The sequence below is a fragment of the Bacteroides sp. M10 genome, from assembly GCF_014334015.1.
Lineage (GTDB): Bacteria > Bacteroidota > Bacteroidia > Bacteroidales > Bacteroidaceae > Bacteroides > Bacteroides intestinigallinarum.
Window position 1 is genome coordinate 933,187 of record NZ_CP060488.1, and the last position, 57,671, is coordinate 990,857.

General features: G+C 42.0%; 33 protein-coding genes (2 of these 33 only partly in view). 20 read left to right on the forward strand and 13 right to left on the reverse strand.

The features are described from left to right. The 3 genes in view from H8796_RS03710 to H8796_RS03720 are tightly spaced (at most 29 nt apart) and all read left to right on the forward strand, a layout consistent with a single transcriptional unit that may run on beyond the window. Nucleotides 1–279, forward strand: the 3' end of a protein-coding gene (locus tag H8796_RS03710; protein WP_187343933.1) for a SusC/RagA family TonB-linked outer membrane protein. It extends 2,517 nt beyond the left edge of the window; 279 of the gene's 2,796 nt are visible here — the last part of the coding sequence; the start codon falls outside the window, past its left edge; its stop codon occupies nt 277–279. 21 nt (nt 280–300) lie between these two features. Then, nucleotides 301–2,013, forward strand: a complete 1,713-nt coding sequence (locus tag H8796_RS03715) for a RagB/SusD family nutrient uptake outer membrane protein (RefSeq protein ID WP_117937003.1) — start codon at nt 301–303, stop codon at nt 2,011–2,013. 29 nt (nt 2,014–2,042) lie between these two features. Continuing rightward, the gene (locus tag H8796_RS03720) at nt 2,043–3,752 is read left to right on the forward strand and encodes a hypothetical protein (RefSeq protein WP_117937005.1); all 1,710 of its coding nucleotides are present in this window, start codon (nt 2,043–2,045) and stop codon (nt 3,750–3,752) included. 35 nt (nt 3,753–3,787) lie between these two features. Here H8796_RS03720 and H8796_RS03725 read toward each other — a convergent pair whose 3' ends face one another. After that, nucleotides 3,788–4,405, reverse strand: a complete 618-nt coding sequence (locus tag H8796_RS03725) for an IS630 family transposase (protein ID WP_117938167.1) — start codon at nt 4,403–4,405, stop codon at nt 3,788–3,790. Then, nucleotides 4,381–4,797, reverse strand: a complete 417-nt coding sequence (locus tag H8796_RS03730) for a helix-turn-helix domain-containing protein (protein WP_117938168.1) — start codon at nt 4,795–4,797, stop codon at nt 4,381–4,383. The genes H8796_RS03725 and H8796_RS03730 overlap by 25 nt, the downstream gene beginning before the upstream one ends. 121 nt (nt 4,798–4,918) lie before the next feature. On the opposite strand from H8796_RS03730, the gene H8796_RS03735 reads away from it, so the two are divergent. From H8796_RS03735 to H8796_RS03805, 15 genes are all read left to right on the forward strand, one after another. Further along, nucleotides 4,919–6,220 carry a glycosyl hydrolase gene (locus tag H8796_RS03735; RefSeq protein ID WP_158577280.1) on the forward strand — a complete coding sequence of 434 codons (1,302 nt, stop codon included), beginning with the start codon at nt 4,919–4,921 and terminating at the stop codon, nt 6,218–6,220. A 39-nt stretch (nt 6,221–6,259) separates the two neighbouring features. Beyond that, nucleotides 6,260–7,477, forward strand: coding sequence for a glycoside hydrolase family 27 protein (locus H8796_RS03740; protein WP_117932913.1), 1,218 nt, complete (start codon nt 6,260–6,262; stop codon nt 7,475–7,477). Nucleotides 7,478–7,822: 345 nt separating this feature from the next. Then, nucleotides 7,823–8,920: a glycoside hydrolase family 26 protein gene (locus H8796_RS03745; RefSeq protein ID WP_117932911.1), complete on the forward strand. Its 1,098-nt coding sequence runs from the start codon at nt 7,823–7,825 to the stop codon at nt 8,918–8,920. Between the two features lie 20 nt (nt 8,921–8,940). Further along, nucleotides 8,941–11,142 (forward strand): alpha-galactosidase, encoded by a 2,202-nt coding sequence (locus H8796_RS03750; protein WP_117932909.1) that lies wholly within the window; start codon nt 8,941–8,943, stop codon nt 11,140–11,142. A 19-nt stretch (nt 11,143–11,161) separates the two neighbouring features. After that, on the forward strand, nt 11,162–12,604 hold the full coding sequence (locus H8796_RS03755; RefSeq protein ID WP_117932907.1) for a family 43 glycosylhydrolase: 1,443 nt from the start codon (nt 11,162–11,164) through the stop codon (nt 12,602–12,604). 5 nt (nt 12,605–12,609) lie between these two features. Then, nucleotides 12,610–15,096: an alpha-L-arabinofuranosidase C-terminal domain-containing protein gene (locus H8796_RS03760; RefSeq protein WP_187343934.1), complete on the forward strand. Its 2,487-nt coding sequence runs from the start codon at nt 12,610–12,612 to the stop codon at nt 15,094–15,096. Nucleotides 15,097–15,150: 54 nt separating this feature from the next. Next, on the forward strand, nt 15,151–17,151 hold the full coding sequence (locus H8796_RS03765; protein WP_117932903.1) for an alpha-L-arabinofuranosidase C-terminal domain-containing protein: 2,001 nt from the start codon (nt 15,151–15,153) through the stop codon (nt 17,149–17,151). A gap of 97 nt (nt 17,152–17,248) precedes the next feature. After that, nucleotides 17,249–18,424 (forward strand): glycosidase, encoded by a 1,176-nt coding sequence (locus H8796_RS03770; protein ID WP_117932901.1) that lies wholly within the window; start codon nt 17,249–17,251, stop codon nt 18,422–18,424. A 16-nt stretch (nt 18,425–18,440) separates the two neighbouring features. Next, a complete protein-coding gene (locus tag H8796_RS03775) occupies nt 18,441–19,811 on the forward strand; it encodes an MFS transporter (protein WP_117932899.1) in 1,371 nt (456 codons plus the stop codon). Further along, nucleotides 19,812–21,005 (forward strand): AGE family epimerase/isomerase, encoded by a 1,194-nt coding sequence (locus H8796_RS03780; RefSeq protein ID WP_117932897.1) that lies wholly within the window; start codon nt 19,812–19,814, stop codon nt 21,003–21,005. Nucleotides 21,006–21,041: 36 nt separating this feature from the next. Beyond that, nucleotides 21,042–21,680: a hypothetical protein gene (locus H8796_RS03785; protein WP_117932895.1), complete on the forward strand. Its 639-nt coding sequence runs from the start codon at nt 21,042–21,044 to the stop codon at nt 21,678–21,680. A gap of 407 nt (nt 21,681–22,087) precedes the next feature. Continuing rightward, nucleotides 22,088–22,612 carry an NUDIX domain-containing protein gene (locus H8796_RS03790; RefSeq protein WP_187343935.1) on the forward strand — a complete coding sequence of 175 codons (525 nt, stop codon included), beginning with the start codon at nt 22,088–22,090 and terminating at the stop codon, nt 22,610–22,612. 178 nt (nt 22,613–22,790) lie between these two features. Then, nucleotides 22,791–24,101: an ATP-binding protein gene (locus tag H8796_RS03795; protein ID WP_117932891.1), complete on the forward strand. Its 1,311-nt coding sequence runs from the start codon at nt 22,791–22,793 to the stop codon at nt 24,099–24,101. A 23-nt stretch (nt 24,102–24,124) separates the two neighbouring features. Further along, nucleotides 24,125–27,142, forward strand: a complete 3,018-nt coding sequence (locus H8796_RS03800; protein WP_117932889.1) for a tetratricopeptide repeat protein — start codon at nt 24,125–24,127, stop codon at nt 27,140–27,142. Between the two features lie 21 nt (nt 27,143–27,163). Then, on the forward strand, nt 27,164–28,885 hold the full coding sequence (locus tag H8796_RS03805) for a TonB-dependent receptor (RefSeq protein ID WP_117932887.1): 1,722 nt from the start codon (nt 27,164–27,166) through the stop codon (nt 28,883–28,885). 81 nt (nt 28,886–28,966) lie between these two features. Here the strand turns inward: H8796_RS03805 and H8796_RS03810 are convergent, their stop codons facing one another. Continuing rightward, nucleotides 28,967–29,572: a DsbA family protein gene (locus tag H8796_RS03810; RefSeq protein WP_117932885.1), complete on the reverse strand. Its 606-nt coding sequence runs from the start codon at nt 29,570–29,572 to the stop codon at nt 28,967–28,969. A 424-nt stretch (nt 29,573–29,996) separates the two neighbouring features. Here H8796_RS03810 and topA point away from each other — a divergent pair, with 424 nt between their 5' ends. Together topA and H8796_RS03820 are read left to right on the forward strand one after the other, a co-directional pair. Beyond that, on the forward strand, nt 29,997–32,342 hold the full coding sequence (gene topA, locus H8796_RS03815; protein WP_117932883.1) for a type I DNA topoisomerase: 2,346 nt from the start codon (nt 29,997–29,999) through the stop codon (nt 32,340–32,342). An 80-nt stretch (nt 32,343–32,422) separates the two neighbouring features. Beyond that, complete coding sequence (locus H8796_RS03820) at nt 32,423–34,513, forward strand: LruC domain-containing protein (RefSeq protein ID WP_117932881.1); 2,091 nt, start codon at nt 32,423–32,425, stop codon at nt 34,511–34,513. Nucleotides 34,514–34,730: 217 nt separating this feature from the next. Here H8796_RS03820 and argS read toward each other — a convergent pair whose 3' ends face one another. The 10 genes from argS to H8796_RS03875 form a co-directional block, all read right to left on the reverse strand. Next, a complete protein-coding gene (gene argS / locus H8796_RS03825; protein ID WP_117932879.1) occupies nt 34,731–36,548 on the reverse strand; it encodes an arginine--tRNA ligase in 1,818 nt (605 codons plus the stop codon). Nucleotides 36,549–36,596: 48 nt separating this feature from the next. Continuing rightward, nucleotides 36,597–40,904, reverse strand: a complete 4,308-nt coding sequence (locus H8796_RS03830) for a two-component regulator propeller domain-containing protein (protein WP_369906988.1) — start codon at nt 40,902–40,904, stop codon at nt 36,597–36,599. A gap of 217 nt (nt 40,905–41,121) precedes the next feature. After that, nucleotides 41,122–42,828: a sialate O-acetylesterase gene (locus tag H8796_RS25325; RefSeq protein ID WP_233530851.1), complete on the reverse strand. Its 1,707-nt coding sequence runs from the start codon at nt 42,826–42,828 to the stop codon at nt 41,122–41,124. 14 nt (nt 42,829–42,842) lie between these two features. Beyond that, nucleotides 42,843–44,573, reverse strand: a complete 1,731-nt coding sequence (locus tag H8796_RS03845) for a RagB/SusD family protein (protein WP_187343936.1) — start codon at nt 44,571–44,573, stop codon at nt 42,843–42,845. A gap of 15 nt (nt 44,574–44,588) precedes the next feature. Beyond that, complete coding sequence (locus H8796_RS03850) at nt 44,589–47,753, reverse strand: SusC/RagA family TonB-linked outer membrane protein (RefSeq protein ID WP_158571543.1); 3,165 nt, start codon at nt 47,751–47,753, stop codon at nt 44,589–44,591. A gap of 46 nt (nt 47,754–47,799) precedes the next feature. After that, nucleotides 47,800–49,482: a fasciclin domain-containing protein gene (locus H8796_RS03855; RefSeq protein ID WP_117932871.1), complete on the reverse strand. Its 1,683-nt coding sequence runs from the start codon at nt 49,480–49,482 to the stop codon at nt 47,800–47,802. A 44-nt stretch (nt 49,483–49,526) separates the two neighbouring features. After that, complete coding sequence (locus tag H8796_RS03860; RefSeq protein ID WP_158577279.1) at nt 49,527–51,326, reverse strand: fasciclin domain-containing protein; 1,800 nt, start codon at nt 51,324–51,326, stop codon at nt 49,527–49,529. A 24-nt stretch (nt 51,327–51,350) separates the two neighbouring features. Beyond that, nucleotides 51,351–52,967, reverse strand: a complete 1,617-nt coding sequence (locus H8796_RS03865; RefSeq protein ID WP_032854006.1) for a RagB/SusD family nutrient uptake outer membrane protein — start codon at nt 52,965–52,967, stop codon at nt 51,351–51,353. A gap of 11 nt (nt 52,968–52,978) precedes the next feature. Continuing rightward, a complete protein-coding gene (locus tag H8796_RS03870) occupies nt 52,979–56,305 on the reverse strand; it encodes a TonB-dependent receptor (RefSeq protein WP_158577278.1) in 3,327 nt (1,108 codons plus the stop codon). Between the two features lie 36 nt (nt 56,306–56,341). Continuing rightward, a protein-coding gene (locus tag H8796_RS03875) for a fasciclin domain-containing protein (protein ID WP_117932865.1) crosses the window boundary here: on the reverse strand, nt 56,342–57,671 show its 3' portion. Its footprint extends 1,091 nt past the window's final position; 1,330 of the gene's 2,421 nt are visible here — the last part of the coding sequence; its start codon lies off the right edge, out of view — the gene reads right to left on this strand; it ends in the stop codon at nt 56,342–56,344.

The following is a 57,671-nucleotide window of genomic DNA, read 5'->3' on the forward strand; positions in this document are numbered from 1 at the left end:
CTTTATCCGAGACTCACATCTCTGGACAATCCCAATAATTACAGAGCAAATAGCGTGTGGTATAGTAATATCAATTGGTTGAAGTTACGGAATGTAGAAGTCTATTACTTACTTCCTGAAAACTGGTTGAAAAAAATATCAGTTTCCGATGCAAGGATCTATGTCAAAGGAGAAAACTTATTGACTTTCTCCAATATGGATGTGATGGACCCCGAACTTATAAATACAAATTATCCTACTATGAAGGGGGTAAGCATCGGATTCCTCGTTAATTTTTAAATCAATAGAATAACGAATATTATGAAAAGAATAGCTACATATTTGATAGTCGCAGCATCACTCATACTGAACGGATGTGTGGACCTCAATTACAGTGAGGTGGTAACGAACGATGAAGATTGGGTATATGACAGCCCGATTTATGGAATCGAAAAGTTGGTCAATGATATTTATGCACAATTTCTGAACGAATTTGAGAACAATTATGATGGAGCTTTTAGAGCGTGCGCTACCGATGAAGCCGATTATGCGTTATCAGGTTCAGATGTACATAGATTTTATAATGGTGGATGGACACCCAACAATCCGTTGCCAGAATACTGGAAAAACAATTATACCGCCATTCACGAGGCCAACAACTTCCTAGAGAAACTGGACAAGATATCATTGGAAGATTACATCTACAGTGTAAGCGAAGGAACAAACTATCCGGAGTTGAAAGCTCGTTTTGAACTGTTCCCTTATGAAGTCAGAGCACTCAGGGCCTATTATTATTTTGAGCTGGTCAGAGCGTATGGTGATGTACCTTTAGTACTCTCGACACTGACCATATCAGAAGCTAATAATGTAGAGCGGACCCCGGCAGACAAAGTTATAAAGTTTATAGTCGATGAGTGCGATGCCATAGCAGAGTACTTACCCATCAATTATCAAAACGAGATGAGTCAACAGTTGGGACGTACCAATCGTCCTTTCGTACTGGCTCTGAAGGCCCGTACGCTACTATATGCTGCTAGCCCACTTTTTAATCCCAACAACGACAGGAATAAATGGGAGGCAGCTGCTAAGGCCAATAAAGAAGTGATTGACAGATGTGCGGAATGGGGAATTGCATTAGATACGTATGCTTCTTTATGGGGAAATAATAGTTTTGTGAATAAAGAAATCATTTTCGCAGTAGCAAAAACAGAAGATAATACTTTTGAAAAACAAAACTATCCCATAGGTATCGAAGGAGGCCAAAGCGGGAATTGTCCAACACAAACACTGGTCGACCAATATGAGTATCAGTCAGGACCTTATGCAGGAAGGACTTTCGGAGAGATGCATCCCGGAACAATCGATTTGACCAGTGGCGCTCCTTATAACGGTTTGGATCCGCGTTTTGGAATGACAATCGTGAAAAACGGAGATCTTTGGCCTTTAAACAGCAATCAGCAGATGCCAATACAGACATATGAGGGTGGTTTTAACGGTTCACCAAAGTACAATGCCACACGTACCGGATACTATCTGAAAAAGTATGTGGACGGGAATACTGATTTAACACCCAATGTAAACAGCAGTTTCAGACATGCATGGATTGTTATGCGTCTTGCCGAGTTTTATCTGAACTATGCAGAATGTATATATCATATTACCGGTGATGCTGATTCAAAAGGAGATTATGGAATGTCAGCCAATGAAGCAATCAATGTGGTACGTGACCGTTCTGATGTTATGATGCCTCATTTTACTGGCAATCCCACAGATTTTCTAGTACGCTACGAACGGGAACGATTAATCGAATTTGCTTTCGAAGATCAGCGTTTCTGGGACGTACGCCGATGGAAAAAGGGAAAAACCTACTTCAAAACAATAGAAGGTGCCGAACTGGTAAAACAGGGTAACGGAAATATCATTTTAACCCGTAAAGCATTTTCTCGTCAGTGGGATGAAAAATATAATAAATTTCCGATTCCTTATTCTGAAATCAAGAAAAATACCAAATTGTATCAAAATGAAGGTTGGTGAAAATATTAATGATATAAAAATATAAGTATATGAGAAACAAGATATCATACCTTTGGATTATTACTGCCATCATTCACATGTTCTTTTTTACAGCCTGTGAGGATGAGACAGAACAGGATCAGGCTGCCGGGCTGGCATTAAAAGCATATAGCCCGACAGTAGTAATGGCAGGAGGCGAAATGGTAATAACAGGAAGTGGGCTGAACCAAGTAAATTCAATCCTTTTCCCCGGAAATATAGAAGTGACTGATTTTGAAGTGGTAACATCCAATCAAATCAAGTTAATAATTCCCAGCGGCATAGATGAAGAAGGTGGTTTCCTAAAAATTGCTTCAGAAGATAAAACGATTGAGAGCTCGGTTGCAATGAGATTAGCCAAACCGGAATTAAATTCTATGGACCCGGGAGATGAAGTCAAGACCGGACAAGAACTAACATTTAAGGGTGTTGATCTGGAATGTATCAAACAGGTAATTTTTCCTGCTAAAACAGAAGATCGACAAATTGTAATCAACGCTATCGATTTTATTCGCAAAGCATCTGATAATCTCAAAGTAAAAGTCCCGGCAGGAATAAAAAATGGAATGGATAGAATAATCCTCGTTGCAACGGATGGAACAACTTTAACATCTGAAGAAATAAAGCTGATACCTTCAGAAACAGGAGGAGAAAATATCCTATGGGAAGACAATTTCGTAATTGGAGACTGGGATACCACATTAAATTTAGATGTGAGCTATTTCCAAAAACTTGCCATTGGTGATAAACTCCGATTCTATTTTACTCCGACCCCAGGTGATGGCTGGCAGCAAATAGATCTTCGTGACAGTGCGGATGGAACTTTCCCGGGATTTGAATTTAAATGGCTTGGAGATTATCCGGATGGATATGCCGATTTAGAAGTCACCCAAGATGCGTACAATCGCATTATGGTAGGCGGTCTACTTGTACGGGGAGCCTTTTATACCTTAACTAAGGTCGAATTGATTAAAGGATCTCCAGTGGATCCCAGCTCAAATGTGATATGGGAAGGTGAATTTAAATCTGACAAAGCAGAAGGTGAGGATGGTTTTCTTAGCTTTAAGTTGGAGCCGAGTTATCTTTCTAACCTTGCTGTGGGACAAACTATTCGTATTTATTATAAATTCGACGAGAGAAACTATACTGGCTACTGGGGGCAAGGTCTTTCCGGAATAAACCTTCGCTCTGGTAATGACGACAATGACCTTACCTTTGGGAACCCCCAAATCACAGATTTTCAGGATATGCAACTCACCGATGTTGGATATTACGATTTGGTTGTTACACAAGCAGTGTATGACTGTATTAATCCCAATGGTACAAGTCCGGGACTTCTTATTCGCGGCTGGAAATATATTCTAACAAAAGTGGAACTTATTCAAGATGATCCGATAGAGCCATCCAATGTGATATGGAAAGGTGCAATTGATTGGGGAGAAGGTAATGACCTGCTTTTAGATAAGGACAAATTTCAGAATCTTTCGGTTAATAACACGATCCGTTTCTATTTTACGCCGTCCGATGAAGGTTGGCCACAAATAGACATTTGTGATAGTAATTGGAGCAGTTTCGAAGGCTTAGGATGGATAGGGCTTGACAATTTCCCTGACGGATATGCAGATTTAATAGTCACACAAGATGTATACGACCGAATTATGCAGGGTGGACTACACATACGTGGTTATTTTTATACATTGACTAAAGTTGAACTTATATAATAAATAATATAATAAGTAACTGTTCAAAATTAATTTTACAAATATGAATAATTCACGAATAAGTTCGTACCCACAGACGCCAAGGCCCTGTTCGTACAATAGAAAAGCGAGTCCGTAGTCTCGTAATCTATCGGTCTTATCCATTTACCCTTAAGTATACGCCAAAGAATCTCGGCAGGATTAAGTTCTGGAGAATAAGGTGGAAGATAGAAGAGGAACAATCCTCTTTTCTCCCAAATTTTCCTCAGTTCTTTAACTTTCCGATTTCTATGAACAGAAGCATTGTCCAAGACAATTACAGTCTTCTTCGTTACATTGAAAGAGAATCTGTCAAGATAGTCCACAATCTTGTCTGCGTTGATGGACTCTTTTGTGGTAAAGCCTTTATATTGGTTCCTTTTGGTAATCATGCCAAAAATATTAAGCCGGGCAGCTTTCTCGGATGGGATGTAAATATCCTCATTCTTGAATTGCCAGCCATATGGAACATAACCATTTGTACAGACATGACTTTCGTCGGCATAATATAGCACAAGTTCTCCTTTGGAATCAAGTTCTTCAAGTTCTTGCAACTTCTCTTTCTTGTATGCGTAGAGCTGCGGTGAGGGTTTGCCCCTTGGGCGTTTTCTTATACGCTTATATCTTGCACCAATGTTTCTAAAAAACGTTTGAAAGTAATATCACTGGCTTCTTTACCAGTCGCATTCTGCCATGCTTCACGTGCTTTGGACACACTCTGACGGTCTTCCTCAATTGCCTTGCGGACTGCTTCTTCATCAGAACAATCCATAATAGGCTTTCGCCCCTGACCAGGACGTGTCTCCAAGCCTTTGATGCCATTTTCTTCATAACGTTTTACCCATGTGTAGACAGTAGGTACTGTTACCTCAAGCATTTCTGCTATTTGGGGAGCTGATTTACCTTCTGACTTCAGCAATATGGATTTGCATCTGATACGAAAACTATGAGTAGGGCCATTATGATAGCCTTTCTCTAATTTGAGGCGATCAACCTCTGATAATTCAAGTACTTTTATTGGTTTCATAATTCTATTTTTTCTATAAAACGGAAAATGAACCATATTAGTACTGATATATATAAATAATTTAGATCACCTACTTATGAATAATCGATTATTTAAATGTATTACAAATTTATTGTTCTGTATGTTGTTAGTAACATCATGCGAAAGCGATTCGAAGAATGTCGAGTATTCTCCGTTGCAACTACTCTCTGTCAAGCCAACAGCAGGAGAACAAGTCTCTCCTGGAGCCGTGGAAATAGTATTTGAGTTTGACCAGCCCATAACCATCAATGACGTCACTAAAATAACATTGAATAATAAAGTGGTGGAAAATGCCTATGCTGTAGCCAGATATTTAAAAGCAAGAGTTGAGGTAGAGTCGGAAAGTACAAACGTTTTTAAAATAGATACAAGAACCCTATCTATCTTTTCGACAGATAGGATGAATGAAACAGCATATTCAGTCGAGTTTACCGCTCCTGCCATTGACAATCCGGGTCCTGAATTCAATATTAATGATACTCCTTGTAACCCGAATGCCGATGCCGGTGCCAGAGCACTATATACATGGATGCTTAAACAACACGGAAAGAGAATAATCTCGGGTAGCACAGATGGAGACTCATTCAGTTATGCAAAACGAATTACCGGACATACACCTCTACTCAAAGGATTTGACATGCAGGCCTATAGCCTACATTATCCATACCTCTGGGGAGGCGACGGTCATACCTTCGGCCCCGATTTGAATAATCCTAGTACACCAGATGCGATAGCGTGGTATAACGATAACGATCAGAAGCCAATTATTGCCTTCACTTGGCATTGGCATTCCCCAATGGGAGGAGAACCTGGCAAGAATACATTCTATACAAATGAAACGGATTTTGATGCAAGTCAAGCTGTAATAGAAGGAACAGAGGAGTATAATGCAACCATAGGCGATATTGATGCAATTGCTGACCAGTTGAGAAAATTGAGAGATGCCGGTGTGCCTGTGTTGTGGAGACCTTTACACGAAGGCTCCGGAACTTGGTTCTGGTGGGGTGCTAAAGGACCGGAAGTTTATAAAAAATTGTGGAATATGATGTACGACAGACTCACAAACCATCATCAATTGAATAATCTCCTTTGGGTTTATAATGGCGGTGATGTCAATTGGTATCCCGGCGATGATAAATGTGACGTTATCACTGATGATGTTGGTCAAGATGATATTTATAAAGATAGATTCGAGAATGTATACAAGATAACTAATGGTAAAAAAATGCTGGGCTTAAGTGAAAGTGGGAATGCCATTATGGATCCAGATAAAGCATTAAGAGAAGGAGTGTATTGGTCATACTGGATGACATGGCACGATGCTATCAAAAATGGAGATCCCGAAGATTTAAAAGCCGTATATAATAATCCCAAAGTAGTTACATTGGAAAGCTATTATTAAATAGCTTGCTTTGATCTATTAATTATAAAATACAAGATAATGAGAAAAAACATTTTATTTTTACTGCTTTTTCTTACATCTCTGAATGTCTTTGCACAAAAATTTGAGGGGTTAGCCTTAACCCCTCAAATGGGATGGAACAGTTGGAATAAGTTTGGGACAGATATAAACGAACAAATGGTCAAGGAAATGGCAGATGCTTTGGTGAGCACCGGATTAAGAGATGCCGGTTATAACCATATATTGCTCGATGATGGTTGGATGGAAATGGAGCGAGACGCCCAAGGCAATCTGGTTCCTCATCGGAAGAAATTTCCGAATGGCATTAAAGTCGTTGCAGACTACGTACATTCCAAGGGATTGAAATTCGGTTTATACAATTGCGCAGGTTCAAAAACCTGCGCAGGGTATCCCGGCAGCCGTGGACACGAATATCAAGACGCACTTAAATATGCTGAATGGGGTGTCGATTACCTGAAATACGACTGGTGTAGCACTGGCAAACTGAATGCAGAGGAGGCCTATATAACTATGCGCGATGCCATTTATACAGCAGGCCGCCCCATTCTTCTGAGTATTTGTGAATGGGGGACCGATGCTCCTTGGAAATGGGCACAATCGGTAGGTCATAGCTGGCGGACAACCGGTGACATCTACAACTGTTTTTCATGTAAACACGACCATGGCGGATATTTCTCATGGGGAGCACTGAACATCTTGGACATGCGCGATCAGGACGAACTTCGCAAAGCTGCAGGACCAGACCATTGGAATGACATGGATATGCTCGAAGTAGGAAATGGTGGCTTGACGCCGGATGAAGAACGGACGCATTTCGCATTATGGACCATTCTCAATTCACCTCTTTTGCTGGGTAACGATTTGCGTAATATGTCACCTCAAACATTGGACATACTTACTAATAAAGAAATTATAGCCATTAATCAGGATTCATTAGGTATTCAAGGTTTCAAATATAAAAAAGAAGGAACAATTGAAGTATGGGTAAAGCCTATGGCAAACAATGAATGGGCCATCTGTTTCTTCAACCGCTCACAGCAACCTTCAGATTTCACTTTTAACTGGGAAAGGGAAACCATCAAAGACAATGTATTTGATAAAGAAATTACATTCAACAGAGACAACATCTATAAGATCAGAGATTTGTACCAACACAAAGTGATTGGGAATACAAAGAAAGCTTTGAAACAGAAGTTGGAGCCTAATCAGTCATTAGTAGTAAAGATATTCAAATAATTGATATCAATTATAGTGTTGATGAAACAACCTAATTATACAAATAATCTTCAATCTTGCCGGATGCCAAAGTTATTTCTTTGGTATCCGGTTCTTCATATCTCATATATCCCGGTTCTAACTTAATTCCACTAATAGAATACATATCGGAAACAATAACTTTTCTTGAACACTAGAAACAATATTCCTCTTGAATGTATCAAAAGAAGGTATCAAATGTATTATCAGACAAATCCGGACGGTGTAAAAGCCATATGGGAATAGCTATTTGTATCCTCCTTTTTATCTTTGCTTCCGACAAATCACCGAATTGCGATTATTAATCATGAACTTTAAATATATAGTATGATAAAAACAAATTTAATTGCCATAGCAGGTCTGTTTCTGATAGGAATGTCTGCTTGCCAAAAAGAAAATGCGCTTCCAAAACGGACTCATGAAACCGAATGTTTATTGAAGTCATTAAAGCTTCTTCCCGAAACCGGATATATGTTCGGACATCACGATGCAACTTCTTATGGTATCGGTTGGGATGGAGATGCGGATAGAAGTGATGTGAAAAGTGTATGTGGTGCTTATCCGGCTGTCATGTCTTTCGATTTGGGACGCATCGAACTGGGTAATGACAATAATCTGGATAATGTTCCTTTTGAAAGAATAAAAAATGAAATCATTTCACAATATAATAGAGGTGGTATGAGTTCATTAAGTTGGCACATGGATAATCCGGTTACAGGGAAAGATTCCTGGGACGCAAGTGATACGACTGTAGTTACTTCAATTCTTCCCGGAGGAGCCTATCATGAGAAATTCACAGGCTGGCTCGACAAAGCTGCTGAATTTATAAATTCAGTAGTTACGGCAGATGGAGTAAAAGTTCCGATTCTTTTTCGTCCATGGCATGAGCATACAGGAAACTGGTTCTGGTGGGGGCAAAACCTTTGCTCTGCAGAAGAATACAAAGCCCTATGGAAAATGACCTATGAGCACATGCAGAAAAAAGGGGCAAACAATCTTCTTTATGCCTATTCTGCCGGATCGGAGCCCAATGATACTACCGAATATTTGGAACGTTATCCGGGAGACGACATTATTGATTTCATTGGTTTTGACACTTATCAGTTCAATCGTCAAGATTATGTGAATACCATGGAAAAATCACTATCTATTCTTACAGAAGTCGGTAAAGCACATCAAAAACCAATCGCTGTCACTGAAACCGGATTTGAGACAATACCGGATTCCGTATGGTGGACAGAGACACTCATGCCGGTGATCGATAAATATCCGATCACTTATGTACTTGTCTGGCGAAATGCCCGCGAAAGAGAAGGGCATTATTTCGCACCTTACCCAGGACAAACATCTGCAAACAATTTTGTAGATTTCTATCATTCACCGAAAACGCTCTTTATTGGAGATAACTTTACACTATATAAATAAGAACAGAAATAACGAATATCATGAGAAAATACTTTTTAGTCGCAGGAATCTGTTTGTTTACTGTCAACTTGTTTGCGCAGAACGTATGTATTTCAACTCCGGGGACATCACTGGTTTTGTCCGCCCCTACAGGAGGAGATTTAAGATATGTGTATTACGGCAATAAATTGTCAGAAACAGATGTAGCTACCATCAATCAGACTGGAAGCGACAACTACTCGGCATATCCGGTATATGGTTTGGGAGGAGCCAGCGAGGCAGCCTTAGCAGTTAAGCACGCCGACGGAAATATGACCCTACAAATGACAGTCACAGATGTGAAAACGAACCAAGAGGGTAATGCGAATATCACAATTGTCAAAATGAAAGATAAGGTATATCCTTTCTTTGCCAACATCTGCTACAAAGCGTATCAGGATGTAGATATTATCGAAGTCTGGACTGAAATCAGCCATCAGGAGAAAAATCCGGTATTATTGAATCAGTTTGCTTCCGCCTACTTGCCGATACGTCGAGGTGAGGTTTGGTTATCTCATTTATATGGTTCTTGGGCAAATGAAGGACGTTTGGCACAAGAACCTTTAAAACCGGGAATGAAAATCATAAAGAATAAAGACGGAGTACGTAATTCGCATACAGCACACGCGGAAGTGATGTTTTCACTCGATGGCAAACCGCAAGAAAACACAGGAAATGTGATCGGCGCCGCCTTGTGTTATAGTGGCAATTACAAATTACGTATTGATACTGACGACAGCGAATATCATCACTTCTACGCCGGCATTAATGAAGACAATTCATCTTACAACCTGCCAAAAGGAGAAGTTTTTCGTACTCCGGAACTTGCGCTGACCTATAGCAAAGAGGGATTAAGCGGAAGCAGCCGTAATTTCCACCGATGGGCACGAATATACAAATTGGCACATGGAACTTCTCTACGTAAAATCCTGCTGAATAGCTGGGAAGGTGTTTATTTCGACATCAACGAGCAGGGTATGGACCAGATGATGAGTGACATTGAGTCTATGGGAGGCGAGTTATTTGTGATGGATGACGGTTGGTTTGGAGATAAATTTCCGCGTAAATCGGATAATTCTTCCTTAGGCGACTGGAAAGTGGACAAGAGGAAATTGCCAAACGGCATTAGAGGCTTGGTGAAAGATGCACAAAAACACGGCATCAAATTTGGAATCTGGCTGGAACCGGAAATGACGAATACGACTAGCGAACTCTATGAGAAACATCCCGATTGGATCCTTAAAGCACCGGAACGTGATCCGATCACCGGACGCGGAGGGACACAACTCGTATTGGATCTTACCAATCCGGAAGTACAGGACTTCATATTCGGGGTTGTTGATAACTTGATGACCGATAATCCGGAAATTGATTATATCAAATGGGATGCCAATATGTCGATTATGAATCATGGCTCCAGCTATTTACCCAAAGATAAGCAAAACCATCTTTACATAGAGTTTCATCGTGGATTCGAGAAAATATGCCAACGCATTCGTGCCAAATATCCGGATTTGACTATTCAGGCATGCGCAAGTGGAGGAGGCCGTGCCAACTATGGTGTATTGCCTTATTTTGATGAGTTTTGGGTAAGCGATAATACAGATGCTTTGCAACGGATATATATGCAGTGGGGAACATCATACTTCTTCCCGGCTATTGCGATGGGATCCCATATCAGTGCCACCCCCAATCATCAAACTTCTCGCACGATTCCTTTGAAATACCGTGTTGATGTGGCAATGAGCGGACGTCTGGGAATGGAAATACAACCTAAAAATATGACTGAAGAAGAAAAAGCACTTTGTAAGAATGCAATTGCCGAATATAAAAAGATACGTCCTGTTGTACAATTGGGTGACATTTATCGCTTATTGTCTCCCTATGATAACCAAGGCGTTGCATCTTTGATGTATGTGTCTCCAGAAAAAAATAAAGCTGTTTTCTACTGGTGGAAGTTAGAGCAATTCTGTAATCAACACTTACCACGTGTGAAGATGGCTGGCTTATCGCCAGAAAAGCTCTACAAAATACATGAATTAAACCGTATTGACAACATTCTTTTAAAATTCGAAGATCAAGTCTTTACTGGTGAGTACCTCATGGCTAACGGTTTGGAAATACCTTATAAACATACCGTGGATTACAACAAACAAACTGACTACACTAGTCGTGTACTCTATTTGGAAGAAGTGAAACAGTAAAACCCTATAAAGAAATATTATGAAAAGATTCTTTTTAGCAGCATTGTTATTGATAGCAGGCAAAGCAAGCCTGAGTGCTCAAACTATCGAAATACCTTTTACCGGAGATTATGCCGATCCTACTATTGTACGAGTTGGTGAGGATTTCTATATGACTCATTCCTCCTATAACTATTACCCCGGACTATTGGTGTGGTATTCAAAAGACCTGAAAAAATGGACACCTGTCACCCGTACTTTACATGAAAATGTAGGTACTGTATGGGCTCCGGATATCACTTATACCAATGGCAAGTTTTATATCTACTTCCCTACCAATTTAGGAGGTAATTATGTGGTGACAGCTGATCATATAGAAGGTCCATGGACAACACCAGTCAAACTTGAAGTGAATGGAATTGATCCGGGACATATTGTAGATGCCGAAGGAAACCGATATCTGTATGTGAATGGCGGAGGATATGTCACACTTGCTAAGGATGGTCTGTCGGCAACCAGTAAGGAGAAATATATTTATCGTGGATGGGAGATTCCTCGCGATTGGCCGGTTGAATGCCATTGCCTGGAATCACCGAAGCTATTCTTCCATCAAGGCTATTATTATATGGTATCTGCCCAAGGAGGTACTTCAGGGCCATCTACCAGCCACATGGCAATCGTGGCACGTTCGAAAAAAGTGGATGGACCTTGGGAAAATAGTCCTTATAATCCTTTAATTCATACCTATGACCCCAGTGATGAATGGGTGTCTAAAGGACATGCCACTCTTTTTGATGACACTAAAGGTAACTGGTACGCAGTTTATCATGCATTCAAGCGTGAAGAACGTCCTCAAGGGAGATCAACTTTAATTCAACCTATCAAATGGACAAAGGATGGTTGGCCTGTATTGAAAACATCTTCTAAAGAAAAATATGTAGCTTATACCAACACGCGTCCTCAATCTGATGATTTTAACACCGGAAAATTGAATTGGCAATGGAGTTTTTGGGGAATTGACTCTCCTACCGACTATCAACTGAACAATGGAAGTGTCACATTAAAAGGTTCGAAAGATAAACTCCGCGCCTTGATAGCTATCGCTTCGGATGCAGACTATGAAGTAACTGCTGAAATTGAAACGGAAGGAAATGTGGAAACCGGATTAGCATTGATGTATAATGATGGAGTCTATGCCGGTATTGGATTGAATAAAGGAATTATCCAGGGTTTGTGGCATGGAACACCTTCCTGGAGTACTTTCGACGCCAAAGATTGCAAATTTCTTAAACTGAAAGTAGAGAAATACACCATCTCTGTTTCGTATAGCAATGATGGTGTGAACTGGTTGGGATATCCTCATGGTTTTGATGTGTCGGGATATCATACTAACATTTACGGCGGCTTCTATTGCTTGAAACCAAGTATCTTATGCAAAGGAGAAGGTAGTGTTACCATTAAGAATGTAACCTTCAAATATTAATATCAATGAAACGCTTTAAGTCGATTATAGTAATAGCATTTATTATGACCGCCATTCCAATGAAGGCGAACCAACCTGACTCTGTTTATCTTTTCTCATATGCGAAGCACGGGGGGACTAGCGGTCTACGTTTTGCATGGAGTGCAGATGGTAAACAAAACAGGATGCCCGTGTGCGGTGATTTTGAATATGTGAAATGTGGTTTTGGTCCATGGGGACGTGAGAAGAAAATGATCACTCCTCATCTACAACAAGATGTCCAAACCAAAAAATGGCATTGTGTATGGTACCTTTCAGAGAGCGGTAAGGCTTTAGGACATACTGCTTCAAAAGATTTACTGGATTGGGAGGCTCAAAGTTATTTCGCCCCTGAAGTATTAAGCAAGTACCAACCCGCTCAAGCCTATCCGACTAAGGCTTCCAAAGTGATAGTGGCAGGTAATGAGGAACAAGGTTATGTACAGCGTGTACCCTGTGATATATTAACAGATTTGGTGCGCTTTGCCGAACATAAGAGATACCGCCAACAACTGAACGATGAACATGCCGGGCAGGATTCGATACGCTTTGCAGGTTTGGAGCCTGTGATGACTGAAATCATTGTCAATACGAAAGACGCAAAAGCAATTAGTGATAAGTTTATTGGCATCTTTTTTGAAGACATCAACTACGCTGCCGATGGCGGATTATATGGAGAACTAATACAAAACCGCGACTTTGAATATTTCTTAAACGAAAATCCCTGGGATAAGAGCTGGGGACCAACTAAAGCCTGGAGCATAAAAGGGAATGCAGAGTTTAACATCGCTACTGAAAATCCTTTGCATGCAAACAATGCGAACTACGCCATTTTAAAGATTCATTCCATAGGTGCATCGTTCTCAAACGAAGGATACGATGGCATTAACTTGAAGAAAGGAGAAAAATACAACTTTTCACTTTGGGGACGTATTCCGGCTACAGCCAAGGGAGGCAAAATACTAATAAAATTGCTTGATGAAAAAGGCCATACGGTAGGTAGCACTACCATATCAGTTACATCCAGGCTGTGGAAACAACGCAAAGCGGTAATTACCGTGACTGAAAATGTAAAATCAGCCTCATTGGCCCTCATTCCTCAAACAACAGGCGAATACCACTTGGATATGATTTCTCTCTTTCCCCAAAACACCTTCAAGGGGCGCATAAATGGTTTACGTGCCGATCTGGCTCAAACCTTAGCAGATCTGCATCCTCGTTTTGTGCGTTTCCCCGGTGGCTGTGTAGCTCATGGCAATGGTTTGGATAATATATATGACTGGAAAGGTTCTATCGGTAAACTCCATGAGCGTAAGCCTTTACGTAGTTTATGGGGCTATCACCAGACACGTGGCTTGGGTTATCACGAATACTTTCTCTTTTGCGAAGACCTTGGAGCAGAACCTGTACCTGTAGTAGCCGCTGGTGTACCTTGTCAAAACAGCGATTGGAAGTATAAGCATACACACGACGAACTAACGACCTTCGGACAACAAGGAGGTATTTCCATGGAAGATATGCCGAAGTATGTACAGGATGTACTCGACTTAATTGAATATGCCAACGGTGATGCCAAGAAAACTGTATGGGGTAAGAAACGTGCCGAGGCCGGTCATCCCCAACCCTTCAATTTGAAGTATATCGGCATCGGTAATGAAGATTTGATTACAGAAGTCTTCAAAGAACGCTTTCTGATGATTTATAATGCAGTGAAAGAGAAGTATCCCGAAGTAACAGTAATCGGTACTGTCGGTCCTTTTTACGAAGGAAGCGACTACAACGAAGGTTGGAAGTTAGCTACCAAGCACCAAGTACCTGTGGTAGATGAACACTACTATGTGGCTCCAGGTTGGATGATCCACAACCAAGACTACTATGATGGTTACGACCGTAACAAAGCGAAGGTTTATTTAGGTGAATATGCAGCTCATTTGCCTAATCGCCCTAATAATATTGAAACAGCGTTAGCAGAAGCCCTTTATCTGACTTCTGTAGAACGTAATGCTGATATCGTCATCATGACATCCTATGCACCTCTTTTGGCAAAAGACTATCATATGCAATGGTGTCCTGACCTGATTTACTTCAACAATCAAGAGGTGAGACCCACCGTAGGTTATTACACTCAACAAATGTACGGTCAGAATCCCGGTACTCATTACTTGACTTCCCAAGTGAAAGTGAAACACGAACAGGAAGGGGTGAAGAAACGTATCGGTGTTTCTGTGGTAAAAGATGAATATAGCGGTGATTATATCGTTCGTTTAGTGAATATGCTTCCGGCTACTGTCAATACAAAAATTACACTGAAAGATGTAGATTTACAACACCCCACAGCTACCAGAACTTTACTTACAGGTGCTCCAACGGACCAGACTTCCAAACCTGTTATAACGCCATTCGAACTCTCTTCGAATGAATTTGATTATGCAATGCCAGCGTACTCATTTACGGTCATTCGCGTAAAACCGTGAGATGACGAACATAGACAGACTGATTTCTCAACCTATAATAAATAATTTAATGTAATGAAAAAAAACAAACTCTCAATAATAGCATTGGTCTGCCTTTCAGTTCCGGTGGCGGGACAAACGTTCGACCATTACCAAGCACAAACCAAGGAGCTTGTAATCTCAACCAAGAAAATCGGAGCGGAAATTCAACCCACGATGTATGGCTTGTTCTTTGAGGATATCAACTATGCAGCTGATGGCGGTTTGTACGCAGAGTTAGTAAAAAACCGTTCGTTTGAATTCCCACAGCCTTTATTGGGTTGGAAAGCATTCGGTAAGTTTGAAGTGAAAGATGACGGACCTTTCGAGAAAAATCCCCACTATGTACGTCTCTTCTATAAAGGACATGGGCATAAGCTCACCGGTTTGAGTAACGAAGGCTTCTTTGGTATTGGTGTAAAGAAAGATGCCGAATATCGTTTTTCTGTTTGGGCACGAATCCCAGATGGAGGCAAAGCTGCAATGATTCGTGTCGAGTTAGTGAATACCAAGACAATGGAAGAGGGACATGCCTTTGCATCGGAACGCATTACTGTCGATTCAAAGGAATGGAAAAAGTATCAAGTAATTTTAAAACCTTCGATGACTAATCCAAAGGCTGAACTTCGTATATTTCTGGAAGGTGTTGAAACTATTGATTTAGAACATGTTTCGCTCTTTCCTGTGGATACTTGGAAGGGGCATGAAAATGGTTTACGTAAAGACTTGGTCCAGCTTTTAGCCGACTTGAAGCCCGGTATTTTCCGCTTTCCTGGTGGATGTATTGTAGAAGGCACTGACTTAGAAACTCGTTACAACTGGAAAAACTCGGTTGGTCCGGTTGAGAATCGCCCATTGAACGAGAATCGTTGGCAATATACCTTTGCTCATCGTTACTACCCTGACTATTATCAAAGTTACGGTTTAGGTTTTTATGAATACTTTTTAATGTCAGAAGAGATTGGTGCAGAGCCTCTTCCTATATTAAGTTGTGGTCTGGCATGCCAGTTTCAAAACTATCATATCAGCGCTCATGCCGCACTTGAAGAATTGCAGCCATATATCCAGGATGCGCTCGATTTAATTGAGTTTGCTAACGGTGATGTGACAACTAAATGGGGAAAACTTCGTGCCGAAATGGGACATCCGGCTTCATTCAACTTGAAGTTCATCGGTATTGGGAACGAACAATGGGGACCTGAATATCCAGAACGTTTAGAACCATTTATTAAAGCCATCCGTGCTGTTTATCCCGATATCAAGATCGTGGGTAGTTCCGGTCCCCATTCGGAAGGTAATGATTTCAACTATTTGTGGCCAGAAATGACACGTTTGAAAGTTGACCTGGTAGATGAGCACTTTTATCGCCCTGAAGATTGGTTCTTAGCCCAAGGTTCCCGGTATGACAACTATGACCGTAAAGGTCCGAAAGTATTTGCCGGTGAATATGCTTGTCATGGTAATGGTAGAAAATGGAACCACTTCAATGCAGCTTTAATGGAAGCTGCGTTTATGACAGGTTTGGAACGTAATGCAGATATCGTTCATATGGCAACGTATGCTCCTTTGTTTGCTCATGTGGAGGGTTGGCAATGGCGTCCTGACTTGATCTGGTTCGATAATTTGAAATCAGTTGGTACTGTAAGTTACTATGTGCAGCAGTTGTATGCTACTTACAAGGGTACTAACATGCTGAAATTAACCATGAATAAGAAACCAGTAACCGGTTCAGAGGATCAAAACGGTTTGTTTGCAAGTGCAGTATTAGATAAGGATAGTAATGAAATTATTGTCAAAGTCGCCAATGTTTCTGATGAGCCCCAAGCTTTATCTATAAAGATAGATGGTTTGAAAAAGAAAGAAACCTTAAAAGGCGCCCGTGCTATTAAACTCCAAACAGACAATATATTGAAAGAAAATACGCTAGATAACCCCTATGCAATTATTCCTCAAGAATCGATATTGGCTGTTAACGGAAATATACTGAATGTAACAATTGAACCTAAAACATTTGCAGTATATGTATTGAAGAAATAGACCATCATAAAAATGAAATGCTACCTCAATGATCTTCTTTATTCGAAAGAGGAGAAGCAGTCTTTAGTATAATTTGAAACACTTAAAAAATAGAAAGATGACTTCTTTTAAAAATAAATTGCAAACACTTTTTGAAGAGTACGAACAGTTAATCACTCGTACAAACAAGCCATTGGAAAATGGAAATGGTATTTTCACACGTTATCAATATCCCATACTCACAGCAGCTCATACTCCCGTCTTCTGGCGGTATGATCTGGATGAACAAACAAATCCGTTTTTGATGGAACGTATTGGCATGAACGCCACCCTAAACTCCGGCGCTATCAAGTGGAATGGAAAATACTTATTGATAGTCCGTGTAGAAGGAGCCGACCGCAAGTCTTTTTTCGCAGTGGCTGAAAGTCCTAATGGAATTGACAATTTTCGTTTCTGGGATTATCCGATAGTGATGCCTGAAGATATCATTCCTGCCACGAACATTTATGATATGCGTTTGACAGCTCATGAAGACGGATGGATTTATGGAATCTTCTGTGCAGAACGCCACGATGACACAGCTCCGGCTGGCGATCTTTCATCTGCTACGGCAACCGCTGCAATAGCCCGTACGAAGGACTTGAAAATATGGGAACGCTTGCCGGATTTAAAAACAAAAAGCCAGCAACGTAATGTGGTTCTTCATCCGGAGTTTGTAAATGGAAAATATGCTTTGTACACACGCCCCCAAGATGGTTTTATCGATGCCGGCAGCGGTGGCGGTATTGGCTGGGCACTACTGGACGACATGACACATGCAGAAGTAAAAGATGAAATAATTATCGACCGGCGTTATTATCACACCATCAAGGAGGTGAAAAATGGAGAGGGTCCCCACCCTATCAAAACTCCGCAAGGATGGTTACATCTGGCACACGGAGTACGAGGGTGTGCTGCCGGGCTTCGTTATGTGCTTTATATGTACATGACCTCGTTGGAAGATCCGACAAAAGTGATCGCCTCTCCGGCTGGTTTCTTTATGGCTCCGGAAGGAGAAGAACGCATCGGAGATGTTTCCAATGTACTCTTTACCAACGGATGGATTGTTGATGAGGATGGCAAAGTGTTTATCTACTATGCTTCTTCCGACACACGTATGCATGTGGCTACTTCTACGGTTGACCGATTGGTGGATTATTGCCTGAATACCCCGTCTGACGGTCTGTCTTCCTCGTCTTCGGTGGCTACGCTGATAAAGCAAATAGAGAAGAACCTTCGTTTGATGAATAAATAATCATCTACTCAATACTATGATAAAACTTCAGGAAAAAATTGGATATGGTTTGGGCGATATGGCTTCTTCTATGTTTTGGAAGTTGTTCGGCTCCTATCTGATGATTTTTTATACAGATGTTTTCGGAATGTCTGCTGCAGTAGTAGGTACGATGTTTCTCGTCACCCGTATATGGGATTCCGCGTTTGACCCGATTGTCGGTGTAATAGCCGACCGGACTCAATCACGCTGGGGAAAATTTCGTCCTTATCTATTATATCTGGCCATCCCTTTTGCATTGATAGGAATACTCACATTTATGACTCCGGATTTAAGTGACACCGGCAAAATAGTGTATGCCTATATAACCTATTCGCTGATGATGATGGTGTATTCGGCCATTAATGTGCCTTATGCTTCATTACTCGGTGTCATAAGCCCGGAATCAAAAGACCGGAATACACTCTCCACCTACCGTATGACATTTGCGTATATCGGCAGTTTTATCGCGTTGCTCTTGTTTATGCCGATGGTCAATTTCTTCAGTAAAGACCATAGTGAACAATACGGTTGGATGATGAGTGTCGTTGTCATTGCCGTGTCATGTGCTTTGCTTTTTTACGGATGCTTTGCCTGGACAGAAGAACGCGTAAAGCCTATCCGGGAACAGCAGAACTCATTGAAAACTGATTTGTCGGACTTACTTCATAACCGTCCCTGGTGGATTCTTTTAGGAGCCGGGATTGCCGCTTTGGTGTTCAACTCCATTCGCGACGGGGCAACAGTGTATTACTTCAAATACTATATCGTAGAGGAAGAACATGCCTCTATTTCTCTGCTCGGCATTTCTTTTGTGTTAAGCGGGCTATATCTGGCAGTGGGGCAAGCTGCCAATATTTTAGGAGTCATTCTGGCTGCTCCGTTAAGTAACAGCATTGGTAAAAAGAAAACATACATGGGAGCCATGCTGATAGCCACAGTGTTTTCCGTCATCTTTTATTGGCTGGATAAAGAGGAATTGGTGCTTATTTTCACTTTTCAGATATTAATCAGTATTTGTGCGGGAAGCATATTTCCTTTATTATGGTCGATGTATGCGGACTGTGCTGATTACTCTGAATTGCAGACCGGTCATCGTGCCACAGGGCTTATCTTTTCTTCATCTTCCATGAGCCAGAAATTTGGTTGGGCTATCGGTAGTGCAGCAACAGGATGGTTATTGGCATTTTTCGGGTTTGAAGCTAACGCTATACAGAGTGCCGAGACTATTCATGGAATTAAAATGTTCCTAAGTTGGTTGCCGGCTGTAGGGACGGTTCTTAGCATACTTTTTATAAGTCTGTATCCTTTATCGGAAGAACGGATGTGTGAGATAACCAATCAGTTGAACGCTAAAAGAAAGGAATAAATGGAAAAGACAGTAACAAAGTTAAGGGAAGAAATGCAGAGTGTACTGACAGAGAATATTCTTCCTTTTTGGATGAATCGCATGGTAGATACAGAGCATGGCGGCTTTCATGGATGTATTGCCGGTAATGGAGAAGTGATTGGTGGGGCTCCGAAAGGAGTAGTATTGAATGCACGTATTCTATGGACATTTTCATCCGCCTATCGCCTGCTCTGTAAAGAAGAATATTTGGAAATGGCAACCCGCGCTAAAAGAGAAATCATCGATCATTTTTACGATCCTGTATATGGAGGCGTATATTGGTCACTTTCCGAAGACCATACTCCTTTGGACACCAAAAAACAAATATATGCGTTGGGATTTGCTATTTATGGACTTAGTGAGTATTTTCGAGCGACGGAAGATAAAGAGGCATTGGAGTACGCCATACGTTTATTCAATGATATTGAAGAACACAGCTTTGACCGGAAAAAAAACGGATATTGTGAGGCGCTGACCCGTGAATGGGAAACAATAGAAGATATGCGTTTGAGCGAAAAGGATGAGAATGAACGGAAAACAATGAATACGCATTTACATATTCTGGAACCTTATGCCAATTTATACCGGGTATGGAAAGATGACTGGCTGGAAAGACAACTACGGAATCTTATAGAGCTTTTCACAGAGCGAATCATAAACTTTGAAACAAAGCATTTGGATCTGTTTTTTGATGATGACTGGAACAGTAAATATAACATTGTTTCGTACGGGCACGATATCGAAGCTTCCTGGCTCCTGCATGAAGCAGCTTTAACTCTTGGCGACAGACGGCTGGCAGAGCGTATCGAACCTTATGTAATTGACATGGCAGAAGCCGCCTCTGAAGGATTTCTTCCCGGTGCAGGTATGATTTATGAGATGCATGGTGACCGTGCCTCAATAGATGCCGACCGGCATTGGTGGGTGCAAGCTGAATCTGTTGTGGGTTATATGAATCTTTACCAGTATTTTGACGACTGTTTGTCATTAGTACGGGCTACCCAATGCTGGGAGCTCATAAAAGAACATTTGATCGACAGCGAAGGAGAATGGTTCTGGAGCCTACGAGCAGATGGTACAGTGAATAAAACCGATGATAAAGCCGGCTTCTGGAAATGTCCCTATCATAATGGAAGGATGTGTATGGAGGTAATAGAACGTTTTCACGAATAAATATAAATTACTATCTTACAACAAAACAGCTATCTTATGATTAGAAAAACAAGCAAGAAGTGGCTGATCACTTTATTACTTATTATTTGCTACTCATCAATTAGCGTAGCACAGCAAACTATACAACTAAGTGGAAAAAGTCAAGGTAAGCGTTTTGATGGTATTGGGGTAGTTAATGGAGGCGGTGCAACATCCGTCTTACTGAAGGACTATCCTGAACAACAGCGTAACGAAATCATGGATATGGTCTATAAACCTATGTTCGGTGGTTCTGTCAGTTCATTGCTCGTAGAAATTCCCGGTGACGGCAACTGTACTCTGGTTATCACCCGAGGAAAACGCGACCAGAAAGAGCTCATTGGCGGTGCTGAACAGCAAGCCATGATCCTTGCTCGTACCGATATGGAGATTGGTGGTGAATACACGCTGGCCAGTGTCAAGATTGAAGGTGTCAACGCCTGCCAATGGCATTCATTGAAACTACGCCTCCTTGGCGACGAACTAACAGGTTTTGTAGATGGAAAGGAAGTGGTGAAAGCTACATCAGCCCACTATCTACGCGGTATGGCCGGACTAATGGCTCCGTTACAAAAACAGCGTATCTGCACCCCCTATTTTGACAATCTCAAGATTCAGCCCATTGGGCGCACCAAAGGTTACAAACGTTGGATATAAGACCAATGTACCCTTCCCACCAGGCAAATTATCGCGAGTAAAATAGACTTATCCAATAAAGAATGATGAGGAAGTCAAATTTGTCTATCATCTAAAAGGAGACAATTCTCAACAGAATCATCAATGAAAAATCATAAGATCAAATCTATATCTCCGTTAATATCCCCCAATTAACAAGACGTTAATTGCTTCCAACAGATAGTACTTCTATTGTTATGGAAGCTAAATAACTCATATAACGGGAGTATTATTAATAGTTTCAAAAAAAGTAGGAAATAGGAGTTAGAAATAACTCTTATTTCCTACTTTCTGCAATACAGGGCTCATTATCCCTCCTTTTTGTTTACTTAATCTCGTTTTTTTATAACTTTGCAAGCATAAACAAAAACCTGGAAATATATACGATCATGGAACATCCTCTTGCCCAATTCCTATATTGCCCTGAATGTGGTTCCTCTCATTTTGAGATCAATAACGAGAAATCTAAAAAATGTGCAGATTGCGGCTTTGTCTATTATTTCAATCCTTCTGCCGCCACAGTAGCACTCATCTTGAATGAGAAAAATGAACTGCTTGTCTGCCGACGTGCCAAAGAGCCAGCCAAAGGAACTCTCGACCTACCCGGCGGATTCATCGATATGAATGAAACGGGCGAAGAAGGTGTTGCCCGCGAAGTACTGGAAGAAACAGGGCTGAAAGTTAAAAAAGCCGTTTACCAGTTCACACTTCCCAATATTTATGTTTATTCAGGTTTTCCTGTACACACACTCGATATGTTTTTCCTCTGCACTGTAGAAAACATGAGCTATTTCTCCGCTATGGATGATGTAGCAGATGCTTTCTTCCTGCCTCTCTCCGAAATTCATCCGGAAGATTTTGGACTGGATTCTATCCGGCGAGGACTTATTCTGTTTCTAGCTCAATACCACTAAAATCATTCTATCAGTCTGATATAATGCGTATTTTTTATCATCAGAGCAATTTATCACATAATCTTAAACAATCATATTATATTACTATAAATGAACAAAATACAACATATTGTGTTATCTTTGTAACCACCATTAATTTAATGGCCATTAAATTAACCGCCATTAAGATAGCAATAATATGAAGTTCTACGACCGAAAGAAAGAAATGGCGATACTGTATGCAGCTAAAGAGCAATCACAAACGAGCGCTTGCTTTACTGTAATGACCGGACGCCGACGAATCGGAAAAACAGCTCTACTCTTAGAGTCTGTCAAAGACACCCGATTCGTATATATATTTGTAGCAAGAAAGAGTGAAGTCCTGCTTTGCGCACAATATCAACCTGTCATAGAGGAAACACTTGGCATTCGTATCTATGGAGAAATCAGAGAGTTCGCACAGCTCTTTGAACTGCTGATGCAACATTCCCAAAAGGAAAATTTCACATTAATCATTGACGAATTTCAAGAATTCCTCTATATCAATCCGTCTATCGTCAGTGACATACAACGTATCTGGGATCAATATCACGCGACTTCCAAAATCAATTTCATTGTATGCGGTTCCGTTTATTCAATGATGAAAAGAATATTCGAAGACCGCAAGGAGCCACTATACGGACGCCTTACCGCCCGAATTGCCCTGCATCCATTCACCACCACTGTTATCAAAGAGATTCTGGCAGACCATGCCCCCCAATTCACATCGGAAGATTTGCTTTGCCTGTATTTACTGACAGGTGGAGTAGCCAAATACATCACCCTATTGATGGAAGCGAAAGCATTTAATAAAAATGCCATGATAAATTATGCGCTTTCCGAAGGCTCACCATTTCTGACAGAAGGCAAAGACATGTTGATTTCCGAGTTCGGGAAAGACTATGCCAATTATTTTTCTATCCTATCTCTCATTGCGGAAGGAAAAACAACACAACGAGAGATTGATTCCATCATCAATAAAAACACCGGTTCCTATTTAGCCAACCTTGAGGATGAATATTCATTAATCAAAAAAGTGAAACCGATGTTCGCTAAACCTAATAGTCGTGCTACCCGTTATTGCCTGCAAGACAATTTTCTACGATTCTGGTTTCGCTTCATTTTCCCAAACAACGCAGTACTGGAAATGGGGAAAAACCATTTACTGATAGAATATGTAGAAAAGAACTACGAACAATACAGCGGCCTACTGTTAGAAAAATATTTCCGTGAACGTATCGCTGAAGAAGAGGAAGTTACTGACGTAGGTAACTATTGGGACAAAAACGGAGAAAATGAAATAGACCTGATTGCCCTCAACCGGTTTAACAAAACAGCACTTATCGGAGAAGTAAAAAGAAATCCGAGAAAAATAAGTATCCCGGCATTGGAAAAGAAAGGAGAAACTTTACATAAAGAATTAAATGATTATAAAATAACTTTCAAAGGATTCTCATTGAAAGATATGTAGTACTTTTGCATAAACACCCGATTATGAAAAAAGAAATTACTAGACTCATTTGTGCGGCTATCTGCTGCACGCCTATGATAGGATTTGCCCAGACAAGTGATAAGTTCACTTCGACCGACAACCTTTATAAAGAAGGAAAAGAACTTTTCCAGGAAAAAAATTATGCAGCCGCCCTGCCGGCACTGAAAGCATTTGTAAAACAAAAGCCAACCGCCAGCCTTCTTCAAGACGCAGAATATATGCTGGCCAGTTCTGCTTATGAACTGAAAGACAAGAACCGGATCGAAATCCTGCGCAAGTATCTCGACCGCTATCCGGACACTCCTTACGCCAACCGTATTTATGCACTATTAGCCTCCTGCTACTTCTATGAAGGAAAATACGACGAAGCACTGGCACTCTTCAACTCTGCCGACCTCGGTCTGCTGGGTAATGAGGAACGAGATGACTGTACTTACCAATTGGCTACCTGTTATCTGAAAACCGATAATCTGCGAGAAGCAGCAATTTGGTTTGAAACATTGCGCGCCAACAGTCCCCAATATGCCAAAGACTGTGATTATTATCTCTCTTATATCCGCTATACGCAAAAACGCTATAACGAAGCACTGAAAGGTTTCTTGCCGTTACAGGACGATTCGAAGTACAAGGCACTTGTCCCCTATTACATTGCCGAAATTTATGCACAGCTTCAAAACTACGATAAGGCACAGATTGTAGCACAAAACTATCTGTCGGCCTATCCAAATAACGAGCATGCCGCAGAGATGTATCGCATTCTGGGAGATGCCTACTACCACTTCGGACAATATCACCAAGCTGTAGAAGCATTCAACAATTACCTGAACAAAGATCATTCGGCTCCGCGTCGCGATGCTCTTTATATGTTAGGGCTCTCCTACTATCAGACGAAAGTCTATTCCAAAGCAGCCGAAACATTAGGCAAGGTCACAACTGCCAATGATGCCCTTACTCAAAATGCATACCTCCACATGGGACTCTCTTATCTGCAACTGGCAGAAAAAAGCAAAGCCCGCATGGCTTTCGAACAGGCAGCCGCCTCCAGTGCTAATATGCAAATCAAGGAACAGGCAGCCTACAATTACGCTCTTTGCCTGCATGAAACTTCCTTCTCCGCTTTCGGCGAATCCGTCACTGCCTTTGAGAAGTTCCTGAATGAATTCCCGACTTCTCCTTACGCTGAAAAAGTCAGCAGCTATTTGGTAGGAGTTTACATGAATACCCGCAGTTATGATGCAGCCCTGAAATCCATCGACCGGATAGCCAAACCAAGTGCACAAATATTGGAAGCCAAACAGAAAATCCTGTTCCAACTAGGTACACAAGCATTTGCTAATGCTGATTTCACACAGGCTCTTAAATATCTGAATCAATCCATCGCCATCGGACAATATAACCGGCAGACCAAAGCAGACGCTTACTACTGGTGCGGCGAATCTTACTACCGCCTCAACCGAATGACGGAAGCAACCCGTGACTTCAACGCTTACCTGCAACTCACCACCCAGCCCAATAACGAAATGTACGCACTTGCCAACTACAACCTAGGGTATATCGCTTTCCACCGCAAAGACTATACACAGGCAAGCAATTATTTCCAAAAGTACATCCAACTGGAAAAAGGTGAAAATACAACCGCGCTTGCCGATGCCTATAACCGTATCGGTGACTGTTACCTGCATGTACGCAGCTTCGAAGAAGCCAAACATTACTACTCACAAGCGGAACAAATGAATACTCCTTCCGGCGACTATTCTTTCTATCAACTCGCTCTCGTATCGGGATTACAGAAAGACTATTCCGGCAAAATCACTTTATTAAACCGACTGGTGGGTAAATATCCTTCTTCTCCTTATGCAGTAAATGCCATTTATGAGAAAGGGCGTTCTTATGTCCTGATGGATAACAACAATCAAGCCATTACCTCTTTCAAAGAATTGCTAAGCAAATACCCCGAAAGTCCTGTCAGCCGGAAAGCCGCTGCAGAAATCGGATTATTGTACTATCAGAAAGGAGACTACAATCAGGCTATCGGAGCTTACAAGGAAGTAATCGAAAAATATCCGGGCAGCGAAGAAGCCCGCCTTGCCATGCGTGACTTGAAATCTATTTATGTAGACCTGAACCGCATCGACGAATTTGCAGCTTTAGCAAATGCCATGCCGGGACATATCCGTTTCGATGCCAATGAACAAGACTCACTTACGTATGCCGCTGCAGAAAAGATTTATATAAAAGGCCGGATGGAAGAAGCCAAAACAAGTCTCAACAAATACTTGCAGACTTTCCCGGAAGGTGCTTTCAGTTTGAATGCGCATTATTACCTCTGCCTGATTGGTAACGAACAGAAGAATTACGATATGGTTCTTCTCCATTCCGGTAAGTTATTGGAATATCCTAACAACCCATTTGCAGAAGAAGCACTAATCTTGCGTGCCGAAGTGCAGTTCAATCAGCAAAATATGGCTGAAGCACTAGCTAGCTATAAAATGTTGAAAGAAAAAGCAACCAATGTAGAACGTCGCCAACTTGCCGAAACAGGAATTTTGCGTTGTGCCTTCCTGTTGAGAGATGACATAGAAACCATCCATGCAGCTACCGACCTGCTTGCAGAAGCCAAACTTAGTCCGGAGTTAAGGAACGAAGCTCTTTATTACCGTGCTAAAGCCTACACCAAGCAAAAGGCTGACAAAAAAGCACTGGAAGATTATCGTGAACTGGCAAAAGATACACGTAACTCTTACGGTGCCGAAGCAAAATATCAGGTTGCACAATCACTTTACGATGCAAAAGAATATGCCGCTGCAGAAAAAGAGTTGCTCAACTATATAGAACAGAGCACACCTCATGCTTATTGGCTGGCACGTAGTTTTGTCCTTCTGTCCGATGTTTACCACGCTACGGGCAAAGATCTGGATGCACGTCAGTATCTGTTAAGTTTGCAACAGAATTACCAGGGTAATGACGATATTCAAAGCATGATTGAAAGCAGACTTCGTAAATTGAAAGTTGAGAATTGAGAATTAAATAAATAGAAAAGTATGAAACGATCTCATTATATAATAGGAGGACTCGCATTGGCAATCTCAATGCCATCCTGCCTTCAAGCCCAAACTACCCAACCGAAAGATACGACAATGAACCGCACGGTCATTGTAGAACAAGAATATAACCCGGACATTATGGATGCTTCGAAAGTGAACGTCCTGCCTAAAGTAGAAGAACCGACAGTAAGCAAAAAAGAGGTAGAATATGCTACAACATTCTTTCCGGCTACTTCTGTTCCGGCAGGTCTGATGAGTCCCTATACCGGAAAAGAAATTCAGCCAGGCACTACTCCCGGATATGTACGTGCCGGATATGGCAATTATGGCAATTTGGACATTCTTGCCAATTATCTATTCCGCCTGTCGAAGAAAGATAAACTGAATGTACGTTTCCAGATGGATGGAATGGATGGTAAATTGACCCTTCCCTTCACAGATGGAGAGAAATGGAACGCTTTCTACTACCGCACACGTGCTAATGTAGATTATACGCATCAATTCGATAAGTTGGATTTAAATATTGCCGGAAACTTCGGATTGAGCAACTTCAACTTCCAACCGGGAAGCGTAAACAGCAAGCAGAAATTCACATCCGGTGACTTCCATGCGGGCATTCATTTCATTGATGAGACTGCACCACTGCGTTTCAATGCAGAAACAAATCTGTTGATGTATGAACGTCAGCATAACATGTTCAATGAATCTGAAGCCAATACAGGTATCAAGGAGACAATCATACGTACCAAAGGCGATGTCACGGGAGCTATCGGTGACCAACAATTAATAACTATCGCTCTGGAAATGAACAATCTTCTCTACAGCGGATATACAAAGAATGTTTCCACCGGAGATGAATATTTCAAGAACTACACAACGCTTCTTTTAAATCCATATTATGAACTGGATAATGATGACTGGAAATTGCATATCGGAGCCAATGTAGATTTATCTTTCGGATTTGATAAGTCTTTCCGTATTTCACCCGATATCACTGCACAGTATATTTTTTCTGATAGCTACATTGTTTATGCAAAAGCAACTGGCGGTAAGCAACTGAATGATTTCCGCAGATTAGAAAATATATGTCCTTACGGTGAACTGCCGGAGGCAAATACCACTGCTACTTTGGGATATGTACAACGTCCTTATGATACTTACGAGCAAATCAACGGTAGTATAGGATTCAAAGCAAGCCCTTATCCGGGACTTTGGTTCAACGTGTTCGGTGGTTATCAGAATCTAAAGAACGACTTATCTTATTTAGGTTTTGACCCAAGTAATATTCATTCAGGCTCTTATCTTTCTTTTGCTCAAGATAATACAAATAATCTCTACCTTGGCGGTGAAATCAGTTACGATTACAAAGATATCCTCGGAATATCAGCTAAATATACTTACCGTAATTGGGACAGCAAAACAGAGGAATATCTGTTGGCTGTGAAACCTGTCAGTGAAATGTCTTTCAATGTACGTATTCATCCGATCTCTGCTCTTAACATAAATCTGGGTTATGATTACATCAACCGGAAAGAAGTGAAAGAGTATGCAAAAATGACCGCAATTAATGATTTGCATATCGGAGCCAGCTATAATATATTCAAAGGAGTATCCGTTTATGCGCAAGTACATAACCTGCTGAACAAGAAATATCAATATTATTTGGGTTATCCTACGGAAGGATTCAATTTCTTGGGAGGATTGAGTTTCCGGTTCTAAGAAAATTAGACAGAATATAATAAAAACACAATATGCTCATCCCGTACTATTCGAGATGGGCATATTGCATTAAATATCATCTTATTTCATTTTAATATATACCACCGAACGTCCTGAACCATATTTCTTCAGGATCCCTCTTTCAATAAAAGCATTAATATCCTGCAATGCCTGCTTCTTCGTCTTGCCAACAAGCTGGGCATAATCCTGCCGATTGATACAGGAATGGTCTTCAAAAAAAATATTCAAACGTTGCAAACATTTCTCTTCTTCCAATGGATTCTTTACACGGAATGGCGAATGACAACGTTGTAGCTCAATCCGACTCTCAATCTCCTTTTTAAGCTGTCGATTCACACGAAAATTAATATCTTTCAAAGATATGGACGGCGAACGTAAATCTTTTGCTTCCAAGACCCTTTTATTCACACTTAAAGAAAGAGTAAAATAGCCTATATCTCCCAATTCGACGGAGAATCCCTTCAATAGCAAATGCTGCAACTCTTTCGATATAGCTTCAATGACACCCACCACTTGTGCATGCGGCATATGCTGAAAGATTGTTACCTGTTCTACAAATTCCTCGGCTGTATAACTGCCTTTCAATACGACACGTGCATGTAAAGGTTGTTCTTCCCCGCTTTTTGCGAGATCGGGAGTCTCATAAAGATCATAATTCACACTCATAATTTATTAGTTTTTCATTAGGAAAGAGTAAAAACAGCCTTCCTATATATTAATTATTTATCCTGCATTTAAGTTTTCGCTCTACTTAACTGGAACGAAAACTCAGATGCTAACGAAACAAATGTACGCAGAATATACATACACTAATCGATACTAACGGAAATTTAATTTCATACAGTTTATCTTTTAGAAATGATAAATGGATTCTCACCAACAATTATCCAAGCTTGATCTCTTTAGCAATATCGCACAGTACCTGATGAAAACATCAAGTATCGACAATGTATATGGAGAAATCTTAAGATCAACAGATGCAAAACTGAAGATTTTATTAAATTCTCCTTATAATATAAGGTAGGGAGAATCTTTTTTTTTACTTTTGTCCCCGAATATTGTGGTACAAGCCATTATAAAAGAAAGAATTATGCAGAAAAACCTTGTCATTGTCGAGTCTCCGGCAAAAGCAAAAACGATTGAAAAGTTTCTGGGGAAAGATTTCAAAGTCCTTTCTAGTTACGGACACATACGCGATCTGAAGAAAAAAGATTTCAGTATCGACGTAAATAATGATTTTAAACCCAGCTACGAAATCCCGGCAGACAAAAAGACGCTGGTTAGCACACTGAAGACAGAAGCTAAAGAGGCAGAAACCGTATGGCTCGCATCCGATGAGGACCGCGAGGGAGAGGCGATTGCCTGGCATCTGTATGAGGTTTTGAAACTAAAACCGGAAAACACAAAACGAATCGTATTTCATGAAATTACGAAAAGCGCTATTTTAAAAGCAATTGAACAACCACGCGACATTGACCTCAACCTCGTAAATGCACAGCAAGCACGACGGATTCTGGACCGTATCGTAGGTTTCGAACTCTCTCCCGTGCTTTGGAGAAAAGTGAAACCGGCACTTTCTGCCGGACGTGTTCAGTCAGTTGCTGTCCGCCTGATCGTTGAACGTGAACGTGAAATACATGCTTTCCAAACGGAAGCTGCTTATCGCATCACTGCCGTATTCCTCGTTCCGGACACGGACGGAAAACTGGTGGAAATGAAAGCTGAACTGGCTCGCCGTATCAAAACAAAAGAAGAAGCAAAAGCTTTCCTCAACGCATGTCAGGGAGCAAGCTTTGCCATCGACGATATTACTACCCGCCCGGTCAAGAAAACGCCTCCTGCTCCATTCACAACATCTACGTTGCAACAGGAAGCCGCACGCAAACTGGGATATACCGTAGCGCAGACCATGATGCTCGCGCAACGCTTATACGAATCGGGATTCATCACTTATATGCGTACGGACTCTGTCAACCTCTCGGAATTTGCGACAGCAGGCAGTAAAGACGCTATCATCAAAATGATGGGTGACCGCTACGTACACCCCCGTCATTTCGAAACAAAGACTAAGGGTGCACAAGAAGCGCATGAGGCTATCCGTCCTACCTATATGGAAAACCAGTCCGTTGAAGGAACAGCACAGGAAAAGAAACTGTACGACTTGATATGGAAACGCACCATTGCCTCACAAATGGCAGATGCGGAACTGGAAAAGACAACTGCTACCATAACAATAAGTGGCAGCAGCGATGTATTTACAGCCATCGGCGAAGTGATTAAGTTCGACGGATTCCTGCGTGTATACCGTGAATCTTATGATGATGACAACGAACAGGAAGATGAGAGCCACCTGCTTCCTCCTCTGAAAAAAGGTCAGAAGTTGGAACACGGCCCTATCATCGCAACCGAACGTTTCACCCAACGTCCTCCACGTTATACGGAAGCAAGTCTTGTACGCAAGTTGGAAGAACTGGGTATCGGACGTCCGTCTACGTATGCACCTACTATCTCTACCATCCAACAACGCGAATATGTGGAGAAAGGTAATAAAGACGGGGAAGAACGGCAGTTTAATGTCATGACATTGAAAGATCGCCAGATTAAGGATGAAAACCATACTGAAATTACCGGTGCAGAAAAGGCTAAGTTATTCCCAACGGATACCGGCACTGTGGTAAACGATTTCCTTACCGAATATTTTCCGGACATTCTGGATTTCAACTTTACCGCTAGCGTAGAAAAGGAATTTGACGAGATTGCAGAAGGAGAAGTGAAATGGACTTCTATCATGAAGAATTTCTATGATAAGTTCCATCCGTCTGTAGAAAATACATTGGCTATCAAGACGGAACATAAAGTAGGCGAACGTATTCTGGGAGAAGAACCGGGAACAGGTAAGACTGTTTCTGTTAAGATTGGCCGCTTCGGTCCTGTTGTACAGATTGGTACTGTAGAAGATGAAGAAAAACCACGCTTTGCACAAATGAAGAAAGGCCAATCCATGGAAACCATCACTTTGGAAGATGCATTGGAATTATTCAAATTACCTCGTACACTGGGCGAATATGAAGGAAAATCAGTCAGTGTAGGCGTAGGACGTTTCGGTCCGTATATCCTTCACAATAAGGTATATGTATCGCTCCCGAAAACACTTGACCCGATGGAAATTACTTTGGAAGAGGCAGAACAGCTGATTCTGGAGAAACGCCAGAAAGAAGCGGAACGCCACATCAAGACGTTTGAAGAGGAGCCGGAACTTGAGATTCTGAACGGACGTTACGGACCTTATATTACTTATAAGGGTTCCAATTATAAAATACCTAAAGATATCGTCCCGCAGGATTTGACACTGAAAAACTGTCTCGACTTAATCAAGCTTCAAGACGAAAAAGGAGCAAATTCAGCACCCAAAAAAAAGTTTACGAAAAAGAAGTAAGAAAATAAATGCAAGAATGATGGCAAATATATAAAAATAATTATATATTTGCCATTTAATTTATTTATTTTCAAAAACTTATGAAACAAACAAGATTTTATTTGAAAAGCACAGTTATAGGCTTGCTTTTATTTTCTCCTTTTTGCAGTTGCGTAGATAATGAACGCAATCTTTCTTCAGAAGAAGAAACGAAAAAAATCCCCAAAGAAGAATTCTTTGACTATAACATGAATCAGGCTGTTGCCGTAGACATAGACTATGCTTTTGATAACCAAACAAGGCTTTCAGGCTCTTATCGCATTCTTTTTGAGATTTATGATCAGAATCCACTCGAATTCAATGACAACACCGATGCTACCGGTACAAGTTGGGAAAAGAAGGACATAGAGCCACTTTATCGTGGCGCAACAGACCAGAATGGTAAATACTCCGGAGAGATGGCTATTTCAGCCGACATCTCAAAAGTATGGCTATATTCTGATTATTTAGGTACAGTATCTCCCTTAGAGTTGACCATTGAAGGTAACCGGATTTCCTTCAATCAGGATACATATATCAAAGCTAAACGAGCACTGGCAACATCACAAACTAGAGGAGTAACTACTAATCAGCATACCTATCTTGATGACTGGGATATTCTTCCCGGAGCAGACTGGGATGAAAATGGGAGACCTAATAATTTAGAAGATGGATTGCACATGCCTCCTGCTGATGTTCTTTACAACATCAAACACGTTTTTAGAAAAGGAACCGTCAAATTAGATAATGGAGAGAAAAAACTCCTCAACATCAGCGATAACTATCCACAATTTGTCAATGGTACAATACCAATGACATCAGATATTCCTATTGTTAAATCAACTGAAGTGAGTCTTGTTTTTGTTAATAGCTCTGCAGCATGGTATAATACAGTAGGATACTATACATATGAAACCGGTACCACACCAGATATAAAAACGATCAAAAAGACAATCGTGTTTCCAAATGTTTCTCCAGTCTACAAGACGCTGGGGAAAGGAGCTCTAGTATGCGGTGAAGAAGTGAAGCTAAAATACTGGAACGAAGAAACAAAAAGATACGAAAGTACATTCCCTAAAGGTGTTACAATCGGATGGTGTCTACAGGGAATGGGATTCAAGAGTAAGCCTACTAGTAATTCTGAAAAAGTTGGTGATATTATAAAAGGTATGGGAACACGCTATTCTACAAGAATCTTAAATAGTGATGGAAAACAAAGAACCATATCTCTACGTGATGAGACTTCCGGTAAAATCGTAGCCATCGGGTTTGAAGATAATATTGATATGGACTACTGCGATGCTCTCTTCTATATTCACACATCGGAAGAAAATGCGATTGATCCGGAGCTACCTCCACTACCACAAGAACCGGAAGCCACCCCTGGTGATAAAGACTTATACACCATCACTTATTCCGGTATACTGACCTTCGAAGACTTATGGCCCAAAGAGGGGGATTATGATATGAATGACGTAATAGTCCGTTACAACAGTACCGTTTCCCGAATGGTACTGGATAATCGGGTTTATGAAATAGAAGATAAATTTACTGTTGAACATTGTGGAGGTTATCTAAAAAATGGATTTGGGTACCAACTCCACAAGTTATCAAACAGTAACATCAAGAGTGTCAAGATTACTCCAGAAGATAATCCAACTTCCAGTTTCATGGCAGGACAACGAGTAGAGCCCGGACAAAGTCATCCTACCATCCTGCTATTTGATGACATGACTGTATTCAAAGGTATTGCGGATGAATCCAAAAGACATTATACAGTAAAAATACAACTTGACGGAATCAATGAAAAGAATATTGTTCCACCTTACAATCCATTTATTTTTATTAGTTCGAATGAAGGTAGGGGAAAAGAAGTACATTTGGTAAACTATCCTCCTACAGACAAAGTCGATACATCATTCTTCGGTACAGGAAAGGATCTTTCCAGAACTGAAGAGGGCCTCTATTATGTTTCAGTAGACATGATGCCATTTGCTATCAACATACCGGCAAGTGACGAAATCGGACAATTAACAAGCACATTAAAAGATCCCCAGAACGAGGGTAAAAGAATAGATGAGTTATATCCCAAATTCGCATCATGGGCTAAGTCGAATGGGACAAAGGATAAAAATTGGTATATAAAAAAATAATAAACCAATAAATTAAGTCGTCCGGAAAGTTTACGAAAGATCTTTTTAGACGTAGCTAACATGGATTATATGGGCTGGAGCTAATTACCCATATAATCCATATTTCATATAAAAACCTTTACAGGGAATAACAAATGAAGAGAAGAGTAAAAACATACGGGGTTCCTTTTATATATAAAAGAAACCCCGCAGAAATATATTTTGTTCAGAGAAAGTCTTACATTCTGGAAGGAACTTCGATACCCAGCAAATTCATTCCCAAGCGAACAACTTTAGCCACATTAGCAGACAGAGCGATACGGAATACTTTCACCGCCTCATTCTCTTCGCGCAGAATACTGTAGTCATGATAGAACTGATTGTATTCTTTCACTAAGTCATAAGTATAATTGGCAATAATAGACGGGCTGTAATCTTCACCGGCTTGTTTTACAACAGCAGCAAAGTCGGCAACCATCTGAATCAGCCCTTCTTCCTTTTCACTCAATTCAATACCAGCCGGAATCTGTTCAGGAATTACGATACCTGATTCGGCAGCTTTCCGAAGTACAGACTGGATACGTGCATAAGTATATTGAATAAACGGACCTGTATTACCGTTGAAGTCGATAGATTCTTTCGGATTGAATGTCATATTCTTACGGGCATCGACTTTCAGAATGAAATATTTCAATGCTCCCAGACCCACAATACGGGCAATATCATCAGCTTCTTCCTGTGTCAAACCATCCAGTTTGCCAAGTTCTTGTGAAGTTTCTTTAGCAGTGGCAATCATTTCCTCCATCAAGTCGTCAGCATCAACCACCGTACCCTCACGGGATTTCATCTTACCTTCCGGCAGTTCCACCATTCCGTAAGAGAAGTGTACCAGACTCTTACCCCATTCGAAACCAAGTTTATCGAGCAAGATAGAAAGCACCTGGAAGTGATAGTTCTGTTCGTTACCTACTACATAAATCATCTTATTAATCGGGTAATCGGCAAAACGAAGTTTAGCCGTACCGATATCCTGAGTCATGTAGACAGAAGTACCGTCACCACGGAGAAGGAGTTTATGATCCAGTCCTTCGGCAGTCAGGTCGGCCCATACGGAACCGTCTTGTTTCTTATAGAAGAAACCTTTTTCCAGCCCTTCCATTACCTTTTCTTTTCCTTCGAGGTAAGTATTGGATTCATAATAGATCTTGTCGAAGCTGACACCCATCTTCTTGTAGGTTTCGTCGAATCCGGCATATACCCAGTTGTTCATCATTTCCCACAATCCGCGTACTTCCGGATCACCGGCTTCCCACTTCACCAGCATTTCACGGGCTTCCCGCATCAATGGAGATTCAGCTTCAGCCTTTGCTTTCGCTTCATCGTCACTCATTCCCTGCGCTGTAAATTGAGCCATCAGCTCCTTTACTTCCGCTTTATAATGCTTATCGAAAGATACATAATAATCACCTACCAGGTGGTCACCCTTCTTACCCGAAGTTTCAGGAGTTTCACCGTTTCCGTATTTCTTCCATGCCAGCATGGACTTACAGATGTGGATACCACGGTCGTTTACAATATTTGTTTTGACTACCTTATTGCCGTTTGCCGCTACAATGTTAGCCAATGCGTTGCCTAAAAGGTTATTCCGCACATGTCCCAAGTGAAGCGGTTTGTTTGTATTCGGAGAAGAATACTCAATCATCACCAATGGAGAAGCGTCAGTGGCCTGCACCAAGCCGTACTGTTCATCCGCCTGAATCTCGTTCAGCAGTTCAATCCATGTAGCCGATGCAATAGTCAGGTTCAAGAACCCTTTTATCACATTAAACGCTGCTACAGCCGGATCGTTTGCCTTCAGATATTCACCGATTTCCTGTGCCGTTTGCTCCGGTCCTTTTTTTGACATCTTCAGGAAAGGAAATACCACCAACGTCAAATGTCCTTCAAATTCTTTCTTCGTTTTTTGCAACTGCACCATCTTTTCAGGGACTTCCTGACCGTAAAGTGCTTTGAGTCCGTTAAGGACGGACGCTACAAGTTTATCTTCTATCTTCATATTTACAATTATTTTCTGTGCACAAAGATACAGGATAATTTATAAAGGTTACTCTTCTGAAGCAGAATTATTCTTCGCACCACGCTGATATATAGAAGGTGAGACTCCAAATTGCATCTTAAAACGCCTGCTAAAATAGAACGGATCATCAATACCTACGCGGTAAGAAACTTCGGCGACTGTCAGATTTTCATCAGAAAGTAACAGTTCCGCCGCTTTTTTCATACGGATGATGCGCAAGTATTCATTAGGAGCATATCCGGTTACACCACGTATTTTTTTGTAAAAAGCAGTACGTCCCATCTTCATTATGGAAGCAAATTCATCAATCGTAAGGTCAGGACGAGCAAGATGTTTCTCCAGAACAACAGTCAGACGGTCGGCAAATTCTTTGTCCCTGTCCGTGGAGCATACCACCGGACGCATGATGCCCGGCTCATTCAGATATTTCTCACGGAGCTTGTCGCGCTGCTCTATCAACTGGAACACACGTGCCAACAGCAGTTTGATGCTGAACGGCTTGGGAATATAAGCATCTGCTCCCGATTCTATACCTTCGAGATACTTTTCCGGTGAGTTCAGTGCAGTCAACAAAATAATAGGGATATGACTCGTATCAAAATCCGATTTCAGTTTCTTCGTCACTTCAAATCCGGTCATTCCCGGCATCAATACATCACAGATAATGAGATCGGCATCATAGGAACGTGCCTTTTCAAAACCTGAAGTTCCGTCCGCCGCTACTTCCACTTCGAAATAAGCACCGATTTCTTCTTTCAGGAATTGACGGATATCATTATCATCTTCGATAATCAATATCTTCCGCTTATTCAACGGATTATCCACTTTTTCGTATTCCGGCAGTTCCTCCTGTTCGTCTCCAAGAAAATCAGTGGGTTCTGCCAAGTGCCCGGTATGAATATTGGCATCTTTCAGCAATGCATTATTGGGAACTAAAAAGTCTTTTTCGCTATAAGCGGACTTGTCGGTTGGGATAGACACGGTAAATACAGAACCGCCACCCTCATTTTCCGCATACTTGATAGTTCCTTTATGAACCTGTACCAACTCATGCGTCAGATGCAGCCCCACTCCGATACTATCTCCAGAAAAATTACTTTGCATGAAACGCTTGAATAATTCCGCCTGCTTCTCTTTCGGTATACCCACTCCCGAATCTGAAACCTGTATCTGCAACTGTTGTTTCGCCTCATCCACCGTTACTGACAATACAATATGTCCGTTGGAAGGGGTATATTTAAACGCATTCGATAACAGATTGTAGGTTACTTTATCCAAGTTGCCTTTATCAATAAACATTTTATAGGAAGGAACAGAAGGATTAAATTGAAAATCCATCTTCTTCTGTTCGGCTATATCACCGAAGCTAAGGAATATTTCATAGAGAAATGAGATCACATCTGTTTCCTCCAACGACAAGGCGAGTTTATTATTCTGCATTTTGCGAAATTCCAATAACTGATTAATCAACCTCAACATACGCTGTGTACTCTTATCCATCGTTTTCAGCGGATGAACCAGTTCTTTCGGAATATCACCGATACGCTGTATCCGTTCCAGTGCACCTTGAATCAATGTTAGCGGGGTGCGGAACTCATGAGAGATATTGGTAAAGAAAACCAGTTTATATTCGGTCAACTGCTTCTCTACACTGATTCGATTGCGTAAACGGTTGAAATTGCGAACTACACGATACGTAAAATAAAGAGCTACCATAGCCAACAAAGTATAGCAAAGGAAAGCCCATCCCGTTTTCCAGAAAGGCGGCTTGATAACGATAGTCAGAGTCGTCTCTTTATCACTCCAAATGCCCGCCTCATTGCAGGATTTTACATGCAGGATATAAGTGCCGGGATTCAGATATTTGTAAGAAGCAAAATTAAGTGAGGAAGGAGCACTCCATTCCTTGTCATAGTTTTCAAGCCAATACATATACTTGGCCTGTCCGCTATCGGAATAATCAAAGGTAGAGAAGTCTATCAGGAAAGAATTCTGAAAATACTTCAGTTCCATTTCGCTGGAGTAAGCCAACGAATAAGTCAGCGGAGAATCCGTTCCACCGGGAATCACCTGAATACCATTCACATATAAATCAGTAAAGACTACCGGAGAGAAAGATTCATTACTCTTTATTTGTTTGGGATCAATGACGGTCAATCCGTAGTTCGTGCCGAACAACAATTTCCCATCTGCTCCTACATAAGCACAGTTTTCACTGTATACATTGCTCAATGTATAAGAAGAAAAGAAATAATTATCGAACGAACGGATATCAGGATCAAATTTGGAAATCCCGTATTCGGTCGCAATCCAAAGTTTTCCCTCCTTGTCCTCCAAAATGGATTGTACAACGTTGTTAACCAACCCCTCTTTGACACCGTAGTGTTCATACTTCAGGACATTGTAATTATCTTCCGGCTGACAGAGATTAAGTCCCATACCCGAAGTACCTGTCCAAATCCGTCCTTTACTATCTTGAAAGATGCATCTAATTTCATTGCTGCAAAACTTGCCGTTCGTATGGCTGAACCAATGATAATTTTCAGGATCGGCTATCAAAGAATCAGGATGGAAGATGCAGATTCCCTCACTGGTTCCCATCCAGATCATTCCATTCCTGTCTTCCTGGAACACACGAACCATCTGCACGCCATACCTTCCCTGAAAGAAATGCTGAAACTTATATTTACCATCGGGAGTAGTTTCGGCCAAATCGAGTCCGCCGCCAAATGTTCCGATCCACATACGGTCTTTGGCGTCGCGGCAAATAGCGAAGATATTATTATTGGATAAGGTGGCAAGATCCAGTTTGTCATGCCTGTACCAATCATTTCCTATTTTCAGCCCTTCACCACGAGTCCCCATCCACAGTTTTCCATCGGCGTCTTTCTCGACAGCATAGATATTCGACTGAAAATAGGTCTTATTCATCTTCTGATTGAAATGTGTATCATACGTAAACAGCCCTCCTTTACGAGTGGTAATACCAATATCTCCATTCGGCATTTCCCCTATCGTACGTATAGCATTGGAACGGTCGAATAATTCCGGATTTTCCGGATAAATGCGGGAAGTCCCCTCATTCAGTACCGAAATACGGGCTACTCCCGAGTATTCCGAGCTTACCCAAATTCCTCCTGCCCTATCCTCCATGACAAATAGAAGAAAGTCGGAATTGATATAACTATTTTCTGTAATGCCGGCGGCAAAATGTTCCAACTTGTCCTCTGCAGTGTTATAAGCAAATAGACCGTTTCCGTAAGTCGAGATCCAGATGATTCCCCTTGAATCATGGACGATATGATAACGTTCAAAGTCAATATGGTCGAGCTTCTCTTCAGGAATCAGTTGAAAAGATTTAGTCTCACCCGTAGCGGCAAGCATATAATGAACACGTCCGGTATGATTATAAATCCAGTAATCCCCGTGATTGTCACGAATAACTTCTCCTTTCTTTATATTCAGGTGAGGATCGGGAGTCAGTGTATAAGTTATGAGGTCATAATTATAGACCCCTGCGGTGGTAAGTATCACCCATTTGTCTTTTATGCGAAAGTCATCGGTAAGAGACGTTTTTCCTGCAACAGAAGAGATTGCCGCCTGTTTTACCAGTTCCCGGGCTTCTTCCTGATAAGAATAAATATCGCCGTTCTCTGTGAGGAAATAAACAGTATTTCCGTTAGCCAGCAAAGAGACAAAATGCAGGGAGCGATTTACAATCTTTACTTCGCCATTAACTACTAATGCCAGTCCGCGTTTGGTTCCTATCCAAATACGTCCATTCTCATCTTCACGTACAAAGTTCACCCGGTTATCCGGCAAATTGCCGGCTTCTGTTTTGAATACGATAGAAGTCAGCGTACCATTTTCCTGATGAACCACCCGTCGGGAACCATTGTCCGGATGCCAAAGCCAAACATCACCACCAGAAGCCAAAAAGAGTTTTGAATAATTCCGATCCTGTTCCTCCGGTTCCATATAATTCACGAAACAGGCTTTCCGCAAATCATAACAGCTATACAACCGGACAGTAGTCCCCATCCAAAGAAAGCCATGCTTATCTTCGGTGATATTAAAAATCCGGTTATCTGCCAGTGACGGCTTTCCATCATTTCCCGGCTGAAAAGTTAGAAACGAATTACCATCATAACGGCTTAATCCGTTCAATGTTCCCAGCCACAAAAAGCCTTTACTATCCTGATACATGTACCGGACAGAGTTACTGGGCAGGCCATCACTTGTTTTCATTTGGTGGGATCGCAATTCGATACTAGCATATGTATCAAGAGCGGAGACTATGAACAAAATAAAAGCGAACAGGAATCTTTGTTTTATCATAGATTTCAAGATTAATAATAAATTGTCTAACAAAAATAGCGAAGAATTTTGGAATAATAAAATTAGTCCGAACCGGAAATAAAACGAATCCACGCTTCATCCAGTCCAGACTTTACATAATTATCAAACAATCTAAAAACCTCTATATTTACCTATTCCGGCATATTCAAAGAATACCGGTATATTCAAGTGGGGCATATTCTTTACAATTCATTTATAGGGTTTCCAACCAATTTTCCAAATCTCTCATCATTTCGGCACGCTGTGCAAATGGTCTTTTATTATATCCCCATCCATGCTTACCATTAGCATAGATATGTATTTCCGAAGGTATCTTCTGTGTTATCAGTGCCTTGTGATAATTCACAGAATGAACAGGCTTCACACTTTGGTCATCGCCGGACAGCGCAATGAAAGCACAGGGAGTCTTTTTATTTACCTGCCATTCATTACTATATTTCTTTACCAACTTTGAATTTGGATTCTCTCCCAACAGATGCTTTTTCGAACCTTGATGAACATTCTGACCACCCATTGTAATCACCGGATAAAAAAGAATCTGAAAAGCCGGACGTAATTTAGCAGGAGCATGAGTAGCAACAGTAGAAGCCAAATGTCCACCAGCTGATGATCCCATTATCCCGACACTGTCTGGAAGAATATTCCACTCCTTTGCATGTTCTTTTATGTAGCGCATTGCCTCATAAGCATCCGAAACCGGAACTTCGGGATTACCGTTTGGCATCCGGTATTTCAGTACGACTGCCGCTATACTCCTTTTATTGAAATATAAAGCCCAGTCATATCCTTCATCTTTCATAGCTAAATGGTCATACCCGCCTCCGGGACAAATCAGAATAGCCTTAACCGGCTTCTCCGAAGCAGGAAGAAATACCCTGACAGACGGTTTATAATTATGCTTTTTATCGTCGTATCCTTCCGGTTCCTTGCCATTCGAATTAGGCAATCCCTTCTCCCATAAATCAATATCAAATGGTGATTGCATAGAGGTTACATTCACAGAAGAGGCTTGTATCATTGCTTCATACATCTGCTTACCCAAATATTCGGCAGATGTCTTATCGAAATGAAGACGATCTTTCAACAAAGTAGCTTTCGACATATCTATTAAATAAGCATTCTTATCTTCCGAAGCCAGTCGCTTCATCGCTGCTTCCACTTCTGCATTATAGCGTTTGTTCGACTTGGCGACAGAACCGAAAATGAAAGGCAATTCTGAATAGTCTTCACCTGTTTTACGGGTGAGATGGTCACGTACATAGCTCACTACATTTTTCAGATTTTCATAATAATCCGGTCCATAGGCCGAATCACTTTCTCCCTGATGCCACAGAAAAGCGTCTATATGATAACCTTCCGGCAAATGTGACAGTGTTTTTGAAATGCTATTACTTATTTGTTGAGCGAATGAAAGAAGTAACGATTTTCCCTTTTTCACTGTAGGAGCATTTTGTGCCAACCATTCCGGTGTCGCAGACCAATACCCACCACGGGAATCTGTATTCTCCGGTGTTATTGATGTGCCACCTACCGCCCATTTTATTACATAGAACTCTTTCTGATATAACTGTTCCAACAGGTAATAAGTGACAGCATCATAGCCCCAACGGTTACGACGAGGCCAAAAGGGAACAAACTTCCCATCCACACGATTCTGTGAAATTTTACAATATTTATAAGCTCCTTTTGCAAAACCGGTACTATCTATTCCCATACTCTTGATATATTCCGGCAAATCCGCAACAGGCACCCGTCCGTCAGTATTCGACTGTCCGGCTACAATAATGACATGAGCGGGTTCCTGTGCACGTGTTGACGGACATAAAATTCCCAATATCAACAGACAAAAACAATGCCTCATCACTTTGCATACATACAAGTCCTTTAAAACAGTTTTCATCCTTCTTCCTATTATTACTTTGATACATTTAGATACCATTTATCCTCCGACGAGAGATCCGGCATTGTCAATCCCGAACGTTCATATTTTTTGCCGATCACCTTTTTCAGGTATTCACTGCCGGAGCCTGCCTTTTCTTTATTCATGCGTCTTGCCACATGGACAAGATCTCCCCAGCGATGACCCTCGAACGCACATTCCAATGCGACCTCTTCGATCAACATCTTTTCCATACACTGTACCTCTGTCTCGTCTTGTTGTGGTTCTAGTGGTTTCGCTTTCAACGAAACACGTCCCCGTATCCCGTTAAAATCACGCCAGGGAGCACGGTGATAAGGTGCATCCATCGAACGAGCATCAAAATAGAAGGGTGCGGGATAAGGTTCACCGGGACCGTAACCAGTCTGCCGGTTCTGATCGCCGTACTCATCTCCCCACGTATATGTATTCTTGAAACCTTCATTCAGAATGGAATAGGCTAAATCCGTATATCCACAACGATTGGCTGCCTCTGCGTAACGTAACAGAACCAATGCTGCACGATTCAGGAACCAACGTCCACGCTTCATATAAGGTTTGGCCGAATCATAGTCATACAAATATTTCTGCACTACACACTGACCGTCTACCCATTTGAAGGAAGAATCTTCTCCACGTCCGTCAAACGGCGCTCCATTGGTTTGTGTCTGGGAAGCCCACAGGCTTTCGACTGCATAATCCGAGGGTTTCAATTGATATTTTCCCTTTCCCTGATTGGCAAACAGTTCAATCATCGGAAAATAAGGTTCAAACTTTTCATCATAACTGATAGTCCAGATCAATTCACTCCATAAGGCCGACTTGTCTGCCTGAAAAGAAAACATATTCAACCATGTATTCTTATAACTGTTTATATCCCCTTCCATATAGCGTTCATAGAAGACCTGAAAATAGGTATCGCCTCCTGTAGAGTAAGTCCCGCAGCGGTATCTTACGCTATTAGCCGTTGCCGATTTATCCTCATCGGTTGCCAGGAATTTACGGTACTGCACAGCCGCTTCCCTATAATTATTGTTCCACAGATACAAATCACCCAACAGGATACGCTTATTAATAAAGAAACGCTTCAAGTCATACGTGTCAAGCTTATACTGTACCAGCGCACTGTTCTTGTAATCATCCAGTGTAGGAAGATTCTCCATACATTCTATCAGCAACGGCAGCAGTTCATCCAGTCCTATTTTGGCCTGATGTTCCAATTTCTGCGCATCCTCTACCGATACGGTAGGAGTAGTCACATACACAAGCTTACCGAAATACATGCCCACTTGCAAATAAGTCCAGCAACGGATAGCGGCAACATCCGAATAGCGCTCCGCATATTCATCCTGCGTCATCCGGTTGTTGGCCAACATCTCGTCGAAACCGGCGAGCATATCATTACAGTTCTGAATGACAGCATAATAATTCGTCAGGTCGGCATATTTATTGTTGGCAGAAGGAGTATTGGCACTAATTTCCTGCAATTCAATGGACGCATTATTCGTGACGTCCATCAGGTCGGCACGCAATTCTCCCAGTACGACAGTCTGTTCCGCCAGGTTCATAAACAACCCATATAAACCCAAGATGGCATTATCCGCATCAGGGATTGTGTTATAGTGGTTCTTATATTCAACGACAGATTCAAGTTCCGTATCCACACAAGCTGTAAATGTGCTTATCAGCACTCCACAAAGCATGATTATATTTCTGATTGATTTCATAGTCCGTACTCCTTTTTATAATCCTAGTTTTAATCCCACATAAAATGTACGCGCCTGTGGCGTCATAAAAGCATCGATGCCATAACCCAACGGGTTAGTGCTGGCACTAAATTCAGGATCGTACCCTTTATACTTCGTCCAGGTGCAAATATTCTCCGCTACTGCATAAACCTGTATACCTGTAATGATGCCCTTCTTTATTGGCACATCATACGCCACTGTCAGATTCTTGAATTTCAGATAGGAACCATCTTCAATCCAACGGTCGGAAAAACGGGCATTTCCCATCGGATCACCATAAGTCACTTTAGGCATACTGGTCACCTGGCCTTCCGCTCTCCAACGGTTCAGAACTGCCTGCGTCTGATTTTCCAATCCTGACATAGATTCCAAAGTCCGGCGGGTATAATTATAAACATCATTTCCCAGAGAATAAGTAAACCGGGCCGAGAATGTGAAATTCTTCCACAAGATACGCGTATTCAATCCTCCGTAAATATCCGGGTTAGGATCACCAATTACTGTCATATCTTCTTCATTGATATATTTATCGCCATTCATGTTCACAAACCGTACATCACCGGCTCCGAACGGTACGTCTGCCAAACCGGAACGTACCTGCAGTCCGTCCGCCTTTGCATCTTCCGTAGTGGCGTATATGCCATTCGTTTTATAGCCATAGAATACTCCCATAGGTCTTCCTACTTCCGTAAGGATAGTTCCGTCGGCAATATCCGTCAGATAGCTGTTTCCTTTCAGTTCGGTTATTTTGTTTTTATAATGCGATACGGTTGCTCCCAAATCCCATTTTAACGAAGGCAGGTTGAGTACACGGGCATTAATTGCCACATCAACGCCTGTATTTCTCATCTCCCCGCTGTTATCTATATAAGTAGAAAAACCGGAATAAGAAGTTATAGGTGAATAAGCAATCATATCCTTAATGGTGGAACGGTAGACGTCCACACTCAATGACAGACGTTCATTTAGTACGGCCACATCCATACCGGCATTCAGACGAGCCATTCGTTCCGGTTTCAGATTCTTGTTTACCAGATTTCCCCGTACCAGTCCGTAATTACCCAATAAATTCTGTGAGGAATAATAACGACGGGCTGCATAATTGCCAATATCATCATTACCGGACATAGAATATCCGGCACGGATCTTCAGTAAGTCCACCCAGGATAATTGACGCATAAAGTTCTCCGACGATACCACCCAAGCTGCCGACAATGCCGGAAAGATCTGGAACTGTCCTATATCTTCTCCATAACGGGAAGAAGCATCGGCCGAAAGGGTTGCATTCACAAAATATCTGTTTTTCAATGAATAGGCCACATTTCCATAGAACGAAAGCCAATTCCACGTTCCAATGGAACCACCCATCTGGCGAAGGTCGTTCAAGCCATACTGCAATGAGCGGAATCTGTCACTGGTCGAATTATACGATTTGCCCCAGTCATCCTCGCTCCGGTTATTGAAATAACGCATCCCTAAGGTAGCATCCAACTGGTGCTCTACACCCAACTTAAACAGATAGTTGGCACGGGTTTCATCAAACAAGGAAAATATGCGCTCCGTACGATATTGCATCTGATTGGTCACCTCGGATGTAGCAACATCCTCATAAGGAATTCCCTCTTCCGGACGGAAAATACGCTCTTTCTCCTTATTCAGGCGGAGTCCGAAACGGGTACTCAATGTCAGTTCCTTCCAGATTTTATATTTAAGATGTATATTGGCGAAAAATCCATAACTGATATTCTCTTGCAGCATATTATCTACAATGGCAGTCGGATTCGACATACCGAAAAGATCCACTTCTTCATAATTCGGAGATAGCTGGTCTTGTTCGTTATAAGTAAAGCCTGCCATAAAGGGAGATTTGACCAATGAGGCATAAATCGGATTCTGCGGACTGGCATTTCCTTCCTGCATCAGGTTCTTCTTGCCATATACAAAATTCATGTTGGTCTGTACCGTAAACTTCGGTGAGAAGTTTATATCCGTATTGATACGGGCCGAGAAACGGGAGAAGTCAGTACCTTTCACCAGTCCTTCGTTTTGCAAATATCCCAATGACAAGGCATAGAGTGCAACGTCATCACCACCCATCACACCAATGGAGTAATTCTGCTTGAATCCTTGTACAAACAACTGATCCTGCCAGTCGGTATTCTTATTATAACGGTAGTAATCGGCATTTCCCTCGTATCCCCAAGAATGTTGTTCGGGCTTCGTATCATTGATAAACGGAAGTTTCTGTATGTCACCGGCAGAATATCCCCGACTCTGATATACATCCATCAGATAACGTTTCGACTGCACGGCATCCAACATCGGAATACTGCTCGGTTTTAAGTTCATACCAGTCGTTATCTGTGCGGTAATCCGTGTTTCGGCATCTTTGGCACGCTTTGTCTCAATGACAATGGCGCCATTACTTCCTTTTACCCCATACAGTGTAGCCGCATCCTTCAGGACAGTGATCCGTTCAATATCCTTCACATCAATCGTACTCATCGGAGTAGACAGATAGCCGTCTATCAAGGATATCCCTGCCGAAAGATTTTCCACTACCATTCCGTCAATAATCAGCAATGGCTGGTTATTGGTATAGATGGAGTTGAATCCTCCCATAAACATATTTGCACCGGCATTTTCCATACCTGAACGGAATAAAGTATTCAGTCCCGGCACTGTTCCCTGAAGCAGCGCTTCCGGACTGGTGGCCGGACTCAAGGAATTATCCCCGTTTAACTGTGTCAGAGCCGTTGTCGTCTGACTACCCGCCATATCACCCAGTGGGGTCAATACATCTTCAAACAGACTCTTATGCGTTTCATCATACAAACGCACTGTTACCTCTTTCTCACCACGCAACGGAATCCGTTTCTGCTGGTATCCGGGACTTGAAACCAGTAGTTCCACCTCATAAGAAGGAATCCGGATTGAAAACTTACCGGACTCGTCCGTCATAGCCGTACTAAGGCCCGGCACCGCGACACGTACACCATTCAACGGACTACCCGTAGCCGCATCCACAATTGTACCCGATGCCCTTTCCTTATACTCTATCCGCTTCTTCACTTTCAATGTACGCACTTTCTTGTTGAACTTCTGTGCATTCCCGGATAAAGCAAACACACAAGCTATCAGAAGAAATATATATTTCATTTTATTATTCATAGCATTATCTTTCCTTTAGTCGTTTCACTTCTCGTCACTCTCCATCCGCTATACGGGGAACAAACTTGATGTAATCAAGAAACATCATTCCACCCCGTTGACTCGCTTTGGAATATTCATGGCAACCGGCAGTATTACAAACCATCACCTGCACCTCTCCCATCCGCGGCACTTCAAAGTCATAAGCATCTGCCTCCTCTACCGGTGTAGTAGGAATCATATAAGAGCCCAGATTATACTTACGGAGATGTACCGGCGTGTTTTTATATGTTTCATCACCGGCTATCGAATATCCTACAAAACCACATTCCTTTCCCCAGTAATTATTATCTATGGAAGAAGTAGTCCCCGCCGGACGGCGTAACGCCGGATCACCCGGCATGGAAGCTAGTAATTTCTGACAAACCGCAAGCGTAGTGGCCTTATCCGCTTCTTCATTTGGCCTGATATGGTTCTCCATATCATCATACGACCCCAGATATACATCATAAATCACTGAATTCAGGTTGACCGCATATTGAAGATAGAAGTTGGCATCAGTATTCATATTATTCGTATTAAAAGTGAAAGAATACTCCGCCCCGGTAACAGGGTCCGTCTGATAACTTCTTGAAGAAACCATCACATCCTTCCCGCCGCTTGCCCATGTGCGGAGACGGGTATAGGTTTTGGAAGCAGCATAAGTGCCCAGATAATCTTCTGCTTCCACAACTACTGTCTTTACCTTATTTTCCTTTATCTTAATATCCACCCCGTTCAAGAAACGTATCGTTCCGTTGGAAGCCTGATATTCCCTGACTCCGGCCAGTTCAAAAGATACCGCTTTGGAAAAATCAACTTCTACGCCACTCAAAGCTGTTGTCATTCCCGGTTTGAAAACCAAATCCCGGATCAGTTCGTCCGTCACCAGTGAGTCAGTGAGCTCTTCAGTGCTCTGATTCATGTATTTGGCATATTTTTCTTTTAGACTCTGGAAATTCGCCTGCCTCAACAAAACAAAAGTATAGGTAGAATCCTCATCGTTAACCGGCATCTCTTCAAAGAAGTAATTGCGCGTCGTCCAAATCGTATCATATACCGGCTGCCCCTTTTCATTCACTCCTTTTTGTATGCTCCTGTCTTTATCCATTATCTTCGTGGTTTTGGCATACAGGCTGTCCAGTTGTTCATACTCTTCGGGATACAATGCATGTAAATACTGCAAGTACTCATCAATATTCATCAATGGTTCCATGACCTTATCTACTACATGAAGCATTCCGTTATTGCAAAGTACATCCGAATGTTCCAGTTCAAAGGTTAACTCACTCATTATCCTGTTTTTCCCGTTAATCATCTTCAAATGACTGTCCGGTTGTGAGATTGCCGTCAGGTTGAAAGTGCCGAAAGCAATATGGTTTCTTACCATCATCAGTTTAGCCTCTTCATTCCATTCACCTTCCGCCAGACCTTTCACATACCCGGCAAGAGCCTCATCCACAGGTGCAAGAATTGTATATTCATAGGCTCCCTGCAATACCTTGTCATAACCAGTTTCCTGCAACAAAGTATAAAAGCCTGAAAGTTCTCCATTCGCCTTGACAGCCTCCAATACACTTCCCTCAAGAGTAGGCATATCTACCGCCACATGATTGTCCCACTGGTTATTGCAGGCTGCAACCAGTGTTGCAGCTACTAATACCAATGCCCATCGTATCTTATTGAATTTTCGTTTCATTACTTTTCGTTTATCGATTATTTATATTCCACGTCCTTCTGTTCTCATTCATACGGCCATACTTCCTCTTTGCCCGGAGAATATTCACCGATCTCCATTCCTGTCAAATCGAGCATAGGCCAAACCTGATCTTCGGTTGTAGGAATAAACTGAATCATATCCAGCATGATATCGAGAGAAGCGTCTTTCTCCAAATCAAACCGCAACACATGGCGTCCACTCGAGAATACTTTTACAACTCCCAATAAATTACTGTTCATATAGACATGCGGATAATAGGTGTACTGTTTCCATCCGTAATTCGTCTCCATCGCAGCATGGTCTACCATCCTGACTCCGCGCTCGTCCGTCTTTTCCTTGCCGTCTGCACCCTTCACATAAGAAATGGCAGAAACTCGTTTTACCGTTACAATCTTATCCAGTATTTGGTCTTCCTGCCCTTCCTGTTTGAAAGTGGTTTTAAGGGTCGGACCGTTTTTACCGGAATCTGTATGACGATAGCATAACCACACTTTATACGTTCCTTCAATCAATAAGGGGAGCGTAAACTCAACTGCTGTAATCATATCGCTCTTTCTCATACGGAAAGTCAGGTAATCACCATTGACACACTGCATCTGCTGGTTTAATGTAGGTTTGTTTCTATCCAGCACCTGGCCAACCGTATAGGTCATGGCAGCAGTACTGCTTCCGCGCCCGTATTCTATCTTAATATCCTGGGTCAACTGGCCTTTCTCAAATTTCTTTGTCTCTTTGAGATAAGAAGCAGACGCCTTGATTTCCGGTAAAGTACACACATCGAAATTCACCCGGTAAGGTGCCCTCTCTTTGATTTCCAACATACCATCCACTTCCTGCAATACACCATCCGCACAAGTCCGGTCTGCATATTCGCCATCCCGTATCAATTCTATTCCCGGTTCGTATCCGGCTATACTGTTGAATCTGTTCAATACAATCTTTTGTCCGTCCATGATACAGGCAATCACCTGATTCTCTACCTTCGTCATTACGGCCGAACTACTCATCAGGTCCACGATATACTGGCGACCGGTTCCAATATGATAAGCAAGGAAGTTTTGAATCAATGCCTCACTATCATTGATACCCGGAGTATTCTGCTTCAGACGTGTTATCAACTCGTTCTTATTATGAATTCCTTCATTATTGAATGTTTCATTACTCTGCACATACACCGTATAACAAGTATCAGTTGTCATCACCGAATTGAGATAGTTTTCATACTCGGCAAACAAATCTATAAAAAGAGAGTAACGTTCCATCGGCAAGGCAGCCACCTGTTCACGCAATGTCAGTTCCGGCTTTTCCAATACAGCATCTACAATGTGCAGAATACCGTTACCTAAAACCACATCTTTCGTCAACAGACGTGCATTACGGTCTACTTCCACATATATGGTTCCGTTTTCATCACTTTTGGTTTGCGTAGTGAGATAGTAGTCGCGTATATTGGCTGTCGGCATCTTTCCGTCCTGAAAACGCGACGAGGTAATCGTATCATTGATTACATGATAACCTACGCACTCGTTCGCTTCTTCTTTGGAAAGCTGTTCTATATCTATTCTGTTTTCTTCCAGGTATTTCCGCACGGCATTATCCGTCGGCACCAGACAAGTATAAGCACCATAGGCATGCAACATCCCGCGATAGTCGGACTTATCGACAATCTTGAGGAACTCGCCTAAATGGTCCGCCATATATTCATCGAGCATCTGCTGCTCGGTGGTCTGATATACGGTTCCATCAAGGGGATCATCGCAGGCATTCAAAAAACAGAGCATTAACAAACTCACAATCAGGTTCAATCCTATTTTGTTTTTCATATTCATATAGATTCCTCCCATTGATTAGTTAGCATAAAATTCATTTTGTTCCAGCAAAGGATTAGCATCTATTTCTTCACTGTAAATAGGTAAATAATGACTGTGATAATTGCGATACTTGGCCTTCAAGCTGTTAACTTTGCTGGCCGGAGCGCTATATTCTGCCAATGTCATCAGGTAATTGAGATTTTCACCGTCATAATTGTTACGTTTTGCCTGACGCAACACATCAAACCAACGTTTTCCTTCAAAGATCAATTCCCGTCCGCGTTCTGCCAACACAAATTCTTCCATAGCCTTTCCACTATACGAACCTTCCGTTTGCCCGATGTCCGTGGTAGCCACTGCGGTAGAGCGATCTCTTATCACTTTCACCGCCGCATACGCTTCTTTCAGCAATTCCTGATTATCACTGTCCAGAATAGCCATTTGGGTCAGCGCTTCCGCTTTCATCAAGTAGATTTCAGCAAGACGGTAGATAATGAAGTTATTGGTATATTCTTCCTGCGCACGTTCCGAACCGTTCGGTTCCACACCGATATATTTCCAAAGGCAGGACTTACTTTGAGAAATCACACTACGGATATCAAAACATTCGCCACTATAAGCCTCATCCGCCAACGGTGGAAAAATATCCGAATTCACACGTTCGGTTTTTACTCCGATAACCCCTCTACCCGAACTCATTAAGCTATAAAAAGGATTCAGGTTATCAGTAGCGAATTGCAATTCAAAGATACTTTCCATAGAGTTTCCTTGATAATAAATCTGCTGGAACAGGGAATAATAAGAAGACTGGTCAGGAGCATAATATATATCCGTCGTACCTTCTTCCGTATTTTCCACCTCTATCTTCCGGCTTTCTACAGGAACCAACAATAATTGTCCCGAACCGATAATCTCATCGCATTTGCGGTTGCATTTTTCATATTCTTCCTGCCACAGATAAATATCAGCCAACAATGCTTTTACAGCCCACATTGTCATGCGCCCTTTGTTCTGTGCAATATCCGTAGAACTGTATTGTCCCGGTAAATAATTACCTGTTTCTACCATTTCCAGGTCAGCGACCAAGCCTGCCAGAATCTCTTTCTCGCTACTCTTGGCTACACTCATTTGCTGGGAACCGTTCACATAGGCTTCCCGTATAAACGGTACGTCACCGAACGTTCTTACCAAATAAAAGTACATCAGACTGCGGATGGCAATAGCCTGTCCTTCATATTCTTTCAGTTGAGCTTCTGAAAAAGTAGGGTCATTGGCCTGGGCGGTAGGAGCAAACTTCAATATAGTGTTGCAGATATTAATAGTCTGATAAAAAGAAGCCCAATCCAAATACGTGTTATCTATGGAAATTTCACCATTAAAGACACTTACTATGCTGGAATTCGTCCTTCTTCCGGTAGTAATCATATCCGCACGCCATTCACCATAGAGAAAAAGGCGTTGTACCAGTTCATTGGCTGTCATAGACAGATAGGCTCCATTCACTACCGAACGGACATCTTCTTTCGTTTTCCAGAATTCATCCAACGGCACACCGTCGTTAGGCATCAGATTCAACCAGTCCGAACAGGAAGTCGTTGTCATCCCTTGCAAGGCCAGCAAGCCAATCATTATATATTTCGTTATTTTCTTCATGATCTTCAGTTTTAAAAAGTAACACTCATACCTAATGTAGCAGTAAAAGAACGAGGGATACGGGAGTTATCCTCACCCATTTTAAACGCCCCTCCGGTTAATGCTATTTCCGGGTCCATTCCGGAATAATTCGTCCAGACATACAGGTTGCTCAATGTTGTCCATATCTGACAACTCTGCAGGAAAGTATTCTTCAACTGTTTCTTATCGAAGGTGTACTTCACTGTCAACGTTTTGAAGCGCAGGAAAGAACCATCTTCCACAAAGCGATCGGAGCCCAAATAGTTGTAGGCATTCTTCGAACCATACACCGCTCTCGGCAACAAATCAGTCGGTGCCGTCGCTTCGTCCTCATACGGATGTCTCCAGCGACGAAGTACAGCCTTACTCTGATTATTGTAGGATGCCATATTTTGCAAGCTCATTCCCATTTTGTTAATGACTTTATTTCCATAACGGAAATTAAAAAACGCACTTACGCTGACACTTTTATAGCGGATGTTAGGCCCAAAACCACCCGTCAGTATCGGGTTGGCATTCCCTAAGTAAACAACGTCCTGATAGTCGATATTGCCATCGTGATTAATGTCTTCATAGATCGCATCTCCCGCTTTGAACTGATAGTCGATGGTAGGATAAGCAAAACGCATCTGTACCGGCGTCCGTTTACCGCTCGCATCGTACGAGTAAATCTTGTTACCATTTGCGTCACGAGCAATCGTTTGGTCATCATTCAGATAAACTCCCTTGTAACGGAATCCATAAATCGCACCTATCGGCTGTCCCAACTCGAATCGGCGGACATACTGACCGTTGGTTGTCAACACCCCTTTCTGCATCGGATATTGGTCGGGCACATCAAGAATAGAGTTGATATTACGTGCCAGGTTGATGTTGAAAGAAATATTCCATGCCTTCGAACGATATGGAACCGTATTGATCGAAAGCTCGAATCCCTTGTTCTCCATAGAACCGGAGTTGACATCCGCCTTGGTGAAGCCGGTGGTAGAAGGCAAGGACAGGTTTTGGAAGTATTGATCTTTCGAACGTTTTTGATACACTTCCACATCGATATTCAAACGATTCTTGAAAGCCGCAAAGTTCATACCGAAGTTCACCTGTGTTGTTGTCTGCCATTTCAGATTACTCAATTCAAGATTGGCGGGATAAACACCCGTTTCACCCAAATAGGAGTATTCATAAGAGTCATAAAGACTGATATGCGTATAATTATTATTTGTTTTCGGTGACGAGCCGTTCAGACCATAACTGGCACGAAGACTAAGTTCATTCAACCATTTCTTCCACGGTTTCATAAACGGTTCACCGGAAAGCCTCCACCGCAAGGAAACACTCGGGAACAACCCCCAGCGATTTTCTTTTCCAAACCGGGAGTTACCATCATAACGGGCGGTCGTATTGACAATATAACGGTCGAGCAGACTATATTGAATACTCCCCATCATACCGACAGAACGTTCCTGCTGAAGAGTAGTGGAAGAAGTCAGATAGCTGGCACCAGTCACACGTGAAGGAATAGAAGGATCTTTCAGGTAGGGACTTGCCAGGTTACCTCCCGTCAGGCGGAAGTTAGTCGAACGCTTGTCAGAAGTAGTCAGTGCAAGTAACCCCTGAAAACTATGTTTCTTGCCGAGATCAGGTGTAAATATCACTTTATTCATCGTATAGATCGTGAAGGCCTCGCCATCGCGGTCGTCGGCACGGTTCACCGTTGCTTCATTCCAGGGACGTCCCGTAGCCGTTTGCGGCAAGAAAGCATTCTTCTTATTATTGGATACGTTCAGGCTGAAGTCCGACTGATAGCGCATCCATGCCAGCGGACGCCAAATCAATGAAAGATTGGATACCACATTATTGGATAACGTCTGGAAATAACCATCTTTCGCCATTGCCACAGGATTGTAAACACCTCCCGAAGAACTGCCCGGATTCCATTTTCCCTGCGGAGATTCCTCCGGGGTAAAGAAATTACCAGTCCATAGCCCTATCTCGTTATATTCGTACACACTCATGTTCGGCATACGCGTGAAAGCCATACTCGTGGCATTCTGCCCGGTAGAAAAATAAGAGATATAGTTTTTCCGGTCGTCAGTACGTGTATAAGCCATACTGGCGGAGAATTTAAGCTGCTTCGATATATTGTAATCCACATTCAGACGGGCGTTGATACGGTCTAATCCGGTTCCTATTACCACACTGTTGGCATTATAGTAACCGATAGAAGCACGATACTGCGCCTTGTCTCCACCACCACTGATAGAAGCCGTGTGATCCTGGCTGAATCCCGTACGGGTTACTTCGTCATACCAATTGGTATTAGCTCCATAATTATAAAAATAATAAGGCTGGTTGACATCATAAGCAAATTCAGGATCAGCTGTCGGGTCATAAATCTTTCCACTGTTCATCAATGCTTCTTGTATCAATGTCGTATATTCATCTCCCGAAAGAGTCTCAATACCGTGAGGACGGCTGATTACCGTACCTTTAAATGTATAAGAGATACGTGGTTTGCTCACTGTTCCCCGCTTGGTCGTAATCATCAATACACCGTTGGCGGCTTTCGCACCATAAAGGGCGGTGGCTGCCGCATCTTTCAACACAGTGATTTCCTTAATATCGTCCGGAGCCACATTCAACAACTGGGAATATTCTTCCTCGTCTGCCGTTGCAAAATCAAAATCGTCATCCACAGATACGTCATAGGGAAATCCGTCTACTACAATCAACGGTTGTGAAGAACCTGTCATGGAAGTCGTACCACGGATTCGGATCGACATCCCCGCTCCCGGATCACCCGAACTAGCGGCAATATCCATACCGGCAATACGTCCCTGCAAGGCATCTTCCACACTGGGCGCAGTCATTCCGTCTTCCAGATCGCTCATAGAGATGCGGCTCATGGCTGTTGTCAAATCACGTTCGCTAACATCCATCATACCGTTGTTCACTCGTTTGTTTCCAACGATAGTGGCACCTTCGAGCATCACCGTCTCATCCTGCATAACAATATTAATCGTCATTTTTCCTTTTACAGGGATAGTTGCCTTCTTCATACCTATATACGTAGCCACCAGATTATCTCCGGCACGCGTCTCCACACGCATACTATAATTACCGTCCATATCGGTAACTGCATTTCCTACCACACGTCCATCCTTGTTAACCAGCAATACATTCGCTCCCGGGAGAGGCAACTTGTCAATAGCTGCTGTCACTACACCCCGAATCACCACCTTTGTTTGTTGGGCAGATGAAAGTGCAGGCATACAACACAGTACTGTCAGAAGGATGAACTGATATACATATCTTCTCATTATCATTGTGTTTAATTAGGTAAATATTAGATTCAATTATTCTTTGGGATGTGTTGTAAACCCAATGATGCCATCCACGGCATGTATCACAGACAAGGGGCCTACATAGTTACTCTTACCAGATTCACGTACGACATTGACCGGTGCATATCCCTCCACCTGAAGCCAGTCGTTCTTGGTTATATCCCGGAAACGGAAAGTCAAACTATTGTCTGCCTGTTTGGATACGACCACCGCAGTGGTGACCGACCATAAATCCAGCTCGCTATCCGTCAGTTTGTAGACAGTATTCAATGCAAGGCTTTCATTCTTTCCCGGTTCTATATAAGGCATTCCATCATCCGGCACTACTGTTCCGGTAAGAAAACAAAGTTGTATGAAACGTTCTACCATCGATTTGTCTTCCGATTCAAAAGCATCACTGCCGCTGGGTAAAGCGGGAAGAAGATCCGAACCCACCGCATTTTGTATCGCTTCGTCCGTAGGAATCAGAACTGTATAATTAGTACTTTCTCTGATAAAAGAAGGAGAACTCCCTCCATAGACTCTATCCATATATTGCTTGAATAAACGACAGTCACTATTTTCCTGTGCATACATGGTGATACGGTCGTAAAGTTTAGGAACGGTAAATGCAGCCGTACCACCACTGTTGCGCGGACTGTATTCGATCATTGTTCCGTTTGTAATGCGGAAAACATGACCGTTGATATAGTCAAAATCGACTTCTTCCACCTCTACTTCCGTACCATCAAGGATGTTGCCCAAGCCTTGCAGTTTGTTATCCCTGAAGCGTATCATATCTCCATAGATATTTACCGCATAGCCATATCCGTCGTAAGACAGTTGGGGAAATCCGGCAAAATCATCCAGTTCCGTCAATCCCTTCGTACGTTTAAACACACACGAACGGAGCAACCTTTTCATGCGGTCTTCCGCATCGGCAGAAGCAGTCAGATTTTCATTCAGAAATTTATTATTCACTTCGTCATAAGAGAATCCGTCCGCTTTCAGCAATTCGTCCGAAGGAAGTACCATGATATAATCTACTTCTTTATCTCCCGTCAACTTACTTTTGGTCATCTCCGGTATCCAATCGTTGATAAAAAACTTCTCGTAGGCTATATTTGCCAAGTTACGACAGTCTTTATTCAGCAGGATTTCGGAATAAACAGTGGTGAAGTATTTGCTCTGCACGATTTCTTTCGTATCATACAGTACACCGTTGCTGGCAAAGCTGCTCTTTGTTACACAAGCATCAAAATCCGGCCCGTCTTTTCCTTCACCATTCAGATACTCTTCATTGGAGTTCTGTTCCGAGGCAAAGTGCGAAGGCCATACAATACGCGGCACCATGTGGGCTTTC

Excerpts from the sequence above, each read along its gene's own strand:
- H8796_RS03715 (WP_117937003.1), top strand. The coding sequence starts at position 301 with ATGAAAAGAATAGCTACATATTTGATAGTCGCAGCATCACTCATACTG.
- H8796_RS03720 (WP_117937005.1), top strand. The coding sequence starts at position 2,043 with ATGAGAAACAAGATATCATACCTTTGGATTATTACTGCCATCATTCAC.
- H8796_RS03730 (WP_117938168.1), bottom strand. The coding sequence starts at position 4,797 with ATGAAACCAATAAAAGTACTTGAATTATCAGAGGTTGATCGCCTCAAA.
- H8796_RS03735 (WP_158577280.1), top strand. The coding sequence starts at position 4,919 with ATGTTGTTAGTAACATCATGCGAAAGCGATTCGAAGAATGTCGAGTAT.
- H8796_RS03740 (WP_117932913.1), top strand. The coding sequence starts at position 6,260 with ATGAGAAAAAACATTTTATTTTTACTGCTTTTTCTTACATCTCTGAAT.
- H8796_RS03745 (WP_117932911.1), top strand. The coding sequence starts at position 7,823 with ATGATAAAAACAAATTTAATTGCCATAGCAGGTCTGTTTCTGATAGGA.
- H8796_RS03750 (WP_117932909.1), top strand. The coding sequence starts at position 8,941 with ATGAGAAAATACTTTTTAGTCGCAGGAATCTGTTTGTTTACTGTCAAC.
- H8796_RS03755 (WP_117932907.1), top strand. The coding sequence starts at position 11,162 with ATGAAAAGATTCTTTTTAGCAGCATTGTTATTGATAGCAGGCAAAGCA.
- H8796_RS03760 (WP_187343934.1), top strand. The coding sequence starts at position 12,610 with ATGAAACGCTTTAAGTCGATTATAGTAATAGCATTTATTATGACCGCC.
- H8796_RS03765 (WP_117932903.1), top strand. The coding sequence starts at position 15,151 with ATGAAAAAAAACAAACTCTCAATAATAGCATTGGTCTGCCTTTCAGTT.
- H8796_RS03770 (WP_117932901.1), top strand. The coding sequence starts at position 17,249 with ATGACTTCTTTTAAAAATAAATTGCAAACACTTTTTGAAGAGTACGAA.
- H8796_RS03775 (WP_117932899.1), top strand. The coding sequence starts at position 18,441 with ATGATAAAACTTCAGGAAAAAATTGGATATGGTTTGGGCGATATGGCT.
- H8796_RS03780 (WP_117932897.1), top strand. The coding sequence starts at position 19,812 with ATGGAAAAGACAGTAACAAAGTTAAGGGAAGAAATGCAGAGTGTACTG.
- H8796_RS03785 (WP_117932895.1), top strand. The coding sequence starts at position 21,042 with ATGATTAGAAAAACAAGCAAGAAGTGGCTGATCACTTTATTACTTATT.
- H8796_RS03790 (WP_187343935.1), top strand. The coding sequence starts at position 22,088 with ATGGAACATCCTCTTGCCCAATTCCTATATTGCCCTGAATGTGGTTCC.
- H8796_RS03795 (WP_117932891.1), top strand. The coding sequence starts at position 22,791 with ATGAAGTTCTACGACCGAAAGAAAGAAATGGCGATACTGTATGCAGCT.
- H8796_RS03800 (WP_117932889.1), top strand. The coding sequence starts at position 24,125 with ATGAAAAAAGAAATTACTAGACTCATTTGTGCGGCTATCTGCTGCACG.
- H8796_RS03805 (WP_117932887.1), top strand. The coding sequence starts at position 27,164 with ATGAAACGATCTCATTATATAATAGGAGGACTCGCATTGGCAATCTCA.
- H8796_RS03810 (WP_117932885.1), bottom strand. The coding sequence starts at position 29,572 with ATGAGTGTGAATTATGATCTTTATGAGACTCCCGATCTCGCAAAAAGC.
- topA (WP_117932883.1), top strand. The coding sequence starts at position 29,997 with ATGCAGAAAAACCTTGTCATTGTCGAGTCTCCGGCAAAAGCAAAAACG.
- H8796_RS03820 (WP_117932881.1), top strand. The coding sequence starts at position 32,423 with ATGAAACAAACAAGATTTTATTTGAAAAGCACAGTTATAGGCTTGCTT.
- argS (WP_117932879.1), bottom strand. The coding sequence starts at position 36,548 with ATGAAGATAGAAGATAAACTTGTAGCGTCCGTCCTTAACGGACTCAAA.
- H8796_RS25325 (WP_233530851.1), bottom strand. The coding sequence starts at position 42,828 with ATGAAAACTGTTTTAAAGGACTTGTATGTATGCAAAGTGATGAGGCAT.
- H8796_RS03845 (WP_187343936.1), bottom strand. The coding sequence starts at position 44,573 with ATGAAATCAATCAGAAATATAATCATGCTTTGTGGAGTGCTGATAAGC.
- H8796_RS03850 (WP_158571543.1), bottom strand. The coding sequence starts at position 47,753 with ATGAAATATATATTTCTTCTGATAGCTTGTGTGTTTGCTTTATCCGGG.
- H8796_RS03855 (WP_117932871.1), bottom strand. The coding sequence starts at position 49,482 with ATGAAACGAAAATTCAATAAGATACGATGGGCATTGGTATTAGTAGCT.
- H8796_RS03860 (WP_158577279.1), bottom strand. The coding sequence starts at position 51,326 with ATGAAAAACAAAATAGGATTGAACCTGATTGTGAGTTTGTTAATGCTC.
- H8796_RS03865 (WP_032854006.1), bottom strand. The coding sequence starts at position 52,967 with ATGAAGAAAATAACGAAATATATAATGATTGGCTTGCTGGCCTTGCAA.
- H8796_RS03870 (WP_158577278.1), bottom strand. The coding sequence starts at position 56,305 with ATGAGAAGATATGTATATCAGTTCATCCTTCTGACAGTACTGTGTTGT.